Genomic DNA, 56,023 nt, shown 5'->3' on the forward strand with positions numbered 1-56,023 from the left:
GAGGACGGTGACGCGGTCGCCCGCGCTCGCCGCCGCGGCCCACCGGGCGGCCGGCCCGGACGCGCCGCCGGTGTGCAGCGCGAAGTCGATGTCCAGTTCGCCCGGACGGTGGTCGCGGACGGTGTAGGACCGCATGATGCCGCGCTCGGCCGGATCCAGTGCCCGCCAGTCGGCGAACCAGGTGGCGTCCGTGCTGTTCTCCGGCATGACGGGCGCGTCCTGGTGCGGGTGGGGGAGGAACAGCTTGATGCGCTGGTCCCGGCCGCCGGTCGCGAAACCGTCCAGGGCCGTCCCGCCGAACGTGACCCGGACCATGGACGGCCCGAGCCGGGCGGACCGGACGACGTGCAGATCGAAGAACGCGTAGGGGTGGGCCGGGGGCTCGCGGCGGGTGAGGGGACGGGCACCGGTGTTCGGCATGACGGGCGTGCTCCACCATCGACGACGGCGGCCGGAAGATCGGCCAAGAAGAAGTTAGGTTAACCTAACCTAAAATCTCGCGTAGCGGATGTCGCCCGGAACCACCTCCCCGTCCGCGCCGGCTCCCGAGGATCGTTGTACGCTTATAACGTTTATACGTCTACAATGATCGGAGACCGGTTGTCCGAGCTCAGCCCTCGCCGCCGGCTGCTCATCCTGGCCATCTGCTGCATGAGCCTGCTCATCGTCAGCCTGGACAACACGATCCTGAACGTCGCGCTGCCCACGCTTCAGCGCGACTTCGGCAGTTCCCTGTCCGGGCTGCAGTGGACGATCGACGCGTACCTGATCGTCCTCGCGTCGCTGCTGATCCTGGCCGGGTCGACCGCCGACCGGATCGGGCGGCGCCGGGTGTTCCAGACCGGGCTCGCGCTGTTCGTCACCGGGTCCGTGCTGTGCAGCCTCGCGCCGTCCCTCGGCTGGCTCGTCGGCGCCCGCGTCGTGCAGGCCGTCGGCGGGTCGATGCTCAACCCGGTCGCCATGTCGATCATCACGAACGTGTTCACCGAGCCGCGCGAGCGGGCCCGCGCCATCGGCGTGTGGGGCGGCGTCGTCGGGCTCAGCATGGCGATGGGGCCGCTCGTCGGCGGGGTGCTCGTCGAGTCCGTCGGCTGGCGGTCGATCTTCTGGCTGAACGTGCCGATCGGGCTCGCCGCGCTCGCGCTGACCGCGCTGTTCGTGCCCGAGTCGCGCGCCCCGCGCCCGCGCCGGCCCGACCCGGCCGGCCAGGCGTTCATGATCGTGCTGCTCGGGACGCTGACCTACGCGATCATCGAGGCGCCCGGCCGGGGACTCGGCGACCCGGCCGTCTACGGTGCCGCGATCATCGCCGCGGTGTCGCTCGCCGCCTTCGTCGTGCACGCGCTGCGCGCGCCCGAGCCGCTGATCGACCTGCGCTTCTTCCGCAGCCTCCCGTTCTCCGGCGCGACCCTCGTCGCGGTCAGCGGGTTCGCGGCGCTCGGCGGGTTCCTGTTCCTCAACACCCTCTACCTGCAGAACGTGCGGGGGCTGTCGGCGCTGCACGCCGGGCTGTACCTGCTGCCGATGGCCGCGATGACCGCCGTGTGCGCCCCGCTGTCGGGACGGCTCGTCGGCGCCCGGGGGCCGCGGCTGCCGCTGCAGATCGCCGGGGCGACGATGCTCGCCAGCGGGCTGCTGTTCGCCGTGCTCGACGGCGAGACCCGGAACGGCACGCTGTTCGCCTCCTACGTTCTGTTCGGCATCGGGTTCGGGACGGTGAACTCGCCGATCACGAACACCGCCGTGTCGGGGATGCCGCGCGCCCAGGCCGGTGTCGCCGCCGCCGTCGCCTCCACCAGCAGGCAGATCGGGCAGGCGCTCGGCGTCGCGGTGATCGGCGCCGTGCTCGCCGCCGGGACGTCCGGCACGCGGACGTCCGGCGCGGCCGGCGCGGACGCCTTCGTGTCCGCCGCCCGCCCGGCATACTGGATCCTGGCCGGCTGCGCCGCCGCCGTGCTCGTGCTCGGCACGGTCACCACCGGCCGGCGGGCCGCCCGCAGCACCGCGCGCGTCGCCGACCTGTTCGAGGCCGGCGAGCCGGCCCCAGACGGACCCCACGTGACGGGAGCGAGCGCCCGATGACCGAGCCCGCCGTCCAGTCCGCCGACCCGTCCGGCGATGTCGCCGCGCGGGCGTGGCACAACCTGCGGGTGCTGATGCACGAGCGGGGCGACCGGCGCCGTGCGGCGACCGAGGCGCTCGGGATGAGCTTCTTCCGGGTCAAGGCGCTGCGCTGCATCGCCGCCGCGACGACACCGCTCACGCTGCGCGACCTCGCCGAGGTGCTGCTCACCGACCGTCCCTACGCGACCCTCGTGGTGGACGATCTGGTCGGCCGCGGCCTGGTGGAGCGGAGCCCGAACCCCGCCGACCGCCGCTCCAAGATCGTCACGGTGACCGAGGCCGGACGCGGCGCGGCGGCGGAGGCCGAGCGGATCCTCGACACCCCGCCGCCGGAACTGTACGACCTCCCGGCCGAGGATCTCGCCGTCCTCGACCGGGTGGCCGCGCGTCTCGTCGCCGGGTGCTGATCGCGCGTTCGACCTTTTGAACGCGTCCGTGCGTATGTTCCGTCATGAGGGAGACCGCACGGAATCATCGGCGGCGCACCGGAGTGGCCGTCGTCGGTGCGCTCGTGCTGACCGGCGCGTTGACGGGCGCGTGCCGGTCCGAGCCGCGCCCCGCGGCGGGCGGAGACACCCATCCCGCCGCGCAGAGCACCAGGGCCGGAAACGGTTCGCCCGCGCCGCCGCCGACGGGCATGTTCGACGAGGCCGGGTTCCAGGAGGACATGCGCGCCGCCGAGACGACCATCGACGACTTCTGGCGGCGGCACTGGGACCGACTGTTCACCGGCTCCTACCGCTCACCGCGCGTCGCCGGGCTCTACGACGGGCGCGACCCGCGGTCGGCGCCGCCCTGCGGGGACGAGCGGCTGAAGCGGGACAACGCGGCCTACTGCCCGCCCGGCGACTACGTGGCGTGGGACGCGCACCTCATGCGGTCCGGGTACGCGCGTGGTGACGCCTGGGTCTACCTGGTGATCGCGCATGAGTGGGGGCACGCGGTCCAGGCGAGGCTCCGCCGCGGCCTGGTGTCGCCCGCCGCCGAACTGCAGGCCGACTGCCTGGCGGGGGCCGCCCTCTACGGCTCGTCCGCCGACGGCACGCTGGAGTTCGAGGACGGCGACGAGCGGGAACTCGTGGACGCCTTCCAGTTCATCGGCGACAGGGCGCCGTGGACGAAGCCCGGCGACCACGGCAGCGCCGCGCAGCGTCTCCGGAACTTCTCCCGCGGCGGGGAGAACGGCGTGCGGGCCTGCTTCACCTGAGCCGGCGTTCCACCGATTCGACCTTGGCGTCGAGAGCGCCGGTCACACCGGGACGAATGTCGGCCTTGACGACGAGGCTCACCCTCGGGGCGCGCGCCGCGACCGCGTCGGTGGCATCCTTCACCACGGCCATCACCTCGTCCCATTCACCCTCGATCGTGGTGAACATCGCGTCGGTCCGGTTGGGCAGGCCGCTCGCCCGCACCACCCGGACCGCCTCCGCGACGAGTTCGCCGACCTCCTCGCCCGCACCGAGCGGGGTCACCGAGAACGCGACGAGCATCGCGCACCTCCCGAAATCCAGGGTTGGACGACCTGCCTCACCACGATCTCATCCGCCCCGTGCCCGGCGAACGACGGACCCGGCCCCCTCCGGCGAGGGGCTGACGTAACGTCGGGACCATGAGCGACGACAACGATGTCCTGGTTCACCGCGACGGCCCGTTCAGCACGATCACGATGAACCGGCCCCGCCGCCGCAACGCGCTCTCCCGCGCCTTCCTGCTCGCGCTGACGGACGCGTTCCGCGAGGTCGGCGCCACCGACGCCCGGGGGGTGATCCTCGCCGCGAACGGCCCGGTCTTCTCCGCCGGGCACGACTTCGCCGACATGGCCGGGGCGTCTCACGCCGATGTCCGGGACCTGCTCCGGGTGTGCGCGGAGCTGATGCGGACGATCCAGAACGTCCCGCAAGTGGTGGTGGCCCGGGTGCACGGCCTGGCGACCGCCGCCGGCTGCCAGCTCGTCGCGAGCTGCGATCTCGCCGTCGCCGCCGAGAGCGCCGGCTTCGCCGCGCCCGGCGGGAAGGGCGGCTGGTTCTGCCACACCCCGCTCGTGGCCATATCGCGCAACATCGGCCGCAAGCGCGCCGCCGAGATGGCCCTCACCGGCGAGATCTTCGATGCCGCCACCGCCGCCGGCTGGGGCCTGATCAACTACGCGGTCCCGGACGGCGAACTCGACAAGGCCACCCACGACCTCCTGCGGCGTGCCACGCAGGGCAGCCCGCGCAGCAAGGCCCTGGGCAAGCAGGCCATGTACGTGCAGCTCGACCGTCCCGAGCAGGACGCCTACGCCTACGCGACCGAGGTGATGGCCGCATCCAGTCAGACCCCGGAGGCCCAGGAGGGCATGACCGCCTTCCTGGAGAAGCGCCGTCCGAGCTGGCCCGCCTGACAGGTCTGGCCACATCTGGCCACCGGTCCTGGACTGCGGACTTTACCCTGTGTCCGATGTCTCCATCGAGAACCTCTGCCACGGCTTGATTTTCACTGTCAGCAGCAATAAATACAGCTTGCGTTAGTAGAAATCATTCCTCTCCCCCTGGAGGACCTGTGGCACTGTCCACGGAGCCGCCGACCCGCCGGGACCGGCTCATCGGCCGCGGCTGGGTGCAGGCGGCGGCGCTCATCATCCTGTTCGGCATGTTCGTGATGGTGCTGATGGGGTTCATGACCTACCGGTCCAGCCCGCCGATCCCCGAGCGCGCCGTCACCCCGTCCGGCCAGACCCTCTACACGCGCGCCGACGTCTTCGCGGGCCAGGACGTGTTCCTCAAGAACGGGCTGATGGAGTACGGCTCGATCTTCGGGCACGGCGCCTACCTCGGCCCCGACTTCACGGCCGACTACCTGCACCGGTCCGCGCAGATGGTGGAGCGCGTCTACGGCGGGACGGGCGATGTGACGCGCCGGGTCCAGGACGACTATCGAACCAACCGGTACAACTCCGACACCGGCACGCTGACGGTCTCCGACGCGCAGGCCGCCGCGTTCGCCGAGCTGACCAAGTACTACGGGGACTTCTTCGCCTCCCCGAAGGGCGAGACGGGCCTGCGTCCGAAGGCCATCACCGACCCGACCGAGATCCGGCAGCTCACGAGCTATTTCGCGTGGAGCGCGTGGGCGGCGTCGGCGGAACGTCCGGGCAAGAAGTACAGCTACACCAACAACTGGCCGTCCGAGCCGCTGGTCGGCAACACCCCGACGGCCGACACCGTGGTGTGGAGCGTGATCAGCCTTGTGGCGCTGATCGGCGGGACGGGCGCGCTGTTCGCCGCGTTCGGCCGCTGGAACTGGCTCGGCTGGCACGGCCGCGACCAGCAGGAACTCCGGTTCCGGGAGCCGCGCTCGGTGGCCTTGACCACCGGCCAGCGGGCGACCGCCGGGTTCTTCCTGGTGATGGCGGTGCTGTTCCTCGCCCAGACGTTCGCCGGGGCGGCGAGCGAGCACTACCGGGCCGACCTCGGCAGTTTCTTCGGCATTCCGCTCGACCGGTGGCTGCCGTTCAACGTGGTCCGGACGTGGCACGTGCAGTTGTCGCTGTTCTGGGTGTCCACCAGTTTCCTCGCGGCCGGCATCTTCCTGGTGCCGATGATCACCAAGCGGCGCGACCCGAAGGGGCAGGGCGCTTTGGCCTATGCGCTGCTCGGCGCCCTGGCCGTCGTTGTGGGCGGCTCGATGCTCGGCGAGCTCGCGGGCATGCGCGGGGCGTTCGGTCGGCTCTGGAGCTGGCTCGGGATGCAGGGCTTCGAGTACCTGGATCTCGGTAAGTTCTGGCAGATCCTGCTCACCCTCGGCATGTTCGTGTGGGTGGTGATCCTGTGGCGCGGGATGCGGCACCGCCTCGCGACCGAGAGCCGGGTCAACCTGCCGTGGCTGTTCTTCTTCGCCGCGCTGGCGCTGCCCGTCGTCTACGCGACCGGCCTGCTGGCCAAGCACGACTCCCCGTACGCGATCAGCGACTTCTGGCGTTTCATGATCGTGCACCTGTGGGTCGAGGACTTCCTGGAGTTGTTCACCACCGTCATGGTGGCGTACATCTTCGTGCTGCTCGGTGTCGTCCGCGAGAAGGTCGCGCTGCGCGTGGTCTTCCTCGACATCATCCTGTACAGCGTGGGCGGGGTCATCGGGACGGCGCACCACTGGTATTTCAACGGCGAGCCGGCCGCGGTGCTCGCGCTGGGCGCGTTCTTCTCGGCGTTCGAGGTCATCCCGCTGACGTTCCTCACGGTGGAGGCGTGGAGCTTCATCCGGCTCGGCGCCCGGCAGGAGTCGAAGAGCCCGACGCCGTTCCCGCACCGCTGGGCGGTGATGTTCCTGGTCGCGGTGGGGTTCTGGAACTTCCTCGGCGCCGGCATCTTCGGTTTCCTGATCAACCTGCCGATCGTGTCGTACTACGAGATGGGCACGGTCCTCACCGCGAACCACGGCCACGCGGCGATGATGGGCGTGTACGGCATGCTCGCGGTGGGCTTCGCGGTGTTCGCGCTGCGTTACCTGGTTCCGGAGAAACGCTGGTCGGACAAGCTCGTCTCGATCAGTTTCTGGTCGTTGAACGCGGGCCTGGCCTGGATGGTGTTCGTGACCCTGCTGCCGATCGGCCTGCTGCAGCTGTACCACTCGGTGGACGTCGGCTACACCGACGCCCGCTCGCTCGCCTACGCCGGAAGCAGCCCCAACAACATCTTCGAGTGGCTGCGCCTCCCGGGTGACGTCCTGTTCATGGTCGGCGGCGTGGGCCCGCTGGTCTGGCTGGCGTGGCTGGGCGTCCGCTACCGAGGCCGCCATACTGATTCCCCGGTGGAGCCGCCCACCGAGGATCTGGCCCTGTTCACCGAGGTCACCGAGGTCACGGAGGCCACCGAGTCAACGACCGAAGTGAAGAGCTAGCGAGGATCCATGCGCTTCGAAGCCGGTTTCGTGGCCTGTTACGCACTCGTCATGCTGCTGGGTGCCGTGGGCCTGCACCGTCTCGGGCGAAAGGACAGTTCCGCGTGGACGAGCCGGGCGCTCGCCGGTCACCGCCGGCAGGCTCCCGGCCCGCCCCCGGAGACGGACCCGGCGGACTGGCCCCACTCGGATGCCGGCCGCCTGCACACCCTGGTCGCGCTGGTGATAGCCGCCGCGTCCCTGACGCTGACGCTCGTCGAGCTGTTCCGCCACCACAACGCGATCGAACTGCCCGTCCTGGCCCTGACGGCCCTGGCCGCCGCGGCCGCCCTGACCCACCTGACAACCCAGTTCACCCGCAAACCCGAGGACCACCCCTGACCAAGGCCCCGGCCAACCGGCCGGGGCCCCCAGAGCCGAAGAGCACACCCCAAAGCGGAAGGGAAGAGGGGCGAAGCCCCACCCCCGCGCAGTGAGAAGGGTGACCGTGGCCCTGAGCCGGGAGGGGGCAAGGGGCGTAGCCCCCAAAAAACCGGCGCAGTGAGAAAGGTGATCGTGAACCCGAGCCGGGAGGGGGCAAGGGGCGTAGCCCCCAAAAAACCGGCGCAGTGAGAAAGGTGATCGTGAACCCGAGCCGGGAGGGGGCAAGGGGCGTAGCCCCCAAAAAACCGGCGCAGTGAGAAAGGTGACCGCGGACCCGAGCCGGGAGGGGGCAAGGGGCGTAGCCCCCAAAACCCCCGCGCAGTGAGAAAGGTGACCGCGGACCCGAGCCGGGAGGGGGCGTGGGGGCGGAGCCCCCACATCGGGGGTCCGGGGGTCGCCCCCGGGAAGACATGCCGGAGGAGCAAGGTCCGCGCTTTCCGCGGACACACTTCGCCCAGCTCCGTAGGGCGGGCGGGACTCGAACCCGCGACCGGGAGATTATGAGTCTCCTGCTCTGACCAGCTGAGCTACCGCCCCGAGCCGTTCCCCGGTGACGGTGGGGTTTGGCCGCGTGCAATCTTAGCGGCGGGGCGGGCGGTGGGGCGACCGTGATGGGGATGTCCTACTTCTGGCTGGGGAATGCCATACCTGGGAGCGAGTGACGGGTGCGGTGACCCGTCGGTAGGGTCCCGCGTATGTCCAGACGCATTTTCGCTGTTGTTCCGGTTGTGCTGGCGCTGGTGTTCTCCGGTGCGTGTGACGGTGGTGGGTCGGGTGGGGCCGGGAAGAAGGCGGATTTTGATGCGGTGCGGACGCTTGGTCAGGCGGCGCAGGCGATGGGGGGTCTGAAGAGCGTCGGGTTCTCGCTGGAGTCGGACGGCAGGACGCCGGTCGTTGTGAAGAGCGGTGACATGAAGTTGCTCCGCAGCGGGGACGCGGAGGGGACGCTGACGGTGGAGCAGCAGGGCCAGAACGTGGAGATGAAGGTCGTGGCGCTGGGGGACAGCATTTTCCTGGACGCGGGGACGGGCGGCTGGCGGAAGTTGCCGAAGGCGCTGGCGGCGAGCGTGTACGACCCGTCGGCGGTGCTGGATCCGCAGCGGGGGATCGCGATGTTGTTGTCGTCGGCGAAGTCGCCGGTGCCGCAGGCGGTGGAGAAGGTGGACGGCAGGGAGACGTACCGGGTGGGCGCGAAGCTGCCGAAGGAGCAGATCGCGGGCCTGATCCCGGGGATCAACGACGACATGGACGGCCAGGTGTGGGTGAGCAGGGCGGACCATCGGCTGGTGAGGGTGCGGGGGCGGTTCCCGGAGGGGCGGGGCGCGGTGGTGATCTCGTTCACCGAGTTCGACGCCCCGTACAAGATCAGCGCGCCGAAGTAGGGCGGCGGGGGTGAGGGGGCGGCGCCGGCTCGCGATCGGGGCGGGCGGCGCGGTGGTGCTGCTGGCCGCGTTGGACGCGTATGTCGTCACGACGGTCTTGGTGCCGATGGTGAAGGACCTCGGGGTTCCGGTCAACCGGCTGGAGCGGGTGACGCCCGTCCTGACGGGGTTCTTGCTGGGGTATGTCGCGGCGATGCCGCTGCTCGGGCAGTTGTCGGACCGGTTCGGGCGGCGTCCGCTGCTGCAGGCGTGCCTGGTGTTCTTCGCGGTGGGGTCGGTCGTGACCGCGGTGGCGCATGACGTGCCGGTGCTGACGGCGGGGCGGGTGGTGCAGGGTGTCGCGGGCGGGGCGCTGCTGCCGGTGACGATGGCGCTGGCGGGGGATCTGTGGGACGGGCGGCAGCGTCCGGTGGTGCTCGGCGCGGTGGGGGCCGCGCAGGAGCTGGGGAGTGTGCTCGGCCCGCTGTACGGGGCGGGGGTCGCGGCGGCGCTGGGGTGGCGGGCGATCTTCTGGATCAATGTCCCGCTGGCGGTCGCGGCGATGGCGGCCGTGCAGTTCGCGGTGCCGGGCGGGCGCGGGCGGGGGCCGCGGCCCGGGGTGGACGTCGTCGGCGGCTTGCTGCTGGCGTTGGGGCTGGGGCTGCTGGTCGCGGCCGTCTACAACCCGGAGCCGGAGGAGTCGGCGCTGCCGTCGTGGGGTCTGCCGGTGCTGGGCGCGGGCGCCTTCGTGCTGGTGGTGTTCGTCGTGTGGGAGGTCAGGTCGAGGACGCGGCTGCTGGATCTGTCGGGTGTGCGGCGGGGTCCGCTGCTGGCGACGCTGGGCGTGAGTCTGCTGTCGGGTGCGGCGTTGATGGTCACGCTCGTGGATGTGGTGCTGGTGGCGCAGACCGTTCTGCGCAAGGACACCACGGAGGGCGCGCTGCTGCTGACCAGGTTCCTGGTGGCGCTGCCGGTCGCGGCGGTGGCCGGTGGGCTGGTCGCCCGGCGGGTGGGGGAGCGGTGGCCGATGGCGGCGGGCATGGCGGTTGCCGCGGGCGGTTATCTGCTGATCGCGGGCTGGCCGGCGGATCTGGCGAACGCCTCGTACGGTCCGCTGCCGCGGATGGACGTCGATCTCGTGGTGACGGGGCTCGGGCTGGGTCTGGTGATCGCTCCGGTGTCGTCGGCGGTGCTGGCGGCGGTCCCGGCGGTGCAGCACGGTGTGGCGTCGGCCGCCGTGGTCGTGGCGCGGATGATGGGGATGCTGCTCGGTGTGTCGGCGCTGTCGGCGTGGGGGTTCTACCGGTTTCACGCGCTGACGGCGGATCTGAAGCCGCCGCTGCCGTTCCTGATGTCGAAGGGTGAGTTCGCGCGGCAGATGGAGGTCTATAACGCGGCGTTGCAGGACGCGCTGCGTGCCGAGTACCGGGAGATTTTCTGGATCACCGCCGGGATGTGCGTGCTCGGTGCCCTGCTGGCGCTGGCCGTGGGGACGCGGCGGGACGCTACCGGTCTGGGCGATGACCTAAAACGGTCATCAACCCGGCATATCGGGCGCGATCCGGGAAATGATTCGGCCACCGGCGATGTGCCGATCAACGAACTCGGGAATATCCTCGGTAAAGAAGGCTGAGGGCCTCTTGCCGGGAGGGCGCTCCCCGGGGAGGTGAACCGCAGATGCGCAGGTCAGGCATCCGCCGCGGCGGCAGGATGCTCGTCAGGGTGCGCCGCAGGCTCGGTTTGGAGCCGAGCGTGCTGCGCCGCCGGGTCGACCGCGTCCAGCAGCTGATCGCCCTCGGGCTGCTGCTCCTGCTGCTCGGTACCGCGCCGCCGCTGGCGTCCTGGGCCGCGTCGTGGTCCTACAGGGCCGGGACTCGCGCGGAGCACGCGGAGCGCATGGATCGGCGGCAGGTCGTCGCCACCGTCACCTCCACCGGCGGAGTCGGCTCGACCAGCGACCGCTACATCCACGAGACCGTTCAGGCGACCTGGCCGGGCGTGAACGGCGAGCCGCACGCGGGGGCGCTGCCGAGTTGGAAGGACGCCAGGATCGGTGCGCACCGGACGATCTGGATCGATGGCCGGGGCGACCCGACCGTGCGTCCCCGGCCGCACAGCCGTACGGTGACCGACGCCGTCTACGCGGGAGCCGCCGCCGTCCTCGGCTGCTCGGTCCCGGTGCTGTTCGCCTATGCCCTCGTCCGCCGCCGCTGTGACCGGCACCGCGACGAGATGTGGGAGGCCGACTGGGCGCGGCTGGACGCCGCGGGCCACAACCCCCGCTCCTGACCGGCCGGTCCCGCCGGGGCGGGTCCGGAGCATGGTCCGGCCATTTCGGGCGCAGGTCAGGGCGTGATGACGCAGGGGCCTCCTCCGGGATCCGCGGCGTGCAGCGGGATCTTGATCTCACCGGAGGCCGCGGTCAATAGGTGTCCGAGGGTGGCCACCGCGCTTCCCGGCCGGAGCCTCAGCGGCGGTGCCGTCCGCCGTGCGGCGGGTCCTCGTGCTCCTCGTCCTGGCCGGGGCCGGCGGTGCCGTACGGACCGGACCGGTAGGGATCGTGAGTCCCGGAGATGTACGAGCCGGACGCCCTCCCGTGATCGTCGCGGTTGTGGGGTTCGGCGGGGTACGCCTCCCGCGCGAACTGGCCGCCCTCCTGCCGGCCGGTCGGGTACCGGCCCGTCGGATAGGGGCTTTCCGGAACGCCGGGCCGGCGGTCCGCGGGCCACGTCCCCGGCTCGTACTCCTGGGCCGGGGGGACGTCCCAGCCGCCGGGCGGGTGCGGTGCCGGCTCGCCCCGGTGCGGGACACCGCCGGGCGGCGGGGGACCGGCCGGCAGGGCGCCGGGCGGCGGCGCGGGGGCCAGCGGGGCGGCGACCGGGCGGTCCGGCGGCGGCGCGTCCAGCAGCAGCTTCATCTGGCTCTTGCGGCGCCCGTAGATCAGGTACAGGACGATGCCGACGGCCATCCAGATCGCGAAGTACGCCCACGTCTGGATCTTGAGGTTCAGCATCAGCCAGCCGATCGCGAAGATCGACACGACCACGATGAGCGGCGCCGCGGGCATCCGGAACGGCCGGTGCAGGCCGGGCTGGGACCGCCGGAGCGCCAGCACCGCGGCGGCGACGAAGAGGAACGCGAACAGCGTGCCGATCACGACGAGCTGCTCCAGCGTCAGCACGTCGATCGTCTGCGACATCACGATCGCCGCGCCGCCCGCCAGCAGCGTCGCGCGGGACGGCACCCGGTAGCGGCTCATGGCGGCGAGCGGACGCGGCAGCAGCCCGTCCCGGGCCATCGAGAACAGCACCCGGGTCAGGCTGATCACCACCACCAGGATGACGGTGGTCAGCGCCAGCACGGCGCCCACGTCGACGATCTTGCCCATCGCGCCCGCGCCGACCTCGTCGAACGCGGCGGCGATCAGCAGCTTGTCCGGGTCGAGCTTGGCGAAGCCGTCCATGCCGACCATGCCGACCAGCGCGATCGCGACCGCCGCGTACAGCACGATCGCCGTCAGCAGGGCGGTGAGGATGCCGCGCGGCACCTTGCGGGGCGCGTCGTCGGTCTCCTCCGACGCGGTCGCGATCAGGTCGAACCCGATGTAGGCGAACGCGATGGTCGGCGCGGCGGCGAACAGTCCCCAGACGCCGAACACGTGCGGGGTCCCGCCGCCGAGCGCGCCGAGCACGGCGTCCAGCACCGTCTGGTCGCCCTCCGGCGCGGGGCGCGCGGGCGGGAGGAACGGGGTGAGGTTGCCGGCGTCGAAGAACTTCAGGCCGGTGGCGATGACGAGGCCGATCACGATGACCTTGGCCATCACCATGAACCACAGCGACTTCAGGCTCATCCGGCTGCCGGTGGCGAGCATCAGCACGACCAGCAGCAGGATGCCGAGGGCCAGCAGGTCCGGGCCCTTCACCTGGCCGATCAGGTCGCCGAGCCGGCCGGGGATCGGCACCCCGAAGTCGTGCAGCGCCTGCGTGGCGTACAGCGACCACACCCGCGCGAGCACCGACGCCGCCAGCAGCAGCTCCATGATCAGCGCCCAGCCGACGACCCACGCCCAGACCTCGCCGAACGCCACGTAGGCGAAGGAGTAGGCGCTGCCCGCGACCGGGATGATCGAGGACAGCTCGGCGAACGCCAGCGCGGCCAGCACGCACACGCCGCCCGCGATGAGGAAGGAGATGAGCACGCCCGGACCGGCCGTCGAGCTGGCCTGCTCACCGGCGATCTTGAAGATGCCGGAGCCGATCATGACGCCGAGGCCGAGGACGACGAGATCGCGGGTCCGGTAGACCACGCGGAGCCGGTGCCGCCCGCCGTAGAGCCGGCCCGTGGCCTGTTCCACGGGCAGTCTGCGGAACATGTTGTTGCGCATGCGCATGTCCAAGGTCATAGGTGGTCTCCCCAGGCCTGAACCCGCGCCGCTGTTCGCGAGGTGCCGGCTTACCGAAGGCCCTAAGAATTCACCACGTATGGGGGTATTCGCAACGTTTTCCCCCGTATCGATGCCGTCTCATCGTTGTTGCACCCTGCCAAACCGCAGGTCGGCAGGGTGCCGCAGCGGCCCCTTCGCGCTCGGCTCACGATTATCGAATCGTTTTCTAATTGGATCGTTCCGAGCAAATATCCCCGATTTCCCATGGGGAAAGTGTTCTCGATCTTTCCCGGTTCGGGCATCCGGCCCGTGCGGGTTCCGCGCGTCCGGGGCCGGCCGGTGCGGACGGTGGCGCCGGACGTAGATCGGTGACACCGTAGGGGCGCCGCGTTCGTCTGGAGGTCCGGTGTTCCGCTCCCCCTCGCCCACGCCCCCACCCCCATCCCGTCCGCCGGCCGCGTCGCGCGGGCCGTCCCGCGTCCGGCGCCCTACGGCGCTGGTCGCCGCGCTGGCCACCGCCGCGTCACTCACCGTCCCCGGCGCCGCGATCGCCGCGCCGGCGTCCGTGCCCGCTCCGCTCGCGGGCGATCCGCGTCCGCCGGTCAAGCAGCCGGTCGCGACCGGCTACGGCGGCGCGGTCTCCACGGTCGACCCGGATGCCAGCCGGACCGCGCTGGACGTGCTGAAGCGCGGCGGCAACGCCATGGACGCGGCCGTCGCCGCCGGCGCGACGCTCGGTGTCACCGAGCCGTACGTGTCCGCGATCGGCGGCGGCGGCTTCATCACCTACTACGACGCGAAGAAGCGCCGCGTCTACGCCCTGGACGGCCGTGAGTTCGCGCCGAAGCGGATGGGGCAGGACGCGTTCCTCGACCCCGCGACCGGCAAGCCGATCCCGTTCGGCGAGGCCGTCACCAGCGGGCTCGGCGTCGGCGTGCCCGGCACCCTCGCCCAGTGGGACCTCGCGCTGCGCCGCTTCGGCACCCGCGATCTCGGCACCCTGCTGCGCCCGGCGATCAAAGTCGCCGACCGCGGATTCGTCGTCGACCAGGAGTTCCACGACCAGACCGCGGTGAACGAGGCCCGCTTCCGCGACATCGTCCCCACCCGGAAGCTGTTCCTGCCCGGCGGGAAGGTGCCCGAGGTCGGCTCGGTGTTCCGCAACCCCGATCTCGCCGGCACCTACCGGCAACTGGCGAAACGCGGCATCGGCTGGTTCTACGAGGGCGGGCTCGGCCGGGAGGTCGCCGGGACGGCCGCCGCACCGCCGGTCGACCCGAAGGCGGCCCGAACCGTCCGCCCCGGCCTGATGGAGCGCGGCGACCTCGCCGCCTACCGGGCGGTCATGCGCGAGCCCACGCACGTCCCCTACCGGGGACTGGACGTGTACGGCATGCCGCCGTCGTCGTCCGGCGGGTCCACGGTGGGGGAGGCGCTCAACATCCTGGGCAACTTCCGCCTCGACGCCCGCGACCCGGTCACGGCGCTGCACTATTACCTGGAGGCGTCCAAGCTCGCCTACGCCGACCGTGGCCGCTATGTGGGCGATGCCGACAAGGTGGACGTCCCGCTGGACGAGCTGCTGTCGCCCGGGTTCGCCCGCGAGCGCGCCTGCCTGATCAGGCCGGATCGGGCGGCGCCCGCTCCGGTCGCCCCCGGCTCGCCCGACGGGAGCTACGAGCCGTGCGTCCCGGCCGGCACGCAGACCCGTGCGCTGGCGTTCGAGGGCCCGCAGACCACCCACCTCGTCGTCGCCGACAAGTGGGGGGACGTCGTGTCCTACACGGTGTCGATCGAGCAGTTCGGCGGCAGCGGCATCACCGTTCCCGGACGGGGTTTCCTGCTCAACAACGAGCTGACCGACTTCTCCTTCCAGCCGCCCGCGCCCGGCCAGGCCCCGGACCCGAACCTGCCCGGCCCGCACAAGCGCCCGCGCAGCAGCATGTCGCCGACGCTCGTCCTCCAGGACGGCCGGCCCAGGCTCGCGCTCGGCACCCCCGGCGGATCGACGATCATCACGACCGTCCTGCAGATCCTGATGAACCGCATCGACCTCGGCATGACCCTGCCGGCCGCGCTGACCGCGCCCCGCGCGACGCAGCGGGGCACCCCGCAGGTCTACGCCGAGCAGGCGTTCATCGACCGGTACGGCCGTGAGCTGGCCGCGCGGGGGCACCGGCTGGAGCTCTTCCCCGGCCCGCCGACGGGCGTGATCGGCGCCGCGACGGGGCTGGAGTTCCTGCGGCCGGGACTCGTCCAGGCGGTCGCGGAGCCCACCCGGCGGGGCGGCGGCAGCGCGCTGGTGGTGCATCCCGTCCGCTAGCCCCGCCGGGGCGTGCGCGGACGCCGAGCGGGAAGGAGTCGTGCCATGGCCCACTCTTACGTGCAGGTGACGACCACGACCGACTCCCGCGCGGAGGCCGCCGAGCTGGCCCGGTCGGCGGTCGCCGAGCGGCTCGCGGCCTGCGCCCAGCTGGTGGGCCCCATCGCCAGCACCTACTGGTGGGAGGGCGAGATCGAATCGGCGGAGGAGTGGATGGTGTTCTTCAAGACCTCCGCCGACCGTTTCGACGAGCTGGCCTCCCTGATCACCGAGGGGCACTCCTACGACACCCCGGAGATCATCGCGACCCCCGTCGTGGCGGGCAGCATGGACTACCTCGCCTGGATCACCGAGCAGACCGAGCCGGAGGCACGCGACGAAGCGGTGGAAGACGACTGAACCTCTGGACCGTGTGATGCAGGTCATGGCAGGGTAAGTTCTTGTTTACCCTGGCAGGACATGGTTTGCCCCCGGCCAGGCTGGACAAGGGGGGCGAGCGGAAAGGCGGTCGACGTGCACGAGTCGAGCGAGGCGGGCGTGGACCACGGCCTGTTCGGGCCGGGCTCGGTGACCTGGCGGGTCATGGGCGAGCCCGTGCTGCTGGTCGGCGGGATCAGGGCGCTGCTGCTGCAGGCCCTCCATCCGCGCTCGATGTGGGGGACCGCGCAGAACTCCGAGCTCATGGACCCCGCCGCCGCGTGGGCGCGGCTCACCCGGACGGTCGAGTTCGTCCGCGTCCGCACCTACGGGACGGAAGAGGAGGTCGAGCGGGTGGGGCGCCGCGTCCGGCGGATGCACGCCAAGCTGACCGGCCTCGACATGCGCACCGGCGAGACCTTCCCGATCGACGACCCGGAGAACCTGCTCTGGGTCCACATGGGCGAGGTCGACTCGTACCTGGACGTGGCGCGCCGTGCCGGGGTACCGCTGACCCCCGAGGACGCCGACACGTTCGTGGACGAGCAGCGCCGCGCCGCCGAGGTCGTCGGGCTCGACCCGGCGGACGTGCCCGCCACGGTCGCGGAGATGCAGGAGTACTACGCGCAGATGCGGCGCCGGGTCTGGGCGTGCCGGGAGGCCCGCGAGGGGCTGCGCCGCATGTTCAGCCCGGCCGTCCCGCGGCAGCTGCTGCCGCTGAAGCTCGCCGCGCCCGGCATCGGGGTGCTGACCGTCGCGACGCTGCCGCGCTGGGCCCGCCGCATGTACGGGCTGCCGGGGCTGCCCACGTCCGACCTGGCGGCGACGCTGACGCTGAAGGGCCTGTACCGCACCTCCCAGGTCGTCCCGGAGCGGTTCCGGTACTCGCCGGACGCCCAGCGGGCCAGGCGTCTCACGCGTGCGCGCGAGACGGGACTGGCCACCTGGTCGATCGCGTCCTAGCCCAGCGGCGGTGCGGCGTCCGCCGGCGCGCCGTGCCGGGCTCCGTGCCGCGGCAGCAGCAGCGCCGGGAGGATCAGCACGGCGGTGAGGACGAGCGCGACCCAGAACGTGCTGCCGAACGCGTCGGCCAGTTTCGGCGCGAGCTGCTCGCGGACCCGGTCGGGGATCTCTCCCACGCCGGCGCCGCCGCCCCCGGCCGCCTGCGGGATCCGGTCGCTGATCTGGCGGGACAGGATGACGGCCAGCAGCGCCGTGCCGACCGAGCCGCCGAGCTGGACGATGATGTTCAGCGTGCTGCTGGCCCGTGACACCATCGCCCGGCTCAGCGTGGTCAGCGCGGCCGACATCGTCGGCATCATCGTGCAGCCGAGTCCGAGGCCGCGCACGAAGAGCGTGCTGCCGAGCAGCCAGTAGGACGTGTCCGCGCCCACCATCGCGAACGGGACGGTGCCGGCGACCAGCAGCGTGATGCCGACGGGCACGATCCGCCCGGCGCCGAACCGGTCGGTGATCACGCCGGCCAGCGGCATCGCGGTGGCGGCGCCGAGGCCCTGCGGGGCGAGCAGCAGGCCCGCGGTGAACGCGCCCTCGCCGCGCGCCGTCTGGTAGTACAGCGGAATCAGCAGCATCGACCCCATCAGCGCGATGCCGACGAAGAACACCGCGACGGACGCGGTCGCGAACGTCCGGTCGGCGAACAGCCGCACGTCGATCAGGGCGCGCTCCCGGCGGTTCAGGCTGTGCAGCGCGAACAGGCCGACCAGCACCACCCCGGCGACCAGCCAGGCGATCGTGGCCGGCTCGCCGAAGCCGCCGTTGCTGCTCGCCGTCGACAGCCCGTAGATCAGCAGGACGAAACCGGGCGGCAGCAGCATCAGCCCGCGCAGGTCGAGGCCCGGCGCGGTGTGCTCGCCGTGGTCGTGCGGAATCTTCCACCAGGCCAGCGTGAGGGCGAGCGCGCCGACCGGCAGGTTCACGAAGAAGATCCAGCGCCAGTCGACGTCCTCGACCAGCCACCCGCCGAGCACCGGGCCGAGGACGGGCCCGAGCAGCATCGGGACGCCGATGACGCTCATGATGCGGCCCAGCCGGTGCGGCCCGGCCGCCATCGTCAAGATGGCCATGCCGGTCGGCATCAGCATGCCGCCGCCGAGTCCCTGCACCACCCGGAACACGATCAGCGATCCGATGTTCCAGGCCGCGCCGGACAGGGCCGAGCCGATGACGAACAGCACGATCGACGTCATCCACACGCGCCGCCCGCCGAACCGGTCGACGGCCCAGCCGGTGAGCGGGATGACGGTGCCCATCGCGAGCATGTAGCCGGTGATGACCCACTGGATCGTCGACAGGTCGGTGGAGAAGTCGTGCGCGAGCGTCTCCAGCGCCACGTTCACGATCGTGGTGTCCAGGATCGCCATCACGGTGCCCGCCACGACCACGAGGCCGAGCACGATGGTCCTGCGGTCGAGTGGTTCGGCGCCGCCCGGGCCGCCCGGCGGCGCCACCTTGATGGACGGGCTTTCGGCCATGGTCGCCCCCTTGCCTGAAGTCCCGGTAGCCGGGGGTCCCCGCCGGTCCGGAGGTGAAACATCTTGAAGTTCAACGGTTTGCAGTGCATCACGGAATATGTTGAACTTCAAGGTATGTCCGAGGATCAGTTCGCCGGCGACGCCTCGATCGACGCCGACCTGGAGACGCTGGTCCAGCTCGTCGGCCGGGTGGTCCGCGGCATGAAGGGCCACGGGGAGACCGAGGAGCTCATCGACCGGGTGCGGGCCGCCGGGCTCGGCCCCCGGCACGTGCCCGCGCTGACGCAGCTCGTCCTGCACGGCCCCCTGCCGGTGGGCGTCCTCGCCCGGCACATGGCGCTCAGCCCCGCCACGGTCAGCCAGCTGGTCGGGGAGCTGCAGCGCGGCGGCTTCGTCGAACGGCGGCCGGACGAACGGGACCGCCGCCGCATGATCGTCAGCCTGGCCGAGGAGCACCGCGAGATCATCGAGCGGTTCGCCTGGCAGCGGCTGCGCCCGCTGCGGGCGACGCTGGAAGCGCTCACCCCGGCCGAGCGGGCGCACTTCCTGCGCGGCTGGCGCACCCTCGTGGAGAACATGGAGCAGCCCGGCCCCCCGCGCGGCGGCTGCGACCGCGGGGGCCGGTGACTCAGCCCCGGCGCATCAGCCGCCCGACGGCCGCCATCAGCTCGGTGGACATCTCGTCCCCCTTGCCCTCCTCGGCACCCTCCGCCACGCAGTGCCGGACGTGCCCGTCCAGCAGGCCGAGCGCCACCTTGTCCAGCGCGGCCTGGACGGCGCTGATCTGGGTGAGGATGTCGATGCAGTAGCGGTCCTCCGCGACCATCCGGTCGATGCCGCGCACCTGCCCCTCGATCCGGGCCAGCCGTGTCTGCAGCTGGTCCTTGGTGGCGGTGTACCCGCGGGTGGGGGTCTCGCTGGTAGCCATCTCCGTCCTCCGCAATCCATCCGGGGCGCACGCCCGGGTACCCCTGGGGGACATCCCCCAACAGGTACCTTATGCGCTGCCCGGGATTATGGAGCCGGGACGTTCCAGGCGGTGATCACCGGCCGGCCGTGCTCGGTGCCGAGCACCGACAGCGTTCCGGTGGCGAGCGCGAACAGCCGCCCGAGCGCGGGCTCCAGGCCGAGCCACCGCGCGGTCAGCACCCGCAGGAAATGCGCGTGCGCGACGAGCACCACGTCGCCGTCCGCCGGCGGCGGCCGGACCCGCGCCAGCACCGCGTCCGCCCGCGCCCCGACCTGCCGGACGGTCTCGCCCGGATGGCCGGCGTCGCCGGGGACGACCCCGTCGTCCCACAGGTACCACCCTGGCCGCTCCTTCTGGATCTCGGCGGTGGTGATCCCCTCGTAGCCGCCGTAGTCCCACTCCCGCAGGCCCGGGTCGATCTCGTCCACCGGGAGCCCCGCGAGCTCGGCCGTCCGCCGCGCCCGCCGCGCCGGGCTGACCAGCGTCCGCACGATCCGCCGCCCGTCCAACGCACCGCGCAGGGCCCGCGCCTGCCCCTCGCCCCGGGCGGTCAACGGCACGTCCGTGAGCCCGGTATGCCGCCGCTCCCGGCTCCAATCGGTCTCCCCATGCCGCACCAAGACCAGCTCGCCCATGGGGAGTGTCTACCACGCGACACACGGCCATCCCGGGCGCCGCGATCGTGGCGGAGGAGGACCCCTCTAGGGCTCGACGCCGAGGACGTCGCCGAGGGGCACGTAGGGCAGGTCGTGGGCTTCGGCCACGTGGTCGTAGGTCAGGGCGCCGGCGTGGGTGTTGAGGCCGCGGGCCAGGGCGGCGTTCGACTGGAGGGCCCGGCGCCAGCCCTTCTCGGCGATCTGGACGGCGTAGGGGAGCGTGACGCCGGTGAGGGCGTAGGTGGAGGTGTTCGGGACGGCGCCGGGCATGTTCGCCACGCAGTAGAACGTCGAGTCGTGCACCCGGTAGGTCGGGTCGGTGTGCGTGGTGGGGCGGGAGTCCTCGAAGCAGCCGCCCTGGTCGATGGCGATGTCCACGAGAACGGAACCGGACTTCATCCCGGCGACGAGGTCGTTGGAGATCAGCTTGGGGGCGCGGGCACCGGGGATCAGGACGGCGCCGATGACGAGATCGGCGGCGCGGGCCTCCTGCTCGACCGTGTAGACGCTGGACACGAGCGTGCGCAGGCGGCCCCGGTAGATGGCGTCGATGTGCCGGAGGCGGTCGACGTTGACGTCCAGGATGGTCACGTCCGCGCCCATCCCGGCCGCGATCTGGGCGGCGTTCAGGCCGGCCACGCCGCCGCCGATGACGACGACCTTGGCCGGGGCCACGCCCGGCACGCCGCCGGGCAGGACGCCGCGCCCGCCGTTGGACGCCATCAGGTTGTACGCGCCGACCTGCGGGGCGAGCCGCCCGGCGACCTCCGACATGGGGGCGAGCAGCGGCAGCGAGCCGTCCGGCAGCTGGACGGTCTCGTACGCGATCGCGGTGACGCCGGCGGACAGCAGCGCGTCGGTGCACTCGCGGGACGCGGCGAGGTGCAGGTAGGTGAACAGGACCTGGCCGTCGCGCATCCGGTGGTACTCGGGCTCGACGGGCTCCTTGACCTTGAGGATCAGGTCGCCCTCGGCCCACACCTCGTCCGGGCCGTCCAGGATCTTGGCGCCCGCGGCGATGTAGTCGTCGTCCGGGATCGCGGAGCCGAGGCCGGCGCCCCGCTCGACGAACACCTCGTGGCCGTGCCGGGTCAGCTCGTGCGCGCCCGCCGGCGTGATGGCGACCCGGTACTCGTGGTTCTTGATCTCTTGTGGCACGCCGATCTTCACCGGGGCTCCTCTGTCAACGCTGACCAGGATGTACGTGTACAGCGTGCGGGGCGGAGCCCGCCTCCGACTATCGGCAGTGTGTCAAGTCATCGACCGTTTCGGCGACATTGTGTAAAGCGTGCCTGGCCGGCGGGCAGGCGCTCGCGACGCGGTCCGCCGCGCCCGCCCTGGGGCACGTTCAGGGTTTGCGGGCGATACCCCCGTACATGAGGCGCTGGCCGACGGTCAGCTCGTCCGGGACGTCCCCATCGGGGCGCCACAGCGGCAGCGGGACGACGCCCGGGTCGAGGAGGTCGAGCCCGTCGAAGTACCGGGTGATCTCCTCCGGTGTCCGGAACCGGCCGGTGCCGAGCATCCCCTGGTACTGCACCTCGGCGTCGATCGCCTCCTGGCTGGACGCGCAGAAGCTCGTGACGAACAGGTGGCTGCCGGACGGCACCGCGGCCATCAGCGTCTCGACGATGCCCTGCGGGTCCTCGTCGTCGTGCAGGTGGTGCAGGATGCCGACCAGCATCACCCCGACCGGCCGGTCGAAGTCGATCAGCCGCCTGACGTCGGGGTGCGCGAGGATCTTCTCCGGCTCGCGGACGTCGGCGGTGATGACCGTGGTGTCCGCGTTCTCGGCCAGCAGCGCCCGCCCGTGCGCGAGGACGATCGGGTCGTTGTCGACGTAGACGACCCGCGCGCCGGGCGCGGTGGCCTGCGCGACCTGGTGGGTGTTCTGCACGGTCGGCAGCCCCGAGCCGAGGTCGAGGAACTGCCGGATGCCCGCCTCGCCGGCCAGGTACCGCACCCCGCGGCCGAGGATCTCCCGGTTGTAGGCGGCGACGTCGTAGATCTCCGGGATGATCTTCACGATCTCCGCCACGAAGGTCCGGTCGACCTCGAAGTTGTCCTTGCCCCTCAGTACCACGTCGTAGGTCCGAGCGATGCTCGGCTTGGTGGTGTCGATCCCGAGGGACGCCCAGTCGTACTGCTCTTCGGCCATACCGTGTCCGCCTAGTGCCGCTGTTGAGTTCTGGAAGGCCCGCCGCCTGGACCGAATGGTAAACGGCTGACCACGTGGTCGTCACGGAGGTGGCGTATGTTCGTTGGAGCGTTTCACATCACGGGTGCGCGGGGAGCCACTCGTCCGCGATCGCGACCGTGAGCTGCTCCAGCAGCGGCCCGGCCCGGCGGACGCGGCGCTCGTCGTCCGGCTCGATGTCGGCCAGCGCGTACGCCGCCTGGATGCGCGCCTTGCGGAGCTGCTCGCCGGTGAGCCCGCGCCGCCCGGCCACCGCGACGACCGGCGCGCCGGCCCGGGCCGCCGCGCGGGCCACCCCGATCGGCGCGGTGCCGCGCAGCGACCGGCTGTCCAGGGTGCCCTCGCCGGTGACGACGAGCCGCGCCCCGCGCGCCTTCTCGGCGAATCCCAGTAAGCCGAGCATCAGCGCGGGGCCGGGCTCGATCGTCGCGCCGAGGAAGATGAGCGCGGCGAACCCGACGCCGCCGCAGGCTCCGGCGCCGGGCAGGTCGCGGGCCGCCTTGCGGGCCGCCGCCTCCGCCAGGTCGGCCCAGCGGCGCAGCCCCGCGTCCAGCAGCCGGACCTCCTCGCGGGTCGCGCCGCAGCGCGGCCCGTCCACGGCGGCGGCGCCGGTGCGGCCGAGCAGCGGTCCCGCCGGGTCACCCGCCATCACCACCTCGATGCCCGACATGTCGGGCAGGCCGCGCAGGTCGAGGGCGTGCAGCGAGCGCAGCGCGGCCCCGCCCGGCGGCAGGTCCTTGCCGAGCGCGTCCAGCAGCCGCCCGCCGAGCCCCTGCACGAGGCCCGCGCCGCCGTCGGCGCAGGCGCCGCCGCCGAGCCCCAGCACGATCCGGCGGGCGCCGAGCCGGACCGCGTGCGCGAGCAGCTGCCCCGTGCCGAGGCTGGAGGCGGCGAGCGGGCGCGGCTTGCCGCCGGGCAGCCGGCGCAGCCCGGACGCCTCGGCCAGCTCCACCACCGCGCTGCGCCCGTTCAGCGCCAGCCGCGCGGTGACCGGGCGGCCCGTCGGCCCGCCCACCTCGACCTCGACCCGCCGCCATCCGGCCGCGACCGCCGCCTCCACGGTGCCCTCGCCGCCGTCCGCCACGGGCAGCTCCAGCAGTGGGACACCGGGCCGGGCACGGCACAGCCCGGCCGCGAGGTGCCGGGCCGCCTGCGCGGCGGTCAGCGCTCCGGGGAACCTGCCGGGCGCCAGCAGGACGTGACCCGGCGGGGACGGACGGGAGGGAGAGTCCGCGGACACCACAGCCACGCCTTTCACGCCGGGGGTAAGGCTCTACCTTCTACTTACGTCATGACGGCACTATTTGACACCCGCAGGCGTGCCCAAGACTCTCAAATGGCAGTAGAGGCGTGTTCGTCCCGAGTGGTCACCGCACGTTCAGCCACTGCTCGATCGGGTTGATCGCGAAGAAGACCAGGAACAGCGCCACCACGGGCCACAGCCACACCGACACCTCGCGGATCCTGCCCCGGGCGAGCTTGATCAGCGCGTAGCTCACCATCCCGCCGCCGATTCCGATGGTGATCGAGAACGTGAACGGCATCAGCACGATGGTGAGGAACGCCGGGATGGTGATGTCCAGGTCGTCCCAGTTCACCTTGGAGACCTGCGTCATCATCAGCGCGCCGACGACGACCAGCGCGGGCGCGGCGGCCTGGGCGGGGACGGTGGCGGCGAGCGGGGTGAGGAACAGCGTCACCGCGAACAGCGCGCCGGTCGCGATGTTGGCCAGGCCCGTCCGGGCGCCCTCCCCGACACCGGCCGCCGACTCGACGAACACCGTGTTGGCGGACGAGCTGGTGATGCCGCCGAACGCGGCGGACAGGCCGTCCACCGACAGGATCCGGCCGAGCCGCGGCACCTCGCCCCGCTCGTTCACCAGGCCCGCCTCGTCGCTGATGCCGAGGATCGTGCCCATCGCGTCGAAGAACCCCGACAGCACCAGGGTGAACAGCACGACCAGCGCGGTGATCACCCCGGCGCGGCCGAACCCGCCGACCAGGTCGATCTCCCCGAACAGCCCGAAGTCGGGTGCCGCGAACAGTTTCTCGGGCATGTTCGGCGTGACGACGCCCCAGCCGCCCTGCTCGATGGACGCGTTCTCCTGGACGGCGACGGCCCCGATCGTCCCGGCGATGATGCTGATCAGGATCGCGCCGGGCACCCGCCGCACGTACAGGACGATCATCAGCAGCAGGGTGAGCGCGAACACCAGCGCCGGCCATGTCGCCAGGTGGCCGCCGGTGCCGAGGGACAGCGGCGGGCTGGTCGCGCTGGAGGTGACGAACCCCGCGTCGTAGAAGCCGACCAGCGCGATGAACGCGCCGATGCCGACCGCGATCGCGTGCTTGAGCGCCAGCGGGATCGAGTTCATGATCCGCTCGCGGATGCCGGTGAGCGCCAGCACCACGATGACCGCGCCCTCGATCACCACCAGCCCCATCGCCTGCGGCCAGGTCATCACCGGCGCCGCCTGGAAGGCCACGACCGCGTTGATGCCGAGGCCCGCGGCGAGCGCCAGCGGCGCGTTCCCGACGAATCCCATGATCACCGTGGTGACCGCGGCGGACAGCGCGGTCATCGTGGTCAGCTGCGGGATCGACAGTGTCGCCCCGGTGACGTCCTTCGCCCCGCCGAGGATGATCGGGTTCAGCAGGATGATGTAGGCCATCGCGAAGAAGGTGGTGACGCCGCCGCGCAGCTCACGCGGGACGGTGCTGCCGCGCCCGGTGAGATCGAACAGCCGCTCCAGCGGTCCGCCCCCGCCGGCCGGCGGTGAATCGTCGGTCTTCGCGGTACTGGTCTCGGACATGACGGGCGCTCCGCTTTTCGCAGCGTGGTTCCGGCAGGGGGTCTCCGGAATGGGCGAGCACAGGTTAACCGCTTGGGGACTCCGGAGCGTGACGGGGGCGATCTGTCCGCTATAGCCTGCCGTCATCGACTTTCTTCCTCGCCCCGCACGCGGCGCGGCCGGCGAGCACCCTGCGGTGAGAACCCAGTGGTGAAACCCTGTAGGCGGTGGTCACACGATGGATAGGGAGACCCTGGGGCAGCGCATCCGCGCCCTGCGGATCCGGCAGGGCGTGAGCCAGGCCCAGCTTGCCTTCCCCGAGCTGTCCGACAGCTACATCTCGCTGATCGAGAGCGACAAGCGGGTGCCGGCCCCGAGTGTGGTCGAGCTGCTGGCGGCGAAGCTGAACTGCTCGGCGACCTACCTCGTCAGCGGTGTCAGCGAGGACGTCGTGGACGAGCTGCGCGTCACGCTCGACTACGCCGAGATCGCGCTCAGCAACGGCGCGGCGGACGAGGCGCGGGCCCGGTTCGCCGAGGTGCTCGCGAACGCCGACGCGGTCGCGCTGCCGGAGATGCTGCACCAGGCGCGCTGGGGCCACGCCCTCGCGCTGGAGGCCGCCGGCCGGCTGGAGGAGGCGATCGCCGGCCTGACCGCGCTGACCGAGGAGGCGTCCGCCGAGGCCGATCTCGACCACTGGGCGAAGGTGCACGTCGCGCTGAGCCGCTGCCTGCGCGAGCGCGGTGACGTCAGCGCCGGGGTGGAGGCGGCCGAGAGCGCGCTGCGGCACCTGATCGCGACCGGTGCCGACTCCACCGACGCCGCCGTGCACCTCGGCGCGGCGCTGCTCGCCGCGTTCATCGAGCGCGGCGACCTCGTCCGGGCCCGCCAGCTCGCCGTCCAGCTCGTCGAGCGGGCCGAGCGGATCGGCAGCCCCCGCGCGCGGATGGTCGCCTACTGGGAGGCCGCCTACGTCGCGGAGATCCGCGGTGAGTACGAGGACGGCGTCACCCTGGCCGAGCGGGCGCTGATGCTGGCCGGTGACGGCGAGGATCCGCGCGACCTGAACCGGCTCCGCGTCCTTTACGCCGGGCTGCTGCTGCGCGCCCGCCCGGACCAGGCGTCCCGCGCCCGCGAGCTGCTCGGCCGGGTCCGCGCCGAGATCAGCGCCAGCTCGTCCGGGGAGATCGACGTGGCCTGGTGCCTGACCGAACTGGCCCGCGCCGAGACCGCGCTCGGCCGCCCCGCCGAGGCGGTGGCGCTCGCCGAGGAGGCGCTCGACCTGCTCGGGGACGCCCCGCGCCGGGCCACCGCCGGGGCGCTGACCGTGCTCGGCGAGGCGTCGGTGCGGCTCGGCCGCCGCGACCGCGCGGTGGAGGTGCTGACCCGGGCCGCGACCTGCCTGGAGGAGATGGAGTCCTCCCGGGAGGCCGCGCAGGCGTGGTTCGACCTCGCCGAGGTCCTGGCCGAGACGGGCACCGCCGAGGAGCCGCGGATGGCCGCCTACCGCCGCGCCCTGACCTGCGTGGGGGTGTGACCGAACCAACTCGGGCGGCGCCGCGTCCATAATGCTGCGAGTTGCCCGAGTTGGGGAGTTGCCGGTGTTCGGTGTGGTCAGACCATGCAGGCATGTCCTGTGCGGATCGTTGTTCAAGGACTGGATGGCCCATCTCTGCGGGCTGTGCCTGACGTTGCGGGCCGAGCACGGCCAGGCCGCGCGGCTCGTCACCAACTACGACGGGCTGCTGGTGTCGGTGCTGGTGGAGGCGCAGGCGCCGGCGTCGTCCCCGCGCCGCAAGGCCGGGCCGTGCGCGCTGCGCGGGATGAAGACCGCCGAGGTGGTCACGGCGCGGGCGCAGGGCGCGCAACTGGCCGCCGCCGCGTCGCTGCTGCTCGCCGCGGGCAAGACCCGTGACCATGTCGCGGACGGCGACGGCCCGTACGCGCGCCGCCTGGTCGCCGCCGCGGCGGGGCGGATGGCCGACCGCTGGGACGCCGCCGGCGGGCGGACGGGCGCCGCGGTCGGCTTCGACCCGTCGGCGCTGCGCGACGCGGTCGCCCGGCAGCCCGTCCTGGAGTCCTCGCCCGGACTGGGGCTGCTCGACCTGACCGAGCCCACCGAGACCGCCGTCGCGGCCGTGTTCGCGCACACCGCCGTCCTCGCGGGCAAGGAGCGCAACGCCGAGCCGCTCGCCGAGGCCGGCCGCTTCTTCGGGCGGCTCGCCCACCTCCTCGACGCGGTCGAGGACGTCGCGGACGACGAGGCCACGGGCGCCTACAACCCGCTGCTCGCCACCGGCACCACCCTCGCCGAGGCCCGCCGCCACGCGGACGACGCGCTCCACGGGCTCCGCCTGGCCCTCGCCGACCTCGAACTGGAGCGGCCCCGGCTCGTCCGGGCGCTGCTGGACCGCGAGGTGGGACGTTCCGTCGACCGGGTGTTCGCCGACCCCGAGAACCTTTCCAGGCGCGGGCCCCGGCCGCCCCGTCCCGGCTGGCCGGTGCCGTGCTTCACCGGGGCGCTCGTCTGCGCGACCTGCGGTGTCTTCCAGCCCGAGTGGAGCGAGCACCACGGCGAGTCGTGCGGGGACCGCTGCTGGTGCTCCCGGCATGGCGACGGTTGCGACGGAGGCTGCGGCGACTGCTCGGGCTGCTGTGATTGCTGCAGTTGCTGCGACTGTGACTGCGACTGCTGCGATTGCGACTGCGGGTGCAATTGATCGGGGTTTTCCGCGGGTTGCGGTACTTCCCGCCCCGGGACGTGCCATGGTGGCGGGCTCAGTAGGGTGGACACAGCCCTTCAACTCACCTAGAAAACCCGGCCCTCCATGAACATCTTCAAGTCCCGCCGACCCGTCCGCCGCGCCGGCGTCGTCGCCGCCCTCGCCCTCGTCCTCGGCGCCGTGACCGCGCCCCCCGCACTGGCGCACACCCGCCTGGTCGAGAGCACCCCTGGAAAGGGCGGGTCGGCGGAATCGGTCACCGAGGTCAAGCTGGTCTTCAGCGACAAGATCAGCGTGGCGAAGGTCGTCGTCAAGGACGACAAGAACAAGACGTACCAGTCGGGCCCGGCCGAGCGTTCGGGAACGACGGTGACGCAGAAGCTGACCGGGCCGCTGCCCGCCGGCTCCTACACGGTCGCCTACCGGGTCGTCGGTGAGGACGGGCACCCGATCGAGAACAGCGACCTGACGTTCACCGCGGCCGGTGGCGAGGCGGCCTCGCCCGCGCCGTCCGCCGGCGGGGTCGGCGCCGAGCAGCAGACGGGCGACGCCGCCACCGCCAACGAGCAGCCGCTCAAGCTCGACCAGGAACAGGCCGCCGAGAAGGACTCCGGCTCCGGGATGATCCTGTGGGTGCTGATCATCGGCGGCCTCCTCGTGGGCGTCGGCATCGGTGCCGGCATCGTGTTCCGCGCCAAGCGCAAGCACCCGGCGGCAACCGGAAGTGAGTAAGGGGAGCCTGGGCGTCTGGCGGGCCGGCGCGGCGGCGGCCGCCGCGGCCGGCGCCGCCCTGGTGGCCGGTCTCGTCCTCGGCGGCTCGGTCACCGAGGAGGTCATCCCCGGCCTCGGCGACGCGGGCGCCCTCACCCGGTGGGGGCTGCCCGTCTCCCGGGCCGCGATGGACCTGCTGTCCGTGCTCACCATCGGCGCCCTGCTCGCCGCCACCGCGTTGCTGCCCTTCGAAGGCGGGCGCGGCGCCGCCCGGCTGTCCAGGGACGCGATCGGCTATCTGAACGCCGCGTCCTGGCTGGCCGCCGGCTGGGCCGCCGCCGCGGCCGCCACCCTGGTCTTCACCGTCGCGGACGTCCTCGGCCAGCCGGTCGGGGAGGTCCTCACCGGCAGTGAGCTGAGCAGCTACGTCGGCTCGCTGCCGCAGGGCACCGCCCTCATGATCGTGGTGCTGCTGGCCGTGGTGGTGGCGCTGCTGGCCCGCACCACCACCACGCCCGCCGCCGCGTTCGGGCTGCTCGCCATGGCCGGGATCGCGCTGCTGCCCGCGCCGCTGACCGGGCACTCGGCCTCGGCCGCCAACCACTCCACCGCGGTGACCGGCGTCGCGCTGCACGTGGCCGCCGTCGCCCCGTGGGTCGGCGGGCTCGCCATCGTCGCCGCGCACGCACTGCTCCGCCGCGACCGGCTGCCCGTCATGGCGGAACGGTTCAGCCGCATGGCCCTGTGGTGCTACATCACCGTCGGCGCCAGCGGTCTGGTGAACGTGATCGCCCGGCTCCCGGACCCGTCCGAGCTGGTGACGACGGACTACGGGCGGCTGGCCCTCGGCAAGATCGTCGCTTTCGGGGTGCTCGGCTGGTTCGGCTGGTGGCACCGGACCCGGACGCTGCCCGCCCTCGCCGGTCGCGGGCCGGGGGCGTTCGCGCGGTTCGCCTCCGTCGAGGCGGCCGTGATGGCCGCCACCATGGGCCTCGCCGTCGCCCTGGCGCGTACCGCGCCGCCCCCGCCGGCCGCGCCGGAGTCGGCGGTCAGGTCGCTGCTCGGCTACGACATGCCGCCGGAGGTCACCCCGCTGCGGCTGCTGACGCTGTGGCAGTTCGACCTGTTCTTCGCCACCCTGTCCGCGGTGCTCGGCGGCCTCTACCTCGCCGGCGTCGCCCGGCTGCGGCGGCGCGGCGACTCCTGGCCGATGGGACGCACCGCCGCCTGGTTCATCGGGCTCGTCACCATCCTGGCCGTCACCCAGACCGGCGTGGCCAAGTACGCGCCGATCCTGTTCAGCGTGCACATGGCGCAGCACATGGTGCTGAACATGCTGACGCCGATCTTCCTGGTCCTCGGCGCGCCGGTGACGCTGGCGCTGCGGGCGCTGAAGCCCGCCCGGGTGCGCGGCGACCGCGGCCCGCGCGAGTGGCTGACCGCGTTCCTGCACAGCCGCTACCTCTCCGTCGTCGCGCATCCCGCGGTGGCGACGATCATCTTCGTGGTCAGCACGTTCGCGCTGTACTTCACGCCGCTGTTCGGGGCGGCGATGCGCAACCACCTCGGCCACATCGCGATGATGGTGCACTTCCTGGCGGCGGGATCGCTGTTCTTCTGGGTGCTGCTCGGCGTCGACCCCGCGCCGAAAAAGCTGCCCTACCCGGCGCGGCTCATCCTGCTGTTCGTCACGATGCCGTTCCACGCGTTCTTCGGCATCGCGCTGATGAGCATGAGCCAGGCCCTGGCGCGCGGCTGGTACGGGGCCGTCGACCCGCCGTGGGGCACCACGACGCTGCACGACCAGCACACCGGCGGCGCGATCGCGTGGGCCTTCGGGGAGGTTCCGACGTTCGTCGTCCTCATCGTCATGGCGTTCCAGTGGTACCTGGACGACCAGCGGCAGGCGCGGCGGATGGACCGCAAGGCCGACCGGGCCGCGAAGGGCGGCGGCCGCGGCGAGGAGGACGAGCTGGCCGCCTACAACGCGCGTCTCGCCAAGCTGGCCGAGCGCGACCGCGCGGTGGCGGAGCAGCAGGGCAAGCGGACCCCGTCCTGAGCCCCGGTTCCCCCGCGCGGGGGAGTGCCGCCGCCGCCGCGTCTGCCAGGATCGACGCGTGCTCCGTGTGCTCCGGCCGCTGATCGAGCGGACGACCTGGCGGCGCTGGTCCCACCTCGTGGTGGGCGGCGCGCTGCTGATGCCGTACTGGTTCTTCACGATCAGCTTCACGCCGCTGCTGCCGATCGGCGGCGCCGTCGTGAAGTTCGTGCTGATGCTGCTCGTGCTGCCGGGCGCGGCGACGTTCGTCACCGGGCTCGTGCCGACGGTCCGGCTGCTGGAGGGGGCCCTCGCCAAGGAGCTGCTCAACGGGCCCGCCGCGGCGTTCGTCCCGGAGCCGGGGCGCTCGTGGGAGAGCCGGATCCGGGCCGCGGCGTGGTTCGGCCTGCACCTGTTCGGCGGCGTGGTGGTGAGCGGCCTCAGCCTGGCGGTGCCGCCGTTCGCGATCGTGATGCTCCTTGCGCCCGCGGTGAGCTGGGACACCCGCTTCCTGGACACCTGGGGGTGGGAGAACGCCTGGCACCAGTGGCCCGCGCCGCTCATCGGGCTGGCGTCGCTGGCGGTGCTGCTCGCGCTGATCGTGGGGGCGGGGACGCTGCTGTCCCGGCTGGCACCGTGGTTCCTCGGGCCGTCCGCCGCGGAGCGGCTCGCCGACATGGAGGCGAGGGCGGTCCGGCTCGCCGAGCGCAACCGGCTGGCGCGGGAACTGCACGACTCGGTGGGGCACGCGCTCAGCGTGGTGACCCTGCAGGCCGGGGCGGCCGGGCGGGTTCTCGACAGCGATCCGGCGTTCGCCCGGGCGGCGCTCGGCGCGATCGAGGAGTCGGCCCGTGCCGCGCTGGAGGACCTCGACCACGTGCTCGGGCTGCTGCGCGACGACCCGTCCCGGCCCGCCCCGCAGGCCACGCTGCAGGACCTCGGACGGCTGCTGGAGCAGACCCGGATCGCCGGGGTGAAGCTGGACGCGGAGGTCGGCCCCGAGGTGGAGCAGGTCCCGGCGGCGGTGTCGCGGGAGGCGTACCGGATCGTCCAGGAGGGCCTGACGAACGCGTTGCGGCACGCGGGGAAGGTCCCGGTACGGCTGCGGCTCGGCATCGCGGGCGAGCGGCTGGAGATGGAGATGAGCAACCCGCTCGGCGCGCCGCGGGGGGAGGGTGCCGGCCACGGCGGGGGGCGCGGCCTCGCCGGGGTCCGCGAGCGCGTCCTCGTGCTGCGCGGTGACATGACCGCCGGGGCGGACGAGGACGGCTGGCGGTTCTGCGTCTCGCTGCCGCTAAGGTCCGGAACATGACGATCAAGGTTCTGCTGGTCGACGACGAGCGGCTGATCCAGGCGGGTCTCGCCGCCATCATCAACGCGGAGGGCGATCTGACCGTGGTCGGCGAGGCGTCCGACGGGGCCGGGGTGCCGGGCGAGGTGAACCGGCTGCGCCCGGACGTGATCCTGATGGACGTGCGGATGCCGCGGCTCGACGGCATCCAGGCGACCCGCCGCGTCCTGGACACCGTGCCGGAGCCGCCGCGGATCATCGTCGTCACCACGTTCGAGAACGACGAGTACGTCTACGACGCGCTGAAGGCCGGCGCGCACGGCTTCCTGCTCAAGCGGACGCGGCCGGAGGAGATCGTGCAGGCGATCCGGATGGTCGCGCACGGCGACAGCCTGCTGTTCCCGGCCGCGATCCGGGAGCTGGCCGCCGCGCACGGGCGGCGGGGCGGGGACGGCGGCGCGCGCTGGCACGACCGGCTCACCGAGCGGGAGGGGGACGTGCTGCGGCTGATGGCCAAGGGCCACTCGAACGCGGAGATCGCGCAGGAGCTGTTCGTGAGCCCGCAGACGGTGAAGACGCACGTCGGGAACATCCTCGCCAAGCTGCAGGCCCGGGACCGGACGCAGGCCGTGATCCTCGCCTACGAGACGGCCTTCATCACCCCGGGCTGAGCGGGCGGCCCGGCACGGTCTTCGGCCCGCGCTTACACCTCGTTTACCAATGGGTGGCTACAAAAGAGACATAAGCGAACAAGGCTGACTAATCGGGGGATCATGGACGCCGCTACCCTGTCCGAGCTGCGCAAGCCGCGGGCCTACCCGGCCGTGTCGGTGCTGATGCCGACGCACCGGGCCGTCACGGGCAGCCGCGAGGACCGCATCCGGCTGCGCAACCTCCTGGCGGAGGCACGGCGGCGGCTGCACGACGACGCCCGGGTCCCGCCCGGCGCCGCCGACCACGTCGTCCACGGGCTGGAGCGCGCCGCGGAGGAGGTCGACCTGCGGCACGCGTCCGACGGGCTGGTGCTGTTCGCCGCCCCGGGCGGCGAACACCACGCGTTCACCATCGGCCAGCACGTGGACGAGCGGGTCATCGTGAACACCGGGTTCGCCACCCGCGACCTCGTCGCCGCCTACACCCGCACCCCGCGCTACTGGCTGCTGTCGCTGTCGGACCAGCGGGCCCGGCTGTGGGACGGCCGCGGCGAGGAGCTGACCGAGCGCACCGGCGGCGGCTTCCCGGCCGTGCCCGCGCCGATCGACGAGGCCGGCTCCGGGCGGCAGGCGCGGCGCGCCGCGCAGGGCGGCGACGGCGAGCGGCAGCGGCAGCTCATGCGGGACGTGGTGGCCGCCCTCGACCGCGTGCTCGGCCGGGACCGCCGCCCGCTGATCGTCGCGGGCGTCACCCGGCACCAGGCGTTCTTCGACGAGGTGGCCGGGCCGCACATCACCGTGGCGGGCCGCGTCGACGGCAGCTTCGAGGGCGCCGCGCCCAGCACCCTCGCCGACGCGGCCCGCCCGGCGCTCGCCGCCTACGAGGACCTGCGGGAGGTCGGCGTGCTGGCGGAACTGGAGGCCGCGCGCAGCATCCAGCGGTACGCGGGCGGGCTCCGCGAGGTCGGCCGCCTGGCCGAGGAGGGCCGCGCCGAGCACCTGGTCGTCGAACGCGGCTACTACGCGCCCGCGGTGCGGACCGGCGGCGAACTCGTCCCGGTCGACGGGAGGCCGGGCGACCTCAAGGGCGCGGACGTCGTCGACGACGCCGTGGACCACGCCATCGAGACGGTGCTGGAGTACGGCGGCGAGGTCACGTTCGTCTCGGACGGCTTCCTCGTCGACCACGACCGCATCGCGCTGGTGACGCGCTACTGAGCCGCCGGGCAGACCGGGGCCCGCCAGACCACCCAGCCGTTCGGGTGGTCCCGCCGCGGGTACGGCCGCCAGCCCGCCGGGTGCGCGGGCCATGACGCCTCCGGGGACGTCCCGTCCGGCAGGGAGGTCAGCACCGTGCACACGCCGGGCGCGGGCGGGCGGCCGTCGCGGACGTCGACTCGGCCGATCCGCGTCCACCACACCGGGTGCATGAGCTTGATCCGGACGTCCCAGCCGACCGCCACGTCCGCGACGACCCCGCCCGCCGCCGGGCCGGGGAACGGCCGAGCCGGGTGGATGCGGTCGGGCGACGGCCCCATGAGGAACGTCATCGCGGCCAGGTTGATCCCGGCCACGCCGAGAGCCAGGAGAGGCGTCCTGGCCGGCCTCGACAGCAGGAGCAGCCCGCAGAGCAGGACGCCCGCGCTGAGCGCCGTCCACTGCAGGTGCAGCGCGGTGCGGTCGCCGGTCAGGAACATGGTCTCGGGGAAGTCGAAGCCGATGAACGTGTGGGTGCGCAGCCGGTCGCCCGCGTAGCCGGCGACCCACAGGCCCGCGCCCTCCATGACGAGCAGCGCCGCCGCCGTCAGCCGCATCGCCGTCCGGGCCTGCGACCGGACGAGCGCCGCCGCGCCCGCGAGCGCGTAGACGAGGGCGAGGCAGGACAGGTACCGGCCGTAGGCGAAGTTGCCGACCCGGTGCTCGTCCGGCAGCGCGGCCGTCGACGCGTACGCGATCCCGCAGGTCACGGCGGTCAGCACGGCCGCCATGAGCCGGTCGGCCGGCGGTGTCCGCCGCCGCACCAGCGCCGCGGCGACGACCACCAGCCCGATCCCGGCCAGCCCCCAGGTCGAGACGATCAGGTACCAGACCTGCCCGGCGGCCCCGGCCAGCGCCCGCTCCTGCCCCGCCACCGTGGTCATCCGGCGTTCGAAGTTCCCGGCCAGGTCCCGCGTGCCGTGCCGGTACATCGTGTTCTGCAGATGCGCGTTGAACACCGCAGCCGCCGCGTACCCGGCGGCGGCCACGCCGCCCGCGACCAGCGCCGCGCGCCGCCGCAGGGGTTTCACCGCGAGCACGGCCAGGGCCAGCGCGTGCACGGCGAGCAGGACCGTCCCGCGCGTGTGGACGGCCGGCGTGTAGGCCGCGACCACGCTCGCGAGGACCCCGTCCACGGCCCGGCCTTTCCGGGCGAACCGGTCCAGGCTCAGCAGCCACGCCAGGACGAGCGCGGGCAGCACGGCGTCCGCGAGCACGAACGCGCCGAAGAACGTGGTGGCGGGCAGCAGCGCCGCCGTGAACGCGAGCGGCAGCGCGGCCCGCCGGGCCAGCCCGAACCGGCGCGCCGCCGCGTACCCGAGCGGGAACAGCGCCGCGCCGATCAGCGCGTTGATCACCATGACGGCCGTGTAGACCGTCACCGGGTCGTGCGACGACCAGGAGGCCGGGGTGAGCAGGAGGGGATAGCCGCCCCGGTAGAAGGTGTTCCCGGACAGGTCGGCGGCCGGCCCGCCGGTCAGCCACCGGGCCGCGACCAGGTAGCCGGTCTCGTCCGGGTTCGCCACCGGCCCGGTCCGCGCGCGGGCGAACCACAGCCGTACCGCCACCTGGGCGAGCACACCGGCGGCGAGCAGCCAGCCGAGGGCGCGCGGCCGGGCGGGGGACGGGGAGTCCGGCGGTGCCTGCGGAAGGGCCGGAGTGATCGCGAGCGTCATGACGATCACGCTCCCCGCCGTATGTCATCGCCGTGTGCGAGAAGTGTCCGGATTTCGTGACACAGTGCGGTGCTTGATCGCGGGTGTCCAATAATGGCCCGGTGGCGAGCATTCTGTTTGTCGAGGACGATCCGTCCGCGCGGACCGCCCTGGAACTGGCGCTGACCCGGCAGGGGCACGGGGTGACCTCCCGCGCCACCGGCGAGGACGGCCTGGAGGCACTGCGGGCCCGGCGCCCCGAGATCGCGATCCTGGACGTGATGCTGCCCGGCATCGACGGCATCGAGGTGTGCCGCCGCATCCGCCGGGACGACTCGCTGCCGGTGATCCTGCTGACCGCGCGCGGCGACGACCTCGACATCGTCCTCGGCCTGGAGGCGGGCGCCGACGACTACGTGGTGAAGCCCGTCGAGCCCCGCGTCCTGGACGCCCGTATCCGCGCCGTCCTGCGCCGCGCCGAGCACACCCGCCTCGACCGTTCCGTCTACGGCGACCTCGTCATCGACCGGGCCTCGCTGAAGGTCGCCAAGGGCGGCGCCGATCTGCGCCTCACCCCGACCGAGCTGCGGCTGCTGCTGGAGCTGACCCGGCGGCCGGGCCAGACCCTCACCCGCCAGTACCTGCTCGCGGAGGTCTGGGAGCACACCTACCCCGGCGACTCGCGGCTGGTGGACGCCTGTGTGCAGCGCGTCCGGGCCAAGATCGAGGACGAGCCCGCCGAGCCCCGGCTGATCGAGACCGTCCGCGGCTTCGGCTACCGCTTCACCGCGCCGTGCTGAGGCTGCGCCCCCTCACCGGGCTGCGGGTCCGGCTCGCCGCGGCGTTCACCGCGGTCGCGCTGCTGGCGTCCGTGCTGGCGTCCGGCCTGTCCTATGTGCTCGTGCGGCGGGTGATGCTGCAGCGCGCCCAGGATGCGGTGCTGAGCGAGGTGCGCACCGCCCTCGCCCAGCACATCCCGGACCAGCTTCCGCCGGACACGCAGGAGGACGTAGGTGAGGAGCTGCTAGAAGCCCTCACCGCCGAGGGACACCAGGCGGTGTGGGTGCCCGTACCACTGGACGGTTCGGTGAGGCTGCCGGAGCCCGGCCATCTCGACGTTCCCGTCAGCAAGGAGTTCGCGCGGCGCGCGATGCGCGGAATGGTCTTCCAGCGCGTCGTCCGCAAGGAGAGGATGAACCGGAGCCGCCCCTATCTGCTGGTCGGGGCGCGCGTCACCGGCTACGAGACGACGATGGACGAGCCGCAGCGGACCACCCCGCCGATGGTCTTCCTCACGGCGAGCCTGGACCGGGAGGCGTCCGACCTCCGGCTGTTCACCCGGGTCCTGTCGATCGCCGACGCGGTCGCGCTGCTTGCGGCGCTCCTACTCGCGCTGCTGGCCACCCGGGGTGTGCTGCGCCCGGTGCGCCGCCTCGGCGCCGCCGCCCGCGCGCTCGGCGCGGGCGAGCTGGCGACGCGCGTGGACGTGCGGGGCCGGGACGAACTGGCCGACCTCGCCCGCACCTTCAACCGCACCGCCGAGGCGCTGGAGCGGACGGTGCTCGAGCTGCGCGCGATGGAGGCCGCGTCCCGCCGGTTCGTCGCCGACGTGTCCCACGAGCTGCGCACCCCGCTCACCTCGATGATCGCGATGACCGACGTGCTCGCGGACGAGGCGGGCGGCGACGACGGCGATGCCGCCCGGCTCGTCGCGGACGAGACCCGGCGGCTCGGCCGGCTCGTGGAGCACCTCATCGAGATCAGCCGGTTCGACGCCGGCGCCGCCTCGCTCGTTCTGGACGAGGTGAACCTGGCCGACGCGATCGCGGGCACGCTGGACGCGCGCGGCTGGCGGTGCCGGGTGACCGTCGAGGGCCCCCCGGACCTGTTCGCCCGCCTGGACCCGCGGCGCTTCGACGTCGTCATCGCCAACCTGGCCGGCAATGCGCTCAAGCACGGCGGCCCGCCGGTCACGTTGCGCTTTGCGCCGGCCGACCGCGACGGGACCTCCGGCGTGGAGGTCGTCGTCGCCGACCGCGGCCCCGGGCTGCCCGGCGAGCTGATCGCCGTGGTCTTCGACCGGTTCGTCAAGGCGGAGGCGGCCCGTTCCCGCAGCGACGGCAGCGGGCTCGGCCTGTCGATCGCGAAGGAGAACGCCATGCTGCACGGAGGAACCCTGGAGGCGGCCAACCGCCCGGACGGCGGGGCGGAGTTCACGCTCTGGCTGCCCGCTGGGAACGGTGGTGGGCCGGCATGAGACGGTCGCGTCTCCGCCGGGCCGCCGCCGTGGCCACGGCGGTCCTCGCGACCGCCGGCTGCGGCGTCCGGCCGACCGGGATCATCAGCGCGGGCGACCCGCCGGACGCGCACGGGAACGCCGCCGCCATGACCGTCTACCTGGTGCAGGGCGGCAGACTGGAGGCGGTCACGCGGCCGGGGCTCCCCGGCCGCCCCTACCTGGCCATCGACCAGTTGTCGGTGACGCCCACATCGTTCGAGCGCAGCTCCGGCCTGCGCACCGAGGTTCACCCTCCGGCCCGTGTCGAAGAGGCCGCCGCCAAGCCGACCGTGCTGATCGTCCACCCGGCCGGTCCGCCGAGCGGCCGGCGGCAGGTCTGGTCGCGTCTTGCGGTGGCCCAGATCACCTGCACCGCGGCCGCCATCCCCGGCGTGGAGGCGGTCAAGCTGGCCAAGGTGCACGGCCCGATGGCCAGGCTCGGCCCGTTGACCTGCGACCAGTTCTCCGACCTGCTGTCCTGATCAGTTCCTCGTCAGCCATTGGGCGGTGATGTCGCCGAGGACCGACCGGATGGCGAGGACGGCGATGCCGAGGGTGAGGACGGGCATCACCACCCAGCGCTCCACCTTGCCGTCCGTCCGCGGGACGACCGGGATGTCGATCCGCCACGGCAGCGGCCAGAACACCGGGCAGCCCCTCGGGGTCAGGCAGTCGCCGGCGACGTGCGCCAGGCAGCCGAGGGTCACCGCGAACCCCGCGAAGCTCATATCGATCTTGTGCATGAGCCAGACGGCGATGAGGGCGAGCGCACAGTCGGCGAGCGCGGACTGGGGCTCGCGTCCCTCGAAGTCCAGCCCGACGCCGCGCAGCCCGAGCCCGACGATCATGAAGAGGCAGGCCCACCAGGCGTAGACGTAGTGGGTGGCGAGCGTGTCCATCGCCCAGCCCATGCCGACCGCGAACAGGATCGAGTGGGTGGCGTGCCGGTGACCGCCCGAGAGCTTCCCGATCCACTTGCACATGTGGTGGGTGATGGGGCCGAACGTGTTGGCGATGCGCCCGTTGTGGTGGTCGATGTCCGGCAGGATCGCCGCGCCCGCGCACACCACGGCGCCCGCCGCGATCTGCTCCGGCGACAGCGTCACCGCGTACTCGCCGAGCAGCCGCTCGTAGCCGAGCACCGGGACGGCGGCCAGCCACGCCAGCGCGCCGCTCAGGGCATGCGTCTTGCCCATCATGTGCCGTTCCCCCGCCTTCCAGAGCGTCCGCCGCCCGTATTCAGGGCGGGACTCTAACCCGCTACTGATCGTTTTCAGCGGCGACGCGCCGAAGGTGGCGCCACGTCCCTTTGATGCGGGGATGGGGGTCTCGGTTCCGGGTCACCCGGCCGGGACCGGATCAGCGGATGAAGACGGCGTAGTCGGCGACGTCGCTCGTCAGGGACGGCGGCAGCCCCGCGATCGCGGACAGCTCCTCGGCGGACATGAACCCGCCCGTCTCCGCCCGCACCCGCTCGATCTTCTCCGCCAGTTCCGGGGTGATGCCGGGCAGCAGCGTCAGCGCCTCCGCCGGGGCGTGGTTGACGTCGATCAGCCCCCCGTCGTTGTACTGGCGCGGCAGGTCGGGACGTCCGATCCGCAGCTCCTTGGCAAGGCCCGGGTCGGCCGCCGCCAGCTCCCGCGCCTTCTCCCGCAGCAGCCGGCGCCGCTTGACCCGCTCCACCACGGCCTCGTTGTCGACCGCCGACAGCCCGTGCGGGTCGAACACGCGGCGCCGGATCAGGAACGCGTGCCCGCATCCCACCACCGCGAGGACGAACAGCAGCATGCCGAACACGCGCTCGGTGCCCTCGTCCTCGTTGATGCCGGGGAGCAGGAACATCGCCAGCGCGAACACCCCGAGATACGCGGCCGTGGACACCGTCAGGTGCAGGCTGCGCCGCCACAGCGCCGCCGCCGCGAACGTGAACGGCGTGGCGTAGCCGAGGGTCAGGAACGGCAGCGCCGCCCACGTCACGCTCAGGGCCGCCCGCCCCGGCGGCATGCTGTCGGACGGGACCCTCGGCTCATAGGGCGCTGGGGCGTTCATCTGGAGAGGTTCTCCCGGCCGGGTGTGTGACGTAAACCGGACTCTAGATCAAGAGGACCGTCACGGCAGGGTGAGGATTTCATGGCCGTCGTCGGTCACCAGGAGCGTGTGCTCGAACTGCGCCGTGCGCTTGCGGTCCTTGGTGACGACCGTCCAGCCGTCCGGCCAGATGTCGTAGTCGTAGGTGCCGAGCGTCAGCATCGGCTCGACCGTGAACGTCATCCCCGGCTCGATGACCGTCGTGGCGCTCGGGTCGTCGTAGTGGGGGACGACCAGGCCGGAGTGGAACGTCGTGCCGATCCCGTGGCCGGTGAAGTCGCGGACGACCCCGTACCCGAACCGCTTGGCGTAGGACTCGATGACCCGCCCGATGACGTTCAGCGCCCGTCCCGGCTTGACCGCGCGGATGCCGCGCATGGCCGCCTCGTGGGTGCGCTCGACCAGCAGCCGCGACTCCTCGTCCACGTCCCCGCACAGGAACGTCGCGTCGGTGTCGCCGTGGACGCCGTCGATGAACGCGGTGATGTCGATGTTGACGATGTCGCCGTCGCGCAGGACCGTGTCGTCCGGGATGCCGTGGCAGATCACCTCGTTGATCGAGGTGCACAGCGACTTGGGGAACCCGCGGTAGCCCAGCGTGGACGGGTAGGCGCCGTGGTCGAGCAGGAACTCGTGCCCGATCCGGTCGAGCTCGTCGGTCGTGATGCCGGGCCGGATGTTCTCGCCGACCTCCCGCAGTGCCTGCGCGGCGATCCTGCCCGCCACCCGCATCTTCTCGATGATCTCGGGTGTCTTGACGTCCGGCTCCCCGGTCTTCGGCCGCTTCTTGCCCACGTACTCCGGTCGCGGGATGGAGGACGGGACCTTGCGCATGGGGGAAACGTTTCCGGGCCGGAGCAGCTGGGTCGTCATAGTGATGGAGTGTAGTCAGCGGGATCGCGGCAACGAATCCCTGCGGAAGCGAGCGAGAGGAGCGCCGATGGCCGGTGACGATGGTGACTGGTGGTTCTGCCTGAAGCACATGAAGGTCGAGCATGGGCCCGGCTGCCCCGGCAAGGACCGGATGGGGCCGTACGCGTCCGAGAGCGACGCGGCGAACGCCCTCGTGCTCGCCCGCGAGCGCAACGAGGCGTGGCGCAAGCAGAACGAGAACTGACTTCATCCGGGGGCGCCCCCCAGGCCCCCGCCGACGACTGAGGGGCACCGCAGCGAAGCGAGGATGCCCCTCAGTCGACGACCGGGCCGGAGACGGCGTCGAGGAACCTGGCGAGGCGGTGGCGGAGCCCGCGCGGGCTCCGCGCCGGCTCCTGCCCGGCCGCGGCGCTGACCAGATGCTGGGCGCCGTCGAACGACATGAGGGCCTCGTCCTTGGGGACGGTCAGCGCCTCATGGGCGAGGCCCCGCAGCTCCCGGTCGCCGCCTTCCAGCGCGAGGACGGTCGCGCCGGTGCGGCGCGCGTCGTCGACCCGCTCCAGCAGCGGGACGGGCGCGTCCTCCTCGGCGACGACGAACAGCGTCTCGCCGCGCCGGGCCGCCTCCAGCCGCTCCAACCCGATCCGCAGGTGCGCGGGCGCGTCGGCGGGCGGCGTCCAGCGGACCAGTGTGGGGGCCAGGCCGGGGACGCCGCCGAGCCGGCTCTCGTCGTCCAGGTGCGCCGCCAGATGCCACGGGTCGTCGCCGGGCGTGCCGACGAGCAGCAGCCCGCCCGGGGTGCGGGAGGTGACCCGCAGCGCACGGCCGAACTCCTGGGTCCGCTCCAGCCAGCCCGTCGTCGACAGGACCTCGCGCAACATGGTGATCTGCTCGGCGTCCACGGGCACCATGCTGCCGCACCGGACGCCTTGATCAGGCGGTTTTCGCCGATGAGGGCGCCCGGGGCGGAGCGTGCGGGGAGCCGCCTGGCAGACTCGATCGCATGACTGAGCAGCAGAAGACCCCCTACGACCTTCCCGACGCGAGCGGCCTGTCGATCGGCATCCTCGGCGGCACCGGCGACCAGGGCAAGGGCCTCGCGCGCCGGTTCGCGCTCGCCGGGCACCGGGTGACGATCGGGTCGCGCAAGGCCGAGCGCGCGCAGGAGGCCGCCGCCGGGCTCGCCGCTGAACAGGGCGCGGACCTGCCGGTCTCCGGCGCGGAGAACCCGGTCGCGGCGGGGGAGTCCGATGTGGTGATCGTCGCGGTGCCGTGGGAGGGCCACAAGGCCACGCTGGAGTCGCTGCGCGCCGAACTGGCCGGCAAGATCGTCATCGACTGCGTGAACCCGCTCGGTTTCGAGAAGGGCAAGGGCGCGTTCGCGCTGCCGGTCGAGGAGGGCAGTGCCGCCGAGCAGGCCGCCGCCGTCCTGACCGGCAGCCGCGTCGTCGCCGCATTCCATCACGTCTCCGCCAAGTTGCTGCTCGACCCCAGCGTGGCCGAGATGGAGCTGGACGTCCTCGTCCTCGGTGACGACCGCGAGGCCACCGACCTCGTCCAGGCCCTCGCCGGCCGCATCCCCGGGATGCGCGGCGTCTACGGCGGCCGGCTGCACAACGCCCACCAGGTCGAGGCGTTCACCGCCAACCTGATCTCCATCAACCGCCGCTACAAGGCCCACGCCGGGCTGCGCGTCACCGACGTGTGACCGGCGGCCGGTCCTGGACCGGCCAACCGCTCGTTAAGCTCGGTGCGGTGCCGAGCTTGAACGATCCGGAGGCGGCGGGGCGCCCGCTCGTCCTGCTGCCCTCCTCCAGGACGGCGCCGCTGCGCGCGGTCGCCAAGCGGGTCGGGATCGCGCTGGTGCTCCTGCTCTCCGTGGTGGCCGTCGTCTACGCCGACCGCAGCGGATACAAAGACTCCGGCGACGGGGAGCTGTCGCTGCTCGACGCCTTCTACTACGCGACGGTGACCGTCTCCACCACCGGCTACGGTGACATCACCCCGGTGGGGGACGCGGCCCGGTTCATCAACATCGTCTTCATCACGCCCGTGCGGGTGCTGTTCCTCATCGTTCTCGTGGGCACGACCCTGGAGGTCCTGGCGGAACGCACCCGCGAGGACTGGCGCAAGTCACGCTGGAGGGCACGCGTGCGGGACCACATCGTGGTGGCCGGCTATGGCACGAAAGGCCGCAGCGCCATCAAGACCCTGCTGAGCACCGGCGTCGACCGCGGGTCGATCGTCGTCGTGGACCCGGACCCGCGCGTGGTGGCCGAGGCGGCGGAGGCCGGGTTCGTGAGCATCGTCGGGGACGCGACGCGCAGCTCGGTGCTCAGGCAGGCGGCGGTGCAGCGCGCCCGGGAGATCGTGGTGGCGAGCGCCCGCGACGACACCGCGGTGCTGATCACCCTGACCGCGCGGCAGCTCAACCCGCACGCCGGCATCCAGGCGTCGGTGCGCGAGTCGGAGAACGCCCCGCTGCTGCGGCAGTCCGGCGCCGACCACGTGGTGACCTCGTCGGAGGCGGCCGGGCGGCTGCTCGGGGTGTCCACCACCCAGCCGAGCGTCAGCGAGGTCATCGAGGACCTCCTCGACCAGGGCAGCGGCCTCGACCTGGTGGAGCGCGAGGTCCGCCCGGACGAGGTCGGCGGGCCGCTCACGGCGGTGCGCGAACCGGCGCTCGCGGTCGTCCGGGGCGACCGGACGCTGCCGTTCGACCATCCCGGCTGCGCGACCCTCGCCGCCGGCGACCGGCTGATCGTGGCGCGGTCGTCGCCGCGGCAGCGCGCCCGCCCCGAAAGCGCGGGAGCGGACGGCGGCTCCGGCGCGTCGTAACAGTGACATAGCATCAGGGTGGCGACAGGCAGGTGGACATGCGAGAGAACCGGTCGGCGGATCCGTGGAGCGCGTTCCTGGCGCCTCCGGGACGCGGCGCCGCGCCGCGCAGGCCGCCCGGCGCGGAGCCCGGCGGCGCGGCCGAGGCCGAGCCCGCCTCGCAGGACGCGTGCCGCCGCGTCCTGGCCCGGCTGCGCGCGGCGAACGGCCCGCTGTCGCTGGAGCAGCTTCACCACGCGACCCGGCTCGGTCTCCTGGAGGTCGCCGACGCCGTCGAGACGCTGCGCGAGCGCGGCCTGGTCGCCGTGGAACGCGAGATCGACGAGGTCGTCCGGCTGACCGAGGGGTGAGCGGGTGCTCGGATACGCCGTCGCCGTCTCGCTGAGCTGCCTCGTCGGCATCGCCGAGCTCGTCAGCCGGTACCGGGACCGGCCCACCACGCTGGTCCGGGTGCCGAGCACCTGGGCGTACGTGCTGATCAACGGGGGAGCGGGCGCCGGTTCGCTGCTGCTTCTGCACACGTTCGGCTGGAAGTTCGGCGTCCGGTCCCCCGAGGTCGCGGGGGCGACGCAGGTGCTCGTCGCGAGCCTCGGCTCGATGATGGTGTTCCGCAGCGCGGTGTTCACCGTCCGGGTCGGGGACGAGGACGTGGCGGTCGGGCCGAGCACGCTGCTGACCTCGCTGCTCGCCGCCGCCGACCGCGGCGTGGACCGCATGCAGGCCAAGACCCGCGCACAGGAGGCGGGCGAGATCATGCGCGGCGTGTCGTTCGCGAAGTCGCGGCTCGCGCTGCCGACGTACTGCCTCGGGCTGCTGCAGAACGTGTCCGCCGAGGACCAGGCCGATCTGCGCACCGCCGTGGACGCCCTGGCCGGCAGCGAGATGACCGACGGGCAGATGGCGCTCAACCTCGGGCTGCTGCTGATGAACGTCGCCGGGCCCGACGTGCTGCGCTCCGCGGTGGAGACGCTGCGCGCCGAGATCATGGCCGACGACCCCGACGGGCATCGCGTCCCGCCGCCCCGCGGCGGCCGGGTCCGCGAGGCCCGCCCCGAGCCGGTCCGGGGCGGGCCCGACCGGTGACCGGGCCCGCGGCCCGGCCGGTGCGACGGCCGGGCCGCGCTGCGGCTCAGCGGTAGGAGTGCTCCGGCGCGGGGTAGGCGCCGCTGACGACCTCTTCGGCGTAGGTGCGTGCGGCCTCGCCGAGCAGGGTGTTCATGTCGGTGAACTTCTTGACGAACTTCGCGGTGTGCGGGGTGAGGCCCGCCATGTCCTGCCAGACCAGGACCTGCGCGTCGGTCTGGTGGCCGGCGCCGATGCCGATCGTCGGGATCGACAGCGACGAGGTGACGCGGGCGGCGAGGTCCTCCGGCACGCATTCGAGGACGACGGAGAACGCGCCGGCGGCTTCGAGGGCCTTCGCGTCCGCCATCAGCTCCTCGCCGTCCTGGCCGCGGCCCTGCACCCGGTAGCCGCCGAAGACGTTCACCGACTGCGGGGTGAGGCCGAGGTGGCCCATGACGGGGATGCCGGCGGCGACCATCGCCTCGGCCTGCGGGATGATCCGGCGGCCGCCCTCCAGCTTGATCGCGTGCGCGCCGGTCTCCTTGAGGAACCGGGTGGCGGCCGTCAGCGCCTCCTTGACGCCCGTCTGGTACGAGCCGAACGGCAGGTCGGCGACGACCATGGCGCGCTTGGAGCCGCGGACGACGGCCGCGGTGAGCGGGATCAGGTCGTCCACGGTGACGGGGATGGTGGAGTCGTAGCCGTAGACGACCATCGCGGCGGAGTCGCCGACGAGCAGCACGGGGATGCCGGCCTCGTCGAAGATCCGCGCGGTGAGCGCGTCGTACGCGGTGAGCATCGGCCACTTCTCGTGCCGCTCCTTGGCGGCGGCGATGTCGCGTACGGTGACCCGGCGTCCGCTCGTACCGCCGTAGAGCGCGGTCGGCTGCGCTGGGGATGCAGCAGAAGAAGACATGCGAGAACCTCCGGTCTTGAGGCGCCACGGTGGCGTACCCAGACGGAACCGATCGTGCCACTTCGAAAACGATTCGGGTACCCCTCGCGATTCCCCGATTTCCCGTGCCGCGCCCCGCAGGCGATGACTCCGAGGCACCGGAACCGCCCCGGAATGACGCGCGGACGACGGAAGTGACGCAATTTCGGCACGGTAGGCGTGATCTTCTCCCCGTTCGGCTGTGTCATGCCCCATACTGGCGCTGGGTAGTGCTAAATGACCGGCTGTCTGGAGCGCGTCAGGTGAGATCCGTCATGGCGCCGCAAGGCGATGCGCCCGCCACCGATTCCGCGTCCCGGACCCTTGTCCTGGGCATAGACGGTGCCAGGCGGATCGTGCAGTGCGGGCCGAACGCCCGGGCCGTCCTCGGCCGGGCCCCCGAGGACCTGATCGGCCGTCCCGCCACCGACCTGGTGGGGGACGAGGCGAAGGCCGAGCTTGAGGCGCTCCTGGAGGCGAACGACCAGGAGCGCAGCGGCGTGATGTCCGTGCTGCGCGGCGACCAGGGCGCCTCCGCCCTCGTCACCGTGCAGCCGATGATCGGCACCGGCCCGGACGCCGCGCCCGCCGCGCTGCTGTTCATCCGGGTGGAGCTGCCGCCCAGCGAGCGCTACCAGGACCCGGCGCTCATGCGCCGCGCGCTGATGGACGACCAGCTCACCCGGTTCGGCGCGTCCCTCGACCTCGACCAGTCCGCCCGCGGCCTCGTCGAGGTCGTCGTCCCGCACTACTGCAACGCCGCGTCGGTGCTGGTCCTGGAGAGCCTCGTCGCCGCCGACGAGGTGCACACCGAGACCGGCTCGGCGGTGCTGCGCCGCATCGCGGTCACCTCCGACGACGGCAACCCGGCGTGGACGTCCACGTTCCCCGTCGGCGAGGTGCTCGTGTTCCCGGAGGGCACCCCGTACCGGCAGGTCATGGAGACGGCCCGGCCCGTCCACCTGCGGCACATCCCCCTGGACGAGGCGACCGAGATCGGCCGGCTGTGGCGCCGCGGCCCGGCCGGGGAACTGCTGTCCGGCGTGTCGATGGTGCTGCTGCCGATGATCGCCCGGGACACGCTGCTCGGCTTCATCGCCTGCACCCGCGTCCCCGGGTTCCGCAAGTTCGACGCCTACGACGTCGAGATCGGCATGGAGTTCGCCAGCCGCGCCGCGATCGTCATCGACAACGCCCGGCTGTTCAGCCGGGAACGCGCGACCGCGCTGGCGCTGCAGCGCAGCCTGCTGCCGATGCGGCTGTCCGCGCCGTCCTCGGTCGAGGTCCGGCACCGCTACCTGCCCGGCAGCAAGCTCGTCGAGGTCGGCGGCGACTGGTACGAGTCGATCGCGCTGCCCGGCGCCCGCGTCGCCCTGATCGTCGGCGACGTCGCCGGGCACGGCGTCCGCGCCGCCGTCACGATGGGGCGGCTGCGCACCGCGCTGCACACGCTCGCGAACCTGGAACTGCCGCCCGCCGACGCCCTGCACGTCATGCACGAGCTGATGATCGAGCTCGGTGAGCAGGAACCCCACTTCGCCACCTGCGTGTACGCGGTGTACGACGCGACCACCGGCACGATCGAGATCGCCTCCGCCGGTCACCTGCCGCCGCTGCTGGCGGGCCCGACCGGCGACAACGAGTACCTGCAGGTCCCGCCCGCCCCGCCGCTCGGCGTCGCGGGCGGCGCCGCCATCGAGAGCCGCGAGTTCACCGTCGAGGACGGCAGCCTCTTCGTCATCTACACCGACGGCCTCGTGGAGAACCGCGGCCGCGACATCGACGACGGGCTCGCCCGCCTGCAGAAGATCTTCGGCCCGGACTCGGTCGACCGTCCCATGGAGGACCTCGCCAAGGCGACCCTCGCCGGCGTCTACGCCGACCAGCACCGCGACGACATCGCCGTCCTCATCGCCCGGCTGCGCCGCCTCCCCGAGGACCGCTACGCCTCCTGGACGCTGCCCGCCGACCCGGCCGCCGTCCGCCGCGCCCGCGGCCTCGTCCGCTCCCGGCTGCAGGAGTGGGGCCTGGAGGAACTCGACTACACCACCGAACTGCTGGCGTCGGAGCTCATCACGAACGCGCTCCGCTACGCGCCCGGCCCGATCCAGCTGCGCCTCCTGCTGGAGCGCACCCTCGTCTGCGAGGTGCTGGACCGCTCTGCCGCCCTGCCGCGCCTCCGCCGCGCCGAGGACGACGACGAGAACGGCCGCGGCCTCCTCGTGGTCAGCCAGCTCGCCCACCGCTGGGGCACCCGCCGCACCGCGGCCGGCAAGGTCGTCTGGTGCGAGCAGATCGTCCCGGGCATCGACCCCGACGCCTCCGAACAGGTCCCCGCCTGGCCCGAGGAGACCTGGCCGGGCGAAAGCCATCACCGCGGTTAGCCCAGGGGGCAACCCCCCGGAACCCCTGCTACGGCCGAGGGGCTGAGGTTCTGGGGGCTACCTCTCTCGCCAGGCGTTGGTGATGGGGAGGCGGCGGTCGCGGCCGAAGTTCTTCGGGGTGATCTTGGGGCCGGGCGGGTACTGGCGGCGCTTGTACTCGGCCATGTCGACCAGGCGGATGACGCGGTCGACGAGGGCCGGGTCGTGGCCGGCGGCGACGAGGGCCTCGCGGCCCATGTCGCGTTCGACGTAGTCGGCCAGCATCGGGTCGAGGACGGTGTACTCGGGGAGGCTGTCGCGGTCGCGCTGGCCGGGGCGCAGCTCGGCGGACGGCTCCTTGACGATGATCGCCTCGGGGATGGGCTCGTGCCCGAACGGGTGCAGGAACGGCAGGTCGGCGCCGGCCTGGGTGTTGCGCCACCGGGCGAGGTCCCAGACGGTGAGCTTGAAGACGTCCTTGATGGGGGCGAAGCCGCCGGCGGAGTCGCCGTAGAGGGTGGAGTAGCCGGTGGCGAGCTCGCTCTTGTTGCCGCCGGTCAGGACGAGGTGGCCGTGCTCGTTGGACAGGGCCATCCAGATGTTGGCGCGGATGCGGGCCTGCAGGTTCTCGGCGGCGAGGCCGTGCAGGTCGAGATGCTCCTCGAACGCCTCGACCATGCCGGAGATGGGCACGATCCGGGAGTTGACGCCCTGCCGTTTGACGAGGTCCTCGGCGTCCACGATGGAGCCCTCCGAGGAGTACCGGCTCGGGAGCAGGACGGCGTGGACGTTCTCCGGGCCGATCGCGTCGGAGGCGATGGTGGTGACGAGGGCGGAGTCGATGCCGCCGGACAGGCCGAGGACGACCGAGCGGAACCCGTTCTTGCGGACGTAGTCGCGGGTGCCGAGGACCAGGGCCGCGTAGATCTCGGCGAGGTCGTCCATGGGCTCGGCGGTGGTCTGCGGCCGCACCGGGTAGGCGGGCAGCGGGGCCGGGGTCAGGACGTGCCGGTCGATGGTGATCGTCGTGCCGTCGAGGGCGTCCACCGGGGTGCGGCCCGGCCGGGCGGACGGATCGGCGGCGGGCAGCGCGAGGTCGGCGACGAGGAGGTGCTCGACGAACTGGGGCGCGCGGGCGAGCGGGGTGCCGTCGGGGCCGACGATGACGGAGTCGCCGTCGAAGACGAGTTCGTCCTGGCCGCCGACCATGTTGACGTAGGCGAGGGCGCAGCCGGCCTCGCGGGCGCGTTCGGCGCACAGGTCGAGGCGGACGTCGTCCTTGTTGCGCTCGTAGGGGGAGGCGTTGACGGACAGGAGCAGACCCGCGCGGGACTCGCCCGTCACGCTGACGGGGCCGCCGTCCTGCCAGAGGTCCTCGCAGATGACGGTGGCGACGTCGACGCCGTGGACGCGGACGACGGGCAGCCGGTCGCCGCGCACGAAGATCCGGTACTCGTCGAACACCCCGTAGTTCGGCAGGTGGTGCTTGGCGGTGCGGACGAGCACCTCGCCGCCGTGCAGCCACGCGGCGGCGTTCAGCGGTGCCCCGGCGGGCTGCCCGGACCGGACGAGCCCGACCGCCCGGCGGTCCAGGTAGCCGGTGACGACGGGCAGGTCACCGAGGCCCTCGTCGGCGAGCCGGCGGGCGAGCCGCTCCAGGGCCACCCGGCACGCCTCGACGAAGGACGAGCGCAGCGCCAGGTCCTCCACCGGGTAGCCGGACAGCATCATCTCGGGGAAGGCGACCAGGTGCGCGCCCGCGTCGGCGGCGCGCCTGCTCCATTCCACGATCAGGTCGGCGTTGCCGTCGAGGTCGCCGACGGTCGGGTTCACCTGCGCGAGCGCGATCCTGAGCTGTGCCACGCCCCAAGGGTAGAACGTCGGAGGCGGTTTCGTCACTTTGACGAGAAGGACGTGTCGAGGACCGCGGCGCGGCGCCGCCTGATCGCGGGGGCGAGCGCGAGCTGTGCCGCCGCCGCGGTGAACGCCAGGCCCGCGCAGGTCAGCCACAGCATGATGGCTCCGCCCGAGCCGAGCAGCTGGGTGCCGCCGAGCGGCGCCAGCAGGAAGCCGCCCGACCACGCCATCCCGTACAGGCCGCCGTACCGGCCGCGCAGGCCGGCGGGCGCGAGATCGGCGACGACGGCCTGCAGGACGGCCGCGGCGGCGATCTCCCCGAGCGTCCACACCAGGATCGTCGCGGTGTAGGCGGCCACCGTCGACGCCAGCGAGGTGAGCCCGTAGCCGATCCCGACCAGGGCGAATCCCGCGGCCAGCACCAGGCTGTGGTCGCGCCGCGTCAGCCACGCGTTGACCAGCGGCTGGACGATGATGATCAGCACCCCGTTCGCGCCGATCGCGAGGCCGTAGGCCCGCGGGCCGAGCCCGTCCTCCTTCATGGCCAGCGGCATCGTCGTCATGCCCTGCATCAGGACGAAGGTGTAGACGAGGGTGATCAGCACGTAGCAGACCATGACCCGGTCGCGCAGCACCCGCCCGAACCCGCCGGAGTCCCCGGCACGGGCGTCCCGCGACCGCGTCTCGGGGACGGCCCGCCACACCAGGATCCCGAACCCGGCGCAGGTGAGCGCGTCGATCCAGAACAGCCACAGGAAGCCCTCCTGCGCGAGCGCCCCGCCGAGCACCATCGCGACCGCCCAGCCCAGGTTGACCGCCCAGAACAGCAGCCCGAACGCGCGCGGGTGGTCCGCCGGGGAGATGACGTCGGCGACCATCGCCTGCGCGGCCGGCCGGTACATGTCCAGCAGGACGCCGAGCAGCAGCGCCGCCGCGACGATCGCGGCGAACCCCTGCGCGTAGCCGAGCGCGAGCATCGCGGTGCCGGTGCCGACGGTCGCGAGCGTCAGCGTCGCGCGCCGGCCGAGCCGGTCGGCGAGCGCGCCGCCGGCCATCTGGCCGCCGAGCGAGCCCGCGCCGAGCACCGCCAGCACCACGCCGGCCTGGGCCAGCGACAACCCCCGGGCGGTGGTCAGGTAGAGGCCGAGGAACGGCTCGACCATGGTGCCGAGCCGGTTGAGCAGCGTCCCGGCCCACAGCACCCAGAAATGCCGGGGGAGTCCGCCGACCCGCGGATGCAGGAACGCCGCGAGCCGCCCCGGAACGGGACCGACAGGAGTGTCTTCCAGAGTGGTCACTGCACGATGGTGGGCGCTCCACCGGGTGCGCGGTATTCATTTAGCCTGGGCTAAATGATTGAGTTCGTGTTCGCGCCGGACGATGTGGCCCGCGTCCGGTTCGCGTTCTCGCCGCTGTGGGAGATGGTGCTGAGCCTGCGGGTGCTCGGCGACCCGTCCGGGCACGCGCTGCACCTGCCCTGGGTGCACGCCGTCCGGCCCCGGCTGCGCGGGCTCGATCTGGAGCCGCTGCTGGAGGTGGTCCCGCCCACCGGGTACGCCCCCGACTTCCTGACCCCGCCGCCGGAGAGCCCGCTGCCCGACCTGGCCGCCGAACTGGAGACCGTCCTGGCCACTCCACCCGACGTGGTCGTGGCCGAACTGCTGAGCGGCGACCGGGTGCGGCGGCCGGGACGGCGGCGCGCGGAGATGGCCGCCGACCCCGGGCGCACCCTCCGGACGCTCGTCGGCCTCCTCGAACACTACTGGGCCGCCGCCGTCGAGCCGTTCTGGCCGCGCATCACCGACCTGCTGGAGGGCGACGTGCTGCGCCGCACGCGCGCCCTGACCGCGTCCGGCACCGCCGGGGTGTTCGGGGACCTGCACGAGACGGTCTCCTGGCGCGCCGGGACGCTGTCGGTCGAGCGGGCCTGGAGCTTCCGCGGCGAGCTCGCCGGACGCGGGATGCTGCTCGTCCCGAGCGTGTTCGTGTGGCCGAGCGTGTCGGTGATGGTGCCGCCCTACCAGCCGCTGCTCAGCTACCCGCCGCGCGGTGTGGCGACGCTCTGGGAGACCGGGCGCCCGGCCGGGGCCCGGGAGGAGGCGCTCGCCGCGCTCATCGGCCGCCGCCGCGCCGCCCTTCTGGCCGCGCTCGCCACACCCGCGTCGACCACCGATCTGGCCGGGCGGCTGGGCGTGACGGCGGGAGCGGTCAGCCAGCATCTCGGTGTGCTGCGCGCCTGCGGGCTCGTCACCGGGCACCGGATGGGACGCCGTGTCCTGTACGTCCGCACGCCCGCCGGTGACGCCCTCGCCGGCGGTCAGGGCAGCGAGGCGAGCGCGTCCACGCGCGGCGTGCCGGGCTCGTAGCGGCCGGTCTCGGCGAGCCAGTCCAGGTGGGCGCGCGGGACGGCCAGCAGCACCGTGACGACCTGCGCGGCGGCGGCGCGCTGCGCGACGGTCAGCTCCAGCCGGTCGAGCATCGCGGGCAGCCGCCGCGCCGCCGTGCCCGCCTCCTCCAGCCGGTCGGTGATCTTGCCGGTGACCGCCGCGGCGGCCTGCGCGGCGTCCAGCCCGTGCGCCCGGGACAGGACGGCGGGCAGGTCGTGGACGTCGCCGCGGGCCGACTCCAGATCGTGCGAGGCGAGGTCGTTGGACCAGGCGACGGCGTCCGCGACGCCGTCGGTGAGGGTCTTCCACGGGGGTGTGCGCAGCAGCCGCGCCGGCAGTTCGACCCCGAGGACCGGCTCGATCAGGTCGTACAGGAACGGCGCGCACGCCCGGCGGCGCAGCGGCGCGTACTCCGCCTCCGTCGGGACGTGCCGGATCCGGCGGTTGACCGCCTCCTCCGCGCACCCGTCCCGGTGCGCCTCCAGTCGCAGCCCGAACCGGCGCCGCCAGTCGCGGCTCATGCCCCTGGACGTGGTGGCGTGCCACAGCTCCACCAGCGCCGCCTCCAGCGGACGGGCACCCGGACGGGGGTGGCCCCGCCGCATCGCGCGCAGCAGGTCGTCGTACAGGGCGTGCACGGCGCTGCCGCTGCCCGCGAACGGCGCCCGGTCCAGCGTGTCGTCCAGCGCGAGCGCCCAGGTCAGCCAGCGGGCGAACAGGTCCACGCCGGCGGGGCCTGCGGAGGGGAACGCGCGGGCGGCGAGCCGGCCGCAGCGGGCCCGGCCGAGGGGCGAGGCGTCCGGATCCGCGATTACCAGGCCCAGGTCGCGTGCCCAGCCCTCCACCTGCGCGCACAGCCGGCTCGACTCAGGATGCACGGCCGACGGGGTCGCCAGCGCGCTCACCCGGTCGGCCGTCGAGAGAAGAAGAGAGATGTCCACGGCCCTGCCCACGCTAACGATCACTTCGCCGGGCGAGCGGGACCGGCACGTCAAATCCCGGGAAACGGATCTCCATGAACGGTCATGGAACCGGCCGCCCCGATCCGGCCGCGACACGGATCGGGGAGGGTGAGTAGTCGGATATGTTCCGGTCAGCGGGAATGGTCAGGCGTAACGTCGCGGTAACAGCCGCCGGGCATACTTCGAGGTGGGCCGGACCGTCTCTCGCGGCCGGCATGAGTCCCCGCCCCATGTCGCCGGCAGGGCAGTATCGAGGGAGAAGGCTTTGGAGCGTCAGCAGGAGTTCGTGCTCCGCACGCTGGAGGAGCGCGACATCCGCTTCATCCGGCTGTGGTTCACCGACGTGCTCGGGTTCCTGAAGTCGGTGGCCGTCGCCCCCGCCGAACTGGAGGGCGCCTTCGGCGAGGGCATCGGCTTCGACGGGTCGGCGATCGAGGGCTTCGCCCGGGTGTACGAGGCCGACATGATCGCCAAGCCGGATCCGTCCACGTTCCAGGTGCTGCCCTGGCGGTCGGAGTCGCCCGGCGTGGCCCGCATGTTCTGCGACATCCTCATGCCGGACGGGGCGCCGAGCTTCGCCGACCCCCGGTACGTCCTCAAGCGGGCGCTGGCCCGCGCCGCCGACCTCGGGTTCACCTTCTACACCCATCCCGAGATCGAGTTCTTCCTGCTCAACGACCGGCCGGAGGACGGAAGCGAGCCCGAGCCGGCGGACGCGGGCGGCTACTTCGACCACACCCCGCACAGCGCCGCGCACGACTTCCGGCGCAACGCGATCATGATGCTGGAGGCGATGGGCATCTCGGTGGAGTACAGCCACCACGAGGGCGCCCCAGGCCAGCAGGAGATCGACCTCCGGTACGCCGACGCGCTCACCACCGCCGACAACATCATGACGTTCCGGCTGGTGATGAAGGAGGTCGCGCTGGAGCAGGGCGTGCACGCGACCTTCATGCCGAAGCCCTTCACCGAGCACCCCGGCTCGGGCATGCACACCCACATGTCGCTGTTCGAGGGCGACCGCAACGCCTTCTACGAGCCGGGCGCGGAGTACAAGCTGTCCAAGGTCGGGCGGGCGTTCATCGCGGGGCTGCTGCGGCACTCCGCGGAGATCACCGCGGTGTGCAACCAGTGGGTCAACTCCTACAAGCGGCTGTGGGGCAACGTCGGGTCGGCCGCCGGCGCCGGGGGAGAGGCCCCGTCCTACATCTGCTGGGGGCACAACAACCGGTCCGCGCTCGTCCGCGTCCCCATGTACAAGCCGCACAAGGGGCACTCGACCCGCATCGAGTTCCGGTCGCTGGACAGCGCCGCGAACCCGTACCTGGCGTTCGCGGCGATCCTCGGCGCCGGGCTCAAGGGCATCGAGGAGGGCTACGAGCTGCCGCCGGGCGCCGAGGACGACGTGTGGGCGCTGACGCCCGCCGAGCGGCGCGCCCTCGGCATCGAGCCGCTGCCGCAGAACCTGGACGAGGCGATCCACGCGATGGAGCGCAGCGAGCTGATGGCGGACGTCCTCGGCGAGCACGTGTTCGACTTCTTCCTGCGCAACAAGCGGCAGGAGTGGGAGGAGTACCGGCGGCAGGTGACCGAGTTCGAGCGCAGGCGGCTGCTGGCGGTGCTCTGAGCGGGCCGCCGGATTACGGTTGGTCCTGTGACCGAGTCGCGGACTCCCGAACGCCGTTCCTCCCTCGCCGGGCGCCTGGCACGGCTCGGCTTCACCGACGTGCCCCGCGCGGAGCGGCTGCTGCGCGCCGCCGAGCGCGCCGCCGGCTCCCGGCCCGGCGACGACCTGCTCGACGCCCTCGGCGGCACCGCCGATCCCGACCTCGCGCTGGACGGGCTGCTGCGCCTGCTGGAGTCCGCCGATGACGGGCTGCGCGCGGCGCTCGCCGACGAGCCGGGGACGCGGGAGCGGGTCACCACCGTCCTCGGGGTGAGCGCCGCGCTCGGCGACCATCTGGCCCGGCACCCCGGCCACTGGCGGGTACTGCGCGACGGCCCGGGCGCGCCGGCCGGGAGCCCCCGGGACGACCTGCTGGCCGCCGTGGGCGCCGACCCGTCCGCCGGGGAGCCCGTCGCCTCCGCCGGCGACGCCCTCGCCGCCCTCCGGGTCGCCTACCGCCGGCGTCTGCTCGCCCTGGCCGGACGCGACCTCATCGGCGTCGCGGACGTCGCCGAGGTCGCCGCCGAACTGGCCGACCTCGCCGCCGCCGCGCTCGAAGCCGGGCTCGCGATCGCCCGCGCCGGCGTCCCCGGGCACGACACCTGCCGGCTCGCCGTGATCGGCATGGGCAAGTGCGGGGGCCGCGAGCTGAACTACGTCAGCGACGTCGACGTGGTCTTCGTGGCCGAGGCGCGCGAGGGCCGGGACGAGGCCGCCGCGCTGCGCACCGCGACCCGGCTGGCGTCGGCGACGATGCGGGCGTGCTCGGCCGGCACCGAGGAGGGCGCGCTCTGGGAGGTGGACGCGGCGCTGCGTCCCGAGGGCAGGGCGGGGCCGCTCGTGCGGACCCTCGCCAGCCACCGCGCCTACTACGAGCGGTGGGCCGAGACGTGGGAGTTCCAGGCGCTGCTGAAGGCCCGCCCCGTCGCCGGGGACGCCGATCTCGGCGCCCGCTACCTCGACACGATCACCCCGATCGTGTGGAAGGCGGCCGAGGGGGAGAGCTTCGTCGAGGACGTCCAGGCCATGCGGCGCCGTGTCGAGGCCGACCTGGGGCGGCGCACCGCCGACTCCGAGCGGCAGCTCAAACTCGGCCCCGGCGGGCTGCGGGACGTCGAGTTCTCGGTGCAGCTGCTCCAGCTCGTGCACGGCCGCGCCGACGAGACGCTCCGCAGCCCGACCACGCTGGACGCCCTGGCCGACCTGTCGCGGGGCGGCTATGTCGGACGCGACGACGCGGCGGCGCTGGCCTCGGCGTACCGGTTCCTGCGGCGGGTGGAGCATCTCGTCCAGCTGCACCGGCTGCGCCGGACCCATCTCGTCCCGGCCGACGAGGACGGCCTGCGCCGCCTCGGCCGCGCCCT

General features: G+C 72.9%; 51 protein-coding genes and 1 tRNA gene (2 of these 52 running past the window's edge). 32 read left to right on the plus strand and 20 right to left on the minus strand.

The genetic code is table 11. From position 1 onward, the window contains the following. Positions 1-420, minus strand: the beginning of a protein-coding gene (locus ACQP1N_RS12030; protein ID WP_433231180.1) for a siderophore-interacting protein. The gene continues 441 nt to the left of window position 1, outside the view; only the first 420 of its 861 coding nucleotides appear in the window; the start codon lies at positions 418-420; its stop codon lies beyond the left edge, outside the window. Positions 421-600: 180 nt separating this feature from the next. Between ACQP1N_RS12030 and ACQP1N_RS12035 the strand changes: the two genes are divergently transcribed. From ACQP1N_RS12035 to ACQP1N_RS12045, 3 genes are read left to right on the plus strand one after another with little or no spacing between them, the layout of a single operon-like run. Next, positions 601-2,082 (plus strand): MFS transporter, encoded by a 1,482-nt coding sequence (locus ACQP1N_RS12035; RefSeq protein ID WP_067805221.1) that lies wholly within the window; start codon positions 601-603, stop codon positions 2,080-2,082. After that, positions 2,079-2,531 (plus strand): MarR family winged helix-turn-helix transcriptional regulator, encoded by a 453-nt coding sequence (locus tag ACQP1N_RS12040; RefSeq protein WP_067805199.1) that lies wholly within the window; start codon positions 2,079-2,081, stop codon positions 2,529-2,531. Before ACQP1N_RS12035 ends, ACQP1N_RS12040 begins: the two co-directional genes overlap by 4 nt. A 44-nt stretch (positions 2,532-2,575) precedes the next feature. Then, positions 2,576-3,331 carry a neutral zinc metallopeptidase gene (locus ACQP1N_RS12045; protein WP_433231185.1) on the plus strand — a complete coding sequence of 252 codons (756 nt, stop codon included), beginning with the start codon at positions 2,576-2,578 and terminating at the stop codon, positions 3,329-3,331. Here ACQP1N_RS12045 and ACQP1N_RS12050 read toward each other — a convergent pair. Continuing rightward, positions 3,324-3,614 (minus strand): MTH1187 family thiamine-binding protein, encoded by a 291-nt coding sequence (locus tag ACQP1N_RS12050; RefSeq protein ID WP_067805205.1) that lies wholly within the window; start codon positions 3,612-3,614, stop codon positions 3,324-3,326. The genes ACQP1N_RS12045 and ACQP1N_RS12050 overlap by 8 nt on opposite strands. 119 nt (positions 3,615-3,733) lie before the next feature. On the opposite strand from ACQP1N_RS12050, the gene ACQP1N_RS12055 reads away from it, so the two are divergent. The 3 genes from ACQP1N_RS12055 (at position 3,734) to ACQP1N_RS12065 (ending at position 7,383) form a co-directional block, all read left to right on the plus strand. Continuing rightward, positions 3,734-4,507, plus strand: a complete 774-nt coding sequence (locus ACQP1N_RS12055) for an enoyl-CoA hydratase-related protein (RefSeq protein ID WP_433231187.1) — start codon at positions 3,734-3,736, stop codon at positions 4,505-4,507. Positions 4,508-4,665: 158 nt separating this feature from the next. Beyond that, on the plus strand, positions 4,666-7,002 hold the full coding sequence (locus tag ACQP1N_RS12060) for a nitric-oxide reductase large subunit (RefSeq protein WP_433231190.1): 2,337 nt from the start codon (positions 4,666-4,668) through the stop codon (positions 7,000-7,002). A gap of 9 nt (positions 7,003-7,011) precedes the next feature. Continuing rightward, positions 7,012-7,383 (plus strand): hypothetical protein, encoded by a 372-nt coding sequence (locus ACQP1N_RS12065; RefSeq protein ID WP_067805216.1) that lies wholly within the window; start codon positions 7,012-7,014, stop codon positions 7,381-7,383. 505 nt (positions 7,384-7,888) lie between these two features. On the opposite strand, the gene ACQP1N_RS12070 is transcribed toward ACQP1N_RS12065, so the two are convergent. Next, positions 7,889-7,962, minus strand: a tRNA-Ile gene (locus ACQP1N_RS12070). Between the two features lie 269 nt (positions 7,963-8,231). Here ACQP1N_RS12070 and ACQP1N_RS12075 point away from each other — a divergent pair. Genes ACQP1N_RS12075 through ACQP1N_RS12085 form a run of 3 tightly spaced genes read left to right on the plus strand, consistent with a single transcriptional unit; the run spans position 8,232 to position 11,075 of the window. Beyond that, entirely contained in the window at positions 8,232-8,807 is a 576-nt protein-coding gene (locus tag ACQP1N_RS12075; RefSeq protein ID WP_433231194.1) for an LppX_LprAFG lipoprotein, read from the plus strand. Between the two features lie 10 nt (positions 8,808-8,817). Next, the gene (locus ACQP1N_RS12080; protein WP_084263378.1) at positions 8,818-10,419 is read left to right on the plus strand and encodes an MFS transporter; all 1,602 of its coding nucleotides are present in this window, start codon (positions 8,818-8,820) and stop codon (positions 10,417-10,419) included. A gap of 44 nt (positions 10,420-10,463) precedes the next feature. After that, complete coding sequence (locus tag ACQP1N_RS12085) at positions 10,464-11,075, plus strand: Rv1733c family protein (RefSeq protein WP_131732776.1); 612 nt, start codon at positions 10,464-10,466, stop codon at positions 11,073-11,075. Positions 11,076-11,253: 178 nt separating this feature from the next. On the opposite strand, the gene ACQP1N_RS12090 is transcribed toward ACQP1N_RS12085, so the two are convergent. Beyond that, positions 11,254-13,188, minus strand: coding sequence for an amino acid permease (locus tag ACQP1N_RS12090; RefSeq protein WP_433231197.1), 1,935 nt, complete (start codon positions 13,186-13,188; stop codon positions 11,254-11,256). Positions 13,189-13,576: 388 nt separating this feature from the next. Here ACQP1N_RS12090 and ggt point away from each other — a divergent pair, with 388 nt between their 5' ends. The 3 genes from ggt to ACQP1N_RS12105 all read left to right on the plus strand — a co-directional run bounded on the left by ggt (position 13,577) and on the right by ACQP1N_RS12105 (position 16,873). Continuing rightward, positions 13,577-15,493, plus strand: coding sequence for a gamma-glutamyltransferase (gene ggt / locus ACQP1N_RS12095; protein ID WP_433231199.1), 1,917 nt, complete (start codon positions 13,577-13,579; stop codon positions 15,491-15,493). A gap of 45 nt (positions 15,494-15,538) precedes the next feature. Continuing rightward, positions 15,539-15,892, plus strand: coding sequence for a divalent-cation tolerance protein CutA (gene cutA / locus ACQP1N_RS12100; protein WP_067802109.1), 354 nt, complete (start codon positions 15,539-15,541; stop codon positions 15,890-15,892). Between the two features lie 114 nt (positions 15,893-16,006). Further along, entirely contained in the window at positions 16,007-16,873 is an 867-nt protein-coding gene (locus tag ACQP1N_RS12105; protein ID WP_433231202.1) for an oxygenase MpaB family protein, read from the plus strand. On the opposite strand, the gene ACQP1N_RS12110 is transcribed toward ACQP1N_RS12105, so the two are convergent. After that, on the minus strand, positions 16,870-18,405 hold the full coding sequence (locus ACQP1N_RS12110; RefSeq protein ID WP_433231204.1) for a DHA2 family efflux MFS transporter permease subunit: 1,536 nt from the start codon (positions 18,403-18,405) through the stop codon (positions 16,870-16,872). The two genes, ACQP1N_RS12105 and ACQP1N_RS12110, sit on opposite strands and share 4 nt — an antisense overlap. A 114-nt stretch (positions 18,406-18,519) precedes the next feature. Between ACQP1N_RS12110 and ACQP1N_RS12115 the strand changes: the two genes are divergently transcribed. Further along, positions 18,520-19,032 (plus strand): MarR family winged helix-turn-helix transcriptional regulator, encoded by a 513-nt coding sequence (locus tag ACQP1N_RS12115; RefSeq protein WP_131733035.1) that lies wholly within the window; start codon positions 18,520-18,522, stop codon positions 19,030-19,032. Position 19,033: 1 nt separating this feature from the next. Here the strand turns inward: ACQP1N_RS12115 and ACQP1N_RS12120 are convergent, their stop codons facing one another. From ACQP1N_RS12120 to ACQP1N_RS12145, 6 genes are all read right to left on the minus strand, one after another. Continuing rightward, positions 19,034-19,333: a metal-sensitive transcriptional regulator gene (locus tag ACQP1N_RS12120; protein WP_067802100.1), complete on the minus strand. Its 300-nt coding sequence runs from the start codon at positions 19,331-19,333 to the stop codon at positions 19,034-19,036. 86 nt (positions 19,334-19,419) lie between these two features. After that, positions 19,420-20,010, minus strand: coding sequence for a histidine phosphatase family protein (locus tag ACQP1N_RS12125; protein ID WP_067802097.1), 591 nt, complete (start codon positions 20,008-20,010; stop codon positions 19,420-19,422). 66 nt (positions 20,011-20,076) lie between these two features. Further along, entirely contained in the window at positions 20,077-21,201 is a 1,125-nt protein-coding gene (gene ald, locus ACQP1N_RS12130; RefSeq protein WP_433231209.1) for an alanine dehydrogenase, read from the minus strand. A 178-nt stretch (positions 21,202-21,379) separates the two neighbouring features. Beyond that, the gene (locus ACQP1N_RS12135) at positions 21,380-22,189 is read right to left on the minus strand and encodes an SAM-dependent methyltransferase (RefSeq protein ID WP_433231211.1); all 810 of its coding nucleotides are present in this window, start codon (positions 22,187-22,189) and stop codon (positions 21,380-21,382) included. 118 nt (positions 22,190-22,307) lie between these two features. Then, a complete protein-coding gene (locus ACQP1N_RS12140; protein ID WP_255218827.1) occupies positions 22,308-23,468 on the minus strand; it encodes a glycerate kinase in 1,161 nt (386 codons plus the stop codon). 127 nt (positions 23,469-23,595) lie between these two features. Further along, positions 23,596-25,041 (minus strand): NCS2 family permease, encoded by a 1,446-nt coding sequence (locus ACQP1N_RS12145; protein ID WP_067802090.1) that lies wholly within the window; start codon positions 25,039-25,041, stop codon positions 23,596-23,598. 217 nt (positions 25,042-25,258) lie between these two features. On the opposite strand from ACQP1N_RS12145, the gene ACQP1N_RS12150 reads away from it, so the two are divergent. The 7 genes from ACQP1N_RS12150 to ACQP1N_RS12180 all read left to right on the plus strand — a co-directional run bounded on the left by ACQP1N_RS12150 (position 25,259) and on the right by ACQP1N_RS12180 (position 33,654). Continuing rightward, positions 25,259-26,557 carry a helix-turn-helix domain-containing protein gene (locus ACQP1N_RS12150; protein WP_067802086.1) on the plus strand — a complete coding sequence of 433 codons (1,299 nt, stop codon included), beginning with the start codon at positions 25,259-25,261 and terminating at the stop codon, positions 26,555-26,557. A gap of 124 nt (positions 26,558-26,681) precedes the next feature. Beyond that, positions 26,682-27,740: a DUF5685 family protein gene (locus ACQP1N_RS12155; protein ID WP_067802118.1), complete on the plus strand. Its 1,059-nt coding sequence runs from the start codon at positions 26,682-26,684 to the stop codon at positions 27,738-27,740. 108 nt (positions 27,741-27,848) lie between these two features. After that, positions 27,849-28,475, plus strand: coding sequence for a copper resistance CopC family protein (locus ACQP1N_RS12160; protein WP_067802083.1), 627 nt, complete (start codon positions 27,849-27,851; stop codon positions 28,473-28,475). After that, positions 28,468-30,513, plus strand: a complete 2,046-nt coding sequence (locus ACQP1N_RS12165) for a cytochrome c oxidase assembly protein (RefSeq protein WP_067802080.1) — start codon at positions 28,468-28,470, stop codon at positions 30,511-30,513. The genes ACQP1N_RS12160 and ACQP1N_RS12165 overlap by 8 nt, the downstream gene beginning before the upstream one ends. A 58-nt stretch (positions 30,514-30,571) precedes the next feature. Further along, a complete protein-coding gene (locus ACQP1N_RS12170; protein ID WP_242608873.1) occupies positions 30,572-31,804 on the plus strand; it encodes a sensor histidine kinase in 1,233 nt (410 codons plus the stop codon). Beyond that, the gene (locus ACQP1N_RS12175) at positions 31,801-32,454 is read left to right on the plus strand and encodes a response regulator (RefSeq protein WP_433231217.1); all 654 of its coding nucleotides are present in this window, start codon (positions 31,801-31,803) and stop codon (positions 32,452-32,454) included. The genes ACQP1N_RS12170 and ACQP1N_RS12175 overlap by 4 nt, the downstream gene beginning before the upstream one ends. A gap of 102 nt (positions 32,455-32,556) precedes the next feature. After that, entirely contained in the window at positions 32,557-33,654 is a 1,098-nt protein-coding gene (locus ACQP1N_RS12180) for a hypothetical protein (protein WP_067802072.1), read from the plus strand. Here the strand turns inward: ACQP1N_RS12180 and ACQP1N_RS12185 are convergent. After that, positions 33,648-35,369 carry a hypothetical protein gene (locus tag ACQP1N_RS12185; RefSeq protein ID WP_131732721.1) on the minus strand — a complete coding sequence of 574 codons (1,722 nt, stop codon included), beginning with the start codon at positions 35,367-35,369 and terminating at the stop codon, positions 33,648-33,650. The genes ACQP1N_RS12180 and ACQP1N_RS12185 overlap by 7 nt on opposite strands. A 101-nt stretch (positions 35,370-35,470) precedes the next feature. On the opposite strand from ACQP1N_RS12185, the gene ACQP1N_RS12190 reads away from it, so the two are divergent. From ACQP1N_RS12190 to ACQP1N_RS12200, 3 genes are read left to right on the plus strand one after another with little or no spacing between them, the layout of a single operon-like run. Then, on the plus strand, positions 35,471-36,148 hold the full coding sequence (locus tag ACQP1N_RS12190) for a response regulator transcription factor (protein ID WP_067802067.1): 678 nt from the start codon (positions 35,471-35,473) through the stop codon (positions 36,146-36,148). Then, positions 36,142-37,605: an ATP-binding protein gene (locus ACQP1N_RS12195; RefSeq protein WP_433231221.1), complete on the plus strand. Its 1,464-nt coding sequence runs from the start codon at positions 36,142-36,144 to the stop codon at positions 37,603-37,605. The genes ACQP1N_RS12190 and ACQP1N_RS12195 overlap by 7 nt, the downstream gene beginning before the upstream one ends. Then, a complete protein-coding gene (locus ACQP1N_RS12200) occupies positions 37,602-38,108 on the plus strand; it encodes a hypothetical protein (RefSeq protein ID WP_131732719.1) in 507 nt (168 codons plus the stop codon). The genes ACQP1N_RS12195 and ACQP1N_RS12200 overlap by 4 nt, the downstream gene beginning before the upstream one ends. On the opposite strand, the gene ACQP1N_RS12205 is transcribed toward ACQP1N_RS12200, so the two are convergent. From ACQP1N_RS12205 to map, 3 genes are all read right to left on the minus strand, one after another. Beyond that, positions 38,109-38,825: a metal-dependent hydrolase gene (locus ACQP1N_RS12205; RefSeq protein WP_174548880.1), complete on the minus strand. Its 717-nt coding sequence runs from the start codon at positions 38,823-38,825 to the stop codon at positions 38,109-38,111. It abuts the gene before it with no gap. A 160-nt stretch (positions 38,826-38,985) separates the two neighbouring features. Then, positions 38,986-39,675 carry a ComEA family DNA-binding protein gene (locus tag ACQP1N_RS12210; RefSeq protein ID WP_067802056.1) on the minus strand — a complete coding sequence of 230 codons (690 nt, stop codon included), beginning with the start codon at positions 39,673-39,675 and terminating at the stop codon, positions 38,986-38,988. 60 nt (positions 39,676-39,735) lie between these two features. Next, positions 39,736-40,587: a type I methionyl aminopeptidase gene (gene map, locus ACQP1N_RS12215; protein ID WP_067802054.1), complete on the minus strand. Its 852-nt coding sequence runs from the start codon at positions 40,585-40,587 to the stop codon at positions 39,736-39,738. A 67-nt stretch (positions 40,588-40,654) separates the two neighbouring features. Between map and ACQP1N_RS12220 the strand changes: the two genes are divergently transcribed. Next, the gene (locus ACQP1N_RS12220; RefSeq protein WP_165488397.1) at positions 40,655-40,831 is read left to right on the plus strand and encodes a hypothetical protein; all 177 of its coding nucleotides are present in this window, start codon (positions 40,655-40,657) and stop codon (positions 40,829-40,831) included. Positions 40,832-40,901: 70 nt separating this feature from the next. On the opposite strand, the gene ACQP1N_RS12225 is transcribed toward ACQP1N_RS12220, so the two are convergent. Then, positions 40,902-41,498 carry a hypothetical protein gene (locus ACQP1N_RS12225; protein WP_067802051.1) on the minus strand — a complete coding sequence of 199 codons (597 nt, stop codon included), beginning with the start codon at positions 41,496-41,498 and terminating at the stop codon, positions 40,902-40,904. 92 nt (positions 41,499-41,590) lie between these two features. On the opposite strand from ACQP1N_RS12225, the gene npdG reads away from it, so the two are divergent. From npdG to ACQP1N_RS12245, 4 genes are read left to right on the plus strand one after another with little or no spacing between them, the layout of a single operon-like run. After that, positions 41,591-42,295, plus strand: coding sequence for an NADPH-dependent F420 reductase (npdG, locus tag ACQP1N_RS12230; protein WP_067802046.1), 705 nt, complete (start codon positions 41,591-41,593; stop codon positions 42,293-42,295). 47 nt (positions 42,296-42,342) lie between these two features. After that, the gene (locus ACQP1N_RS12235) at positions 42,343-43,425 is read left to right on the plus strand and encodes a potassium channel family protein (protein WP_165488396.1); all 1,083 of its coding nucleotides are present in this window, start codon (positions 42,343-42,345) and stop codon (positions 43,423-43,425) included. A gap of 32 nt (positions 43,426-43,457) precedes the next feature. Next, on the plus strand, positions 43,458-43,775 hold the full coding sequence (locus ACQP1N_RS12240) for a hypothetical protein (protein WP_131732718.1): 318 nt from the start codon (positions 43,458-43,460) through the stop codon (positions 43,773-43,775). Positions 43,776-43,779: 4 nt separating this feature from the next. Then, positions 43,780-44,508 (plus strand): hypothetical protein, encoded by a 729-nt coding sequence (locus tag ACQP1N_RS12245; RefSeq protein WP_242608872.1) that lies wholly within the window; start codon positions 43,780-43,782, stop codon positions 44,506-44,508. Positions 44,509-44,554: 46 nt separating this feature from the next. On the opposite strand, the gene panB is transcribed toward ACQP1N_RS12245, so the two are convergent. Continuing rightward, positions 44,555-45,406, minus strand: a complete 852-nt coding sequence (gene panB, locus ACQP1N_RS12250) for a 3-methyl-2-oxobutanoate hydroxymethyltransferase (protein ID WP_067806946.1) — start codon at positions 45,404-45,406, stop codon at positions 44,555-44,557. Between the two features lie 281 nt (positions 45,407-45,687). Between panB and ACQP1N_RS12255 the strand changes: the two genes are divergently transcribed. Continuing rightward, entirely contained in the window at positions 45,688-47,808 is a 2,121-nt protein-coding gene (locus ACQP1N_RS12255) for a SpoIIE family protein phosphatase (protein ID WP_255218850.1), read from the plus strand. A 57-nt stretch (positions 47,809-47,865) separates the two neighbouring features. On the opposite strand, the gene ACQP1N_RS12260 is transcribed toward ACQP1N_RS12255, so the two are convergent. Together ACQP1N_RS12260 and ACQP1N_RS12265 are read right to left on the minus strand one after the other, a co-directional pair. Next, positions 47,866-49,650, minus strand: a complete 1,785-nt coding sequence (locus tag ACQP1N_RS12260) for an NAD+ synthase (protein ID WP_433231229.1) — start codon at positions 49,648-49,650, stop codon at positions 47,866-47,868. 32 nt (positions 49,651-49,682) lie between these two features. Next, entirely contained in the window at positions 49,683-50,942 is a 1,260-nt protein-coding gene (locus ACQP1N_RS12265; RefSeq protein ID WP_433231231.1) for an MDR family MFS transporter, read from the minus strand. Positions 50,943-50,996: 54 nt separating this feature from the next. Here ACQP1N_RS12265 and ACQP1N_RS12270 point away from each other — a divergent pair, with 54 nt between their 5' ends. Further along, positions 50,997-52,010, plus strand: a complete 1,014-nt coding sequence (locus tag ACQP1N_RS12270; protein WP_067806958.1) for an ArsR/SmtB family transcription factor — start codon at positions 50,997-50,999, stop codon at positions 52,008-52,010. Here ACQP1N_RS12270 and ACQP1N_RS12275 read toward each other — a convergent pair. Further along, positions 51,962-52,972: a terpene synthase family protein gene (locus tag ACQP1N_RS12275; protein WP_433231233.1), complete on the minus strand. Its 1,011-nt coding sequence runs from the start codon at positions 52,970-52,972 to the stop codon at positions 51,962-51,964. The two genes, ACQP1N_RS12270 and ACQP1N_RS12275, sit on opposite strands and share 49 nt — an antisense overlap. Before the next feature lie 286 nt (positions 52,973-53,258). Here ACQP1N_RS12275 and glnA point away from each other — a divergent pair, with 286 nt between their 5' ends. Both glnA and ACQP1N_RS12285 read left to right on the plus strand, forming a co-directional pair. Beyond that, positions 53,259-54,620 (plus strand): type I glutamate--ammonia ligase, encoded by a 1,362-nt coding sequence (gene glnA / locus ACQP1N_RS12280; RefSeq protein WP_433231235.1) that lies wholly within the window; start codon positions 53,259-53,261, stop codon positions 54,618-54,620. Between the two features lie 27 nt (positions 54,621-54,647). Continuing rightward, positions 54,648-56,023, plus strand: the 5' portion of a protein-coding gene (locus tag ACQP1N_RS12285; RefSeq protein WP_067805776.1) for a bifunctional [glutamine synthetase] adenylyltransferase/[glutamine synthetase]-adenylyl-L-tyrosine phosphorylase. Its footprint extends 1,630 nt past the window's final position; only the first 1,376 of its 3,006 coding nucleotides appear in the window; its start codon is at positions 54,648-54,650; its stop codon lies off the right edge, out of view.

This window comes from Actinomadura formosensis (assembly GCF_050948385.1).
In the GTDB taxonomy this organism is placed as follows: Bacteria; Actinomycetota; Actinomycetes; order Streptosporangiales; family Streptosporangiaceae; genus Spirillospora; species Spirillospora formosensis.

What these genes read in the sequence shown, in the direction of transcription:
- ACQP1N_RS12040 (WP_067805199.1), top strand. Translation starts at nt 2,079, where the DNA reads ATGACCGAGCCCGCCGTCCAGTCCGCCGACCCGTCCGGCGATGTCGCC.
- ACQP1N_RS12045 (WP_433231185.1), top strand. Translation starts at nt 2,576, where the DNA reads ATGAGGGAGACCGCACGGAATCATCGGCGGCGCACCGGAGTGGCCGTC.
- ACQP1N_RS12050 (WP_067805205.1), bottom strand. Translation starts at nt 3,614, where the DNA reads ATGCTCGTCGCGTTCTCGGTGACCCCGCTCGGTGCGGGCGAGGAGGTC.
- ACQP1N_RS12055 (WP_433231187.1), top strand. Translation starts at nt 3,734, where the DNA reads ATGAGCGACGACAACGATGTCCTGGTTCACCGCGACGGCCCGTTCAGC.
- ACQP1N_RS12065 (WP_067805216.1), top strand. Translation starts at nt 7,012, where the DNA reads ATGCGCTTCGAAGCCGGTTTCGTGGCCTGTTACGCACTCGTCATGCTG.
- ACQP1N_RS12085 (WP_131732776.1), top strand. Translation starts at nt 10,464, where the DNA reads ATGCGCAGGTCAGGCATCCGCCGCGGCGGCAGGATGCTCGTCAGGGTG.
- ACQP1N_RS12090 (WP_433231197.1), bottom strand. Translation starts at nt 13,188, where the DNA reads ATGACCTTGGACATGCGCATGCGCAACAACATGTTCCGCAGACTGCCC.
- cutA (WP_067802109.1), top strand. Translation starts at nt 15,539, where the DNA reads ATGGCCCACTCTTACGTGCAGGTGACGACCACGACCGACTCCCGCGCG.
- ACQP1N_RS12110 (WP_433231204.1), bottom strand. Translation starts at nt 18,405, where the DNA reads ATGGCCGAAAGCCCGTCCATCAAGGTGGCGCCGCCGGGCGGCCCGGGC.
- ACQP1N_RS12115 (WP_131733035.1), top strand. Translation starts at nt 18,520, where the DNA reads ATGTCCGAGGATCAGTTCGCCGGCGACGCCTCGATCGACGCCGACCTG.
- ACQP1N_RS12120 (WP_067802100.1), bottom strand. Translation starts at nt 19,333, where the DNA reads ATGGCTACCAGCGAGACCCCCACCCGCGGGTACACCGCCACCAAGGAC.
- ACQP1N_RS12125 (WP_067802097.1), bottom strand. Translation starts at nt 20,010, where the DNA reads ATGGGCGAGCTGGTCTTGGTGCGGCATGGGGAGACCGATTGGAGCCGG.
- ACQP1N_RS12135 (WP_433231211.1), bottom strand. Translation starts at nt 22,189, where the DNA reads ATGGCCGAAGAGCAGTACGACTGGGCGTCCCTCGGGATCGACACCACC.
- ACQP1N_RS12145 (WP_067802090.1), bottom strand. Translation starts at nt 25,041, where the DNA reads ATGTCCGAGACCAGTACCGCGAAGACCGACGATTCACCGCCGGCCGGC.
- ACQP1N_RS12150 (WP_067802086.1), top strand. Translation starts at nt 25,259, where the DNA reads ATGGATAGGGAGACCCTGGGGCAGCGCATCCGCGCCCTGCGGATCCGG.
- ACQP1N_RS12155 (WP_067802118.1), top strand. Translation starts at nt 26,682, where the DNA reads ATGGCCCATCTCTGCGGGCTGTGCCTGACGTTGCGGGCCGAGCACGGC.
- ACQP1N_RS12160 (WP_067802083.1), top strand. Translation starts at nt 27,849, where the DNA reads ATGAACATCTTCAAGTCCCGCCGACCCGTCCGCCGCGCCGGCGTCGTC.
- ACQP1N_RS12175 (WP_433231217.1), top strand. Translation starts at nt 31,801, where the DNA reads ATGACGATCAAGGTTCTGCTGGTCGACGACGAGCGGCTGATCCAGGCG.
- ACQP1N_RS12180 (WP_067802072.1), top strand. Translation starts at nt 32,557, where the DNA reads ATGGACGCCGCTACCCTGTCCGAGCTGCGCAAGCCGCGGGCCTACCCG.
- ACQP1N_RS12185 (WP_131732721.1), bottom strand. Translation starts at nt 35,369, where the DNA reads ATGACGCTCGCGATCACTCCGGCCCTTCCGCAGGCACCGCCGGACTCC.
- ACQP1N_RS12200 (WP_131732719.1), top strand. Translation starts at nt 37,602, where the DNA reads ATGAGACGGTCGCGTCTCCGCCGGGCCGCCGCCGTGGCCACGGCGGTC.
- ACQP1N_RS12205 (WP_174548880.1), bottom strand. Translation starts at nt 38,825, where the DNA reads ATGATGGGCAAGACGCATGCCCTGAGCGGCGCGCTGGCGTGGCTGGCC.
- ACQP1N_RS12210 (WP_067802056.1), bottom strand. Translation starts at nt 39,675, where the DNA reads ATGAACGCCCCAGCGCCCTATGAGCCGAGGGTCCCGTCCGACAGCATG.
- map (WP_067802054.1), bottom strand. Translation starts at nt 40,587, where the DNA reads ATGACGACCCAGCTGCTCCGGCCCGGAAACGTTTCCCCCATGCGCAAG.
- ACQP1N_RS12220 (WP_165488397.1), top strand. Translation starts at nt 40,655, where the DNA reads ATGGCCGGTGACGATGGTGACTGGTGGTTCTGCCTGAAGCACATGAAG.
- ACQP1N_RS12225 (WP_067802051.1), bottom strand. Translation starts at nt 41,498, where the DNA reads ATGGTGCCCGTGGACGCCGAGCAGATCACCATGTTGCGCGAGGTCCTG.
- npdG (WP_067802046.1), top strand. Translation starts at nt 41,591, where the DNA reads ATGACTGAGCAGCAGAAGACCCCCTACGACCTTCCCGACGCGAGCGGC.
- panB (WP_067806946.1), bottom strand. Translation starts at nt 45,406, where the DNA reads ATGTCTTCTTCTGCTGCATCCCCAGCGCAGCCGACCGCGCTCTACGGC.
- ACQP1N_RS12270 (WP_067806958.1), top strand. Translation starts at nt 50,997, where the DNA reads ATGATTGAGTTCGTGTTCGCGCCGGACGATGTGGCCCGCGTCCGGTTC.